General features: G+C 64.4%; 55 protein-coding genes (1 of these 55 running past the window's edge). 38 read left to right on the forward strand and 17 right to left on the reverse strand.

The window, feature by feature from the left end:
* Positions 1–823, reverse strand: the 5' portion of a protein-coding gene (locus DOM56_RS13070) for an amidohydrolase (protein WP_110709475.1). The gene continues 521 nt to the left of window position 1, outside the view; only the first 823 of its 1,344 coding nucleotides appear in the window; its start codon is at positions 821–823; the stop codon falls past the left edge of the window.
* Positions 824–883: 60 nt separating this feature from the next.
* Positions 884–2,419, reverse strand: a complete 1,536-nt coding sequence (locus tag DOM56_RS13075; RefSeq protein WP_110709477.1) for an AbgT family transporter — start codon at positions 2,417–2,419, stop codon at positions 884–886.
* Positions 2,420–2,703: 284 nt separating this feature from the next.
* Here DOM56_RS13075 and DOM56_RS13080 point away from each other — a divergent pair, with 284 nt between their 5' ends.
* A complete protein-coding gene (locus DOM56_RS13080) occupies positions 2,704–3,609 on the forward strand; it encodes a LysR substrate-binding domain-containing protein (protein WP_198655779.1) in 906 nt (301 codons plus the stop codon).
* 23 nt (positions 3,610–3,632) lie between these two features.
* On the opposite strand, the gene DOM56_RS13085 is transcribed toward DOM56_RS13080, so the two are convergent.
* Positions 3,633–4,913, reverse strand: coding sequence for an MFS transporter (locus DOM56_RS13085; protein WP_110709482.1), 1,281 nt, complete (start codon positions 4,911–4,913; stop codon positions 3,633–3,635).
* A 47-nt stretch (positions 4,914–4,960) separates the two neighbouring features.
* Positions 4,961–5,239: a hypothetical protein gene (locus tag DOM56_RS19715; protein WP_157958238.1), complete on the reverse strand. Its 279-nt coding sequence runs from the start codon at positions 5,237–5,239 to the stop codon at positions 4,961–4,963.
* Positions 5,240–5,245: 6 nt separating this feature from the next.
* Between DOM56_RS19715 and DOM56_RS13090 the strand changes: the two genes are divergently transcribed.
* Positions 5,246–6,607 (forward strand): MFS transporter, encoded by a 1,362-nt coding sequence (locus tag DOM56_RS13090; RefSeq protein WP_110709743.1) that lies wholly within the window; start codon positions 5,246–5,248, stop codon positions 6,605–6,607.
* A gap of 40 nt (positions 6,608–6,647) precedes the next feature.
* Here DOM56_RS13090 and DOM56_RS13095 read toward each other — a convergent pair whose 3' ends face one another.
* Positions 6,648–7,313 (reverse strand): 2OG-Fe(II) oxygenase, encoded by a 666-nt coding sequence (locus DOM56_RS13095; RefSeq protein WP_110709485.1) that lies wholly within the window; start codon positions 7,311–7,313, stop codon positions 6,648–6,650.
* 154 nt (positions 7,314–7,467) lie between these two features.
* Positions 7,468–8,112: a CoA pyrophosphatase gene (locus tag DOM56_RS13100; RefSeq protein WP_110709487.1), complete on the reverse strand. Its 645-nt coding sequence runs from the start codon at positions 8,110–8,112 to the stop codon at positions 7,468–7,470.
* A gap of 110 nt (positions 8,113–8,222) precedes the next feature.
* On the opposite strand from DOM56_RS13100, the gene DOM56_RS13105 reads away from it, so the two are divergent.
* The gene (locus DOM56_RS13105; RefSeq protein WP_110602947.1) at positions 8,223–8,780 is read left to right on the forward strand and encodes an NUDIX hydrolase; all 558 of its coding nucleotides are present in this window, start codon (positions 8,223–8,225) and stop codon (positions 8,778–8,780) included.
* 9 nt (positions 8,781–8,789) lie between these two features.
* Here the strand turns inward: DOM56_RS13105 and DOM56_RS13110 are convergent, their stop codons facing one another.
* Complete coding sequence (locus tag DOM56_RS13110) at positions 8,790–9,119, reverse strand: NGG1p interacting factor NIF3 (protein ID WP_110709489.1); 330 nt, start codon at positions 9,117–9,119, stop codon at positions 8,790–8,792.
* 308 nt (positions 9,120–9,427) lie between these two features.
* On the opposite strand from DOM56_RS13110, the gene ftsB reads away from it, so the two are divergent.
* The 13 genes from ftsB to DOM56_RS13175 all read left to right on the forward strand — a co-directional run bounded on the left by ftsB (position 9,428) and on the right by DOM56_RS13175 (position 21,196).
* Positions 9,428–9,751, forward strand: coding sequence for a cell division protein FtsB (gene ftsB, locus DOM56_RS13115; RefSeq protein ID WP_110602951.1), 324 nt, complete (start codon positions 9,428–9,430; stop codon positions 9,749–9,751).
* Positions 9,748–10,473, forward strand: coding sequence for a 2-C-methyl-D-erythritol 4-phosphate cytidylyltransferase (gene ispD, locus DOM56_RS13120; RefSeq protein ID WP_110602953.1), 726 nt, complete (start codon positions 9,748–9,750; stop codon positions 10,471–10,473). Before ftsB ends, ispD begins: the two co-directional genes overlap by 4 nt.
* Positions 10,470–10,955 (forward strand): 2-C-methyl-D-erythritol 2,4-cyclodiphosphate synthase, encoded by a 486-nt coding sequence (gene ispF, locus DOM56_RS13125; protein ID WP_110709491.1) that lies wholly within the window; start codon positions 10,470–10,472, stop codon positions 10,953–10,955. Before ispD ends, ispF begins: the two co-directional genes overlap by 4 nt.
* On the forward strand, positions 10,952–12,010 hold the full coding sequence (locus DOM56_RS13130; protein ID WP_110709493.1) for a tRNA pseudouridine(13) synthase TruD: 1,059 nt from the start codon (positions 10,952–10,954) through the stop codon (positions 12,008–12,010). Before ispF ends, DOM56_RS13130 begins: the two co-directional genes overlap by 4 nt.
* Before the next feature lie 37 nt (positions 12,011–12,047).
* Positions 12,048–12,800: a 5'/3'-nucleotidase SurE gene (surE, locus tag DOM56_RS13135; RefSeq protein ID WP_110709495.1), complete on the forward strand. Its 753-nt coding sequence runs from the start codon at positions 12,048–12,050 to the stop codon at positions 12,798–12,800.
* Between the two features lie 19 nt (positions 12,801–12,819).
* Complete coding sequence (locus DOM56_RS13140) at positions 12,820–13,455, forward strand: protein-L-isoaspartate(D-aspartate) O-methyltransferase (protein ID WP_232822287.1); 636 nt, start codon at positions 12,820–12,822, stop codon at positions 13,453–13,455.
* A complete protein-coding gene (locus DOM56_RS13145; protein WP_232822288.1) occupies positions 13,452–14,372 on the forward strand; it encodes a DUF368 domain-containing protein in 921 nt (306 codons plus the stop codon). Before DOM56_RS13140 ends, DOM56_RS13145 begins: the two co-directional genes overlap by 4 nt.
* A gap of 52 nt (positions 14,373–14,424) precedes the next feature.
* Entirely contained in the window at positions 14,425–15,603 is a 1,179-nt protein-coding gene (locus DOM56_RS13150) for a peptidoglycan DD-metalloendopeptidase family protein (protein ID WP_110709497.1), read from the forward strand.
* Positions 15,604–15,908: 305 nt separating this feature from the next.
* The gene (gene rpoS, locus DOM56_RS13155; RefSeq protein ID WP_110709499.1) at positions 15,909–16,883 is read left to right on the forward strand and encodes an RNA polymerase sigma factor RpoS; all 975 of its coding nucleotides are present in this window, start codon (positions 15,909–15,911) and stop codon (positions 16,881–16,883) included.
* 309 nt (positions 16,884–17,192) lie between these two features.
* Positions 17,193–18,665 carry a TolC family outer membrane protein gene (locus DOM56_RS13160; protein ID WP_110709502.1) on the forward strand — a complete coding sequence of 491 codons (1,473 nt, stop codon included), beginning with the start codon at positions 17,193–17,195 and terminating at the stop codon, positions 18,663–18,665.
* Positions 18,666–18,842: 177 nt separating this feature from the next.
* Positions 18,843–19,928 carry an alanine racemase gene (gene alr / locus DOM56_RS13165; protein WP_110709504.1) on the forward strand — a complete coding sequence of 362 codons (1,086 nt, stop codon included), beginning with the start codon at positions 18,843–18,845 and terminating at the stop codon, positions 19,926–19,928.
* Positions 19,929–19,980: 52 nt separating this feature from the next.
* Complete coding sequence (lpxL, locus tag DOM56_RS13170) at positions 19,981–20,895, forward strand: LpxL/LpxP family Kdo(2)-lipid IV(A) lauroyl/palmitoleoyl acyltransferase (RefSeq protein WP_110602968.1); 915 nt, start codon at positions 19,981–19,983, stop codon at positions 20,893–20,895.
* Between the two features lie 142 nt (positions 20,896–21,037).
* The gene (locus tag DOM56_RS13175) at positions 21,038–21,196 is read left to right on the forward strand and encodes a DUF1328 domain-containing protein (RefSeq protein ID WP_071231586.1); all 159 of its coding nucleotides are present in this window, start codon (positions 21,038–21,040) and stop codon (positions 21,194–21,196) included.
* A gap of 97 nt (positions 21,197–21,293) precedes the next feature.
* Here DOM56_RS13175 and ettA read toward each other — a convergent pair whose 3' ends face one another.
* From ettA to DOM56_RS13195, 4 genes are all read right to left on the reverse strand, one after another.
* Entirely contained in the window at positions 21,294–22,955 is a 1,662-nt protein-coding gene (ettA, locus tag DOM56_RS13180) for an energy-dependent translational throttle protein EttA (protein WP_110709506.1), read from the reverse strand.
* A 158-nt stretch (positions 22,956–23,113) separates the two neighbouring features.
* Positions 23,114–23,308, reverse strand: coding sequence for a hypothetical protein (locus tag DOM56_RS13185; protein WP_110602970.1), 195 nt, complete (start codon positions 23,306–23,308; stop codon positions 23,114–23,116).
* Between the two features lie 140 nt (positions 23,309–23,448).
* The gene (locus DOM56_RS13190) at positions 23,449–23,895 is read right to left on the reverse strand and encodes a PAS domain-containing protein (RefSeq protein WP_232822289.1); all 447 of its coding nucleotides are present in this window, start codon (positions 23,893–23,895) and stop codon (positions 23,449–23,451) included.
* 84 nt (positions 23,896–23,979) lie between these two features.
* A complete protein-coding gene (locus tag DOM56_RS13195) occupies positions 23,980–25,308 on the reverse strand; it encodes an MFS transporter (RefSeq protein WP_110709508.1) in 1,329 nt (442 codons plus the stop codon).
* 134 nt (positions 25,309–25,442) lie between these two features.
* Between DOM56_RS13195 and DOM56_RS13200 the strand changes: the two genes are divergently transcribed.
* Positions 25,443–25,721, forward strand: a complete 279-nt coding sequence (locus DOM56_RS13200) for a SelT/SelW/SelH family protein (protein WP_110709746.1) — start codon at positions 25,443–25,445, stop codon at positions 25,719–25,721.
* A gap of 141 nt (positions 25,722–25,862) precedes the next feature.
* On the opposite strand, the gene DOM56_RS13205 is transcribed toward DOM56_RS13200, so the two are convergent.
* Both DOM56_RS13205 and DOM56_RS13210 read right to left on the reverse strand, forming a co-directional pair.
* Positions 25,863–26,834 (reverse strand): zinc transporter ZntB, encoded by a 972-nt coding sequence (locus DOM56_RS13205; protein ID WP_110709510.1) that lies wholly within the window; start codon positions 26,832–26,834, stop codon positions 25,863–25,865.
* 143 nt (positions 26,835–26,977) lie between these two features.
* Positions 26,978–27,625, reverse strand: coding sequence for an arylesterase (locus DOM56_RS13210; RefSeq protein ID WP_110709747.1), 648 nt, complete (start codon positions 27,623–27,625; stop codon positions 26,978–26,980).
* A 31-nt stretch (positions 27,626–27,656) separates the two neighbouring features.
* On the opposite strand from DOM56_RS13210, the gene DOM56_RS13215 reads away from it, so the two are divergent.
* The 9 genes from DOM56_RS13215 (at position 27,657) to DOM56_RS13255 (ending at position 39,158) form a co-directional block, all read left to right on the forward strand.
* Complete coding sequence (locus tag DOM56_RS13215) at positions 27,657–28,376, forward strand: ATP-binding cassette domain-containing protein (RefSeq protein WP_110709512.1); 720 nt, start codon at positions 27,657–27,659, stop codon at positions 28,374–28,376.
* Positions 28,373–30,889, forward strand: coding sequence for an FtsX-like permease family protein (locus tag DOM56_RS13220; RefSeq protein WP_110709514.1), 2,517 nt, complete (start codon positions 28,373–28,375; stop codon positions 30,887–30,889). The genes DOM56_RS13215 and DOM56_RS13220 overlap by 4 nt, the downstream gene beginning before the upstream one ends.
* A 393-nt stretch (positions 30,890–31,282) precedes the next feature.
* Complete coding sequence (glyA, locus tag DOM56_RS13225; RefSeq protein WP_110709517.1) at positions 31,283–32,545, forward strand: serine hydroxymethyltransferase; 1,263 nt, start codon at positions 31,283–31,285, stop codon at positions 32,543–32,545.
* A 275-nt stretch (positions 32,546–32,820) separates the two neighbouring features.
* Positions 32,821–33,621 carry an FCD domain-containing protein gene (locus DOM56_RS13230; protein ID WP_110602982.1) on the forward strand — a complete coding sequence of 267 codons (801 nt, stop codon included), beginning with the start codon at positions 32,821–32,823 and terminating at the stop codon, positions 33,619–33,621.
* Positions 33,622–33,719: 98 nt separating this feature from the next.
* Positions 33,720–34,868 (forward strand): galactonate dehydratase, encoded by a 1,149-nt coding sequence (gene dgoD / locus DOM56_RS13235; RefSeq protein ID WP_110602984.1) that lies wholly within the window; start codon positions 33,720–33,722, stop codon positions 34,866–34,868.
* Between the two features lie 286 nt (positions 34,869–35,154).
* Positions 35,155–35,841: a 2-dehydro-3-deoxy-6-phosphogalactonate aldolase gene (locus DOM56_RS13240; RefSeq protein WP_110602985.1), complete on the forward strand. Its 687-nt coding sequence runs from the start codon at positions 35,155–35,157 to the stop codon at positions 35,839–35,841.
* Entirely contained in the window at positions 35,838–36,818 is a 981-nt protein-coding gene (locus tag DOM56_RS13245) for a 2-dehydro-3-deoxygalactonokinase (RefSeq protein WP_110709518.1), read from the forward strand. The genes DOM56_RS13240 and DOM56_RS13245 overlap by 4 nt, the downstream gene beginning before the upstream one ends.
* A 183-nt stretch (positions 36,819–37,001) precedes the next feature.
* Positions 37,002–37,868, forward strand: a complete 867-nt coding sequence (locus DOM56_RS13250) for an HAD-IIB family hydrolase (protein ID WP_110709520.1) — start codon at positions 37,002–37,004, stop codon at positions 37,866–37,868.
* Positions 37,869–37,937: 69 nt separating this feature from the next.
* Positions 37,938–39,158 (forward strand): glycosyl transferase, encoded by a 1,221-nt coding sequence (locus DOM56_RS13255; protein WP_110709523.1) that lies wholly within the window; start codon positions 37,938–37,940, stop codon positions 39,156–39,158.
* 81 nt (positions 39,159–39,239) lie between these two features.
* On the opposite strand, the gene DOM56_RS13260 is transcribed toward DOM56_RS13255, so the two are convergent.
* On the reverse strand, positions 39,240–41,045 hold the full coding sequence (locus DOM56_RS13260) for a sugar phosphorylase (RefSeq protein WP_110709525.1): 1,806 nt from the start codon (positions 41,043–41,045) through the stop codon (positions 39,240–39,242).
* Positions 41,046–41,288: 243 nt separating this feature from the next.
* Between DOM56_RS13260 and nrdR the strand changes: the two genes are divergently transcribed.
* From nrdR to DOM56_RS13310, 11 genes are all read left to right on the forward strand, one after another.
* Positions 41,289–41,777: a transcriptional regulator NrdR gene (gene nrdR, locus DOM56_RS13265; RefSeq protein ID WP_110602993.1), complete on the forward strand. Its 489-nt coding sequence runs from the start codon at positions 41,289–41,291 to the stop codon at positions 41,775–41,777.
* Between the two features lie 59 nt (positions 41,778–41,836).
* The gene (ribD, locus tag DOM56_RS13270; RefSeq protein WP_110709527.1) at positions 41,837–42,985 is read left to right on the forward strand and encodes a bifunctional diaminohydroxyphosphoribosylaminopyrimidine deaminase/5-amino-6-(5-phosphoribosylamino)uracil reductase RibD; all 1,149 of its coding nucleotides are present in this window, start codon (positions 41,837–41,839) and stop codon (positions 42,983–42,985) included.
* 142 nt (positions 42,986–43,127) lie between these two features.
* Complete coding sequence (ribBA, locus tag DOM56_RS13275) at positions 43,128–44,261, forward strand: bifunctional 3,4-dihydroxy-2-butanone-4-phosphate synthase/GTP cyclohydrolase II (RefSeq protein WP_110709529.1); 1,134 nt, start codon at positions 43,128–43,130, stop codon at positions 44,259–44,261.
* Between the two features lie 170 nt (positions 44,262–44,431).
* A complete protein-coding gene (gene ribE, locus DOM56_RS13280) occupies positions 44,432–44,914 on the forward strand; it encodes a 6,7-dimethyl-8-ribityllumazine synthase (protein WP_110709533.1) in 483 nt (160 codons plus the stop codon).
* Positions 44,911–45,411: a transcription antitermination factor NusB gene (nusB, locus tag DOM56_RS13285; RefSeq protein ID WP_110709534.1), complete on the forward strand. Its 501-nt coding sequence runs from the start codon at positions 44,911–44,913 to the stop codon at positions 45,409–45,411. The genes ribE and nusB overlap by 4 nt, the downstream gene beginning before the upstream one ends.
* 16 nt (positions 45,412–45,427) lie before the next feature.
* Positions 45,428–46,384: a thiamine-phosphate kinase gene (gene thiL / locus DOM56_RS13290; protein ID WP_232822290.1), complete on the forward strand. Its 957-nt coding sequence runs from the start codon at positions 45,428–45,430 to the stop codon at positions 46,382–46,384.
* Positions 46,381–46,854, forward strand: coding sequence for a phosphatidylglycerophosphatase A (locus tag DOM56_RS13295; protein ID WP_110603005.1), 474 nt, complete (start codon positions 46,381–46,383; stop codon positions 46,852–46,854). Before thiL ends, DOM56_RS13295 begins: the two co-directional genes overlap by 4 nt.
* Positions 46,855–47,110: 256 nt before the next feature.
* Positions 47,111–48,436 carry a DUF945 family protein gene (locus DOM56_RS13300; RefSeq protein ID WP_110709538.1) on the forward strand — a complete coding sequence of 442 codons (1,326 nt, stop codon included), beginning with the start codon at positions 47,111–47,113 and terminating at the stop codon, positions 48,434–48,436.
* A 146-nt stretch (positions 48,437–48,582) separates the two neighbouring features.
* A complete protein-coding gene (gene lon / locus DOM56_RS13305) occupies positions 48,583–51,009 on the forward strand; it encodes an endopeptidase La (protein WP_110709748.1) in 2,427 nt (808 codons plus the stop codon).
* An 89-nt stretch (positions 51,010–51,098) separates the two neighbouring features.
* Positions 51,099–51,302 carry a hypothetical protein gene (locus DOM56_RS19720; protein ID WP_110603008.1) on the forward strand — a complete coding sequence of 68 codons (204 nt, stop codon included), beginning with the start codon at positions 51,099–51,101 and terminating at the stop codon, positions 51,300–51,302.
* A gap of 127 nt (positions 51,303–51,429) precedes the next feature.
* Positions 51,430–52,047 carry a LysE family translocator gene (locus DOM56_RS13310; protein ID WP_110709540.1) on the forward strand — a complete coding sequence of 206 codons (618 nt, stop codon included), beginning with the start codon at positions 51,430–51,432 and terminating at the stop codon, positions 52,045–52,047.
* Positions 52,048–52,069: 22 nt separating this feature from the next.
* Here the strand turns inward: DOM56_RS13310 and DOM56_RS13315 are convergent, their stop codons facing one another.
* From DOM56_RS13315 to DOM56_RS13325, 3 genes are all read right to left on the reverse strand, one after another.
* Positions 52,070–52,726: an epoxyqueuosine reductase QueH gene (locus DOM56_RS13315; protein ID WP_110709749.1), complete on the reverse strand. Its 657-nt coding sequence runs from the start codon at positions 52,724–52,726 to the stop codon at positions 52,070–52,072.
* Positions 52,727–52,810: 84 nt separating this feature from the next.
* A complete protein-coding gene (locus tag DOM56_RS13320) occupies positions 52,811–53,725 on the reverse strand; it encodes a DMT family transporter (RefSeq protein WP_110709542.1) in 915 nt (304 codons plus the stop codon).
* A gap of 106 nt (positions 53,726–53,831) precedes the next feature.
* Positions 53,832–54,599, reverse strand: a complete 768-nt coding sequence (locus tag DOM56_RS13325) for an SDR family NAD(P)-dependent oxidoreductase (RefSeq protein WP_110709544.1) — start codon at positions 54,597–54,599, stop codon at positions 53,832–53,834.
* A 426-nt stretch (positions 54,600–55,025) separates the two neighbouring features.
* On the opposite strand from DOM56_RS13325, the gene DOM56_RS13330 reads away from it, so the two are divergent.
* Positions 55,026–56,282: an acyltransferase gene (locus DOM56_RS13330; RefSeq protein WP_110603013.1), complete on the forward strand. Its 1,257-nt coding sequence runs from the start codon at positions 55,026–55,028 to the stop codon at positions 56,280–56,282.
* Positions 56,283–56,461: the final 179 nt, after the last annotated feature.

Here is a 56,461-nt window from a genome sequence, read left to right on the forward strand (position 1 = left end):
TGTGACGGGGGATCGCGTGCAGTCCCAGGGCGGCCTGGGCGGCAGCCAGCAGGGCGTTGTTGCCGGCTTCCGGATTGGCCCCGGCGTGGGCCGGCACGCCGGTGAAGGTGACATCGAGCTTGGTGGTGGCGAGATAACCGTTATGACCGCAGACGACCGTTCCCTTGGGCACCCCGGTGCCGATATGGATGGCGATGAAGATATCCACGTCATCGAGCACGCCGGCTTCGACCATCGATCTCGCGCCACGTACGCCTTCTTCTGCCGGCTGGAAGATCAGCTTGATCCGGCCGCTCAACTGCGCCTTGAGTTCGATGAACAGCCGCGCCAGCCCCAGCCCGATGGTGGTATGACCATCGTGGCCGCAGGCATGCATCATGCCGGCGTTGCGGGAGGCGAACCCCTCGCGGGCGGGACGATGGTCGTCGGCCCGGGACTCCTCGAGATCGAGCGCATCGAGGTCGACGCGATAGGCGAGTACCGGCCCCGGTCGACCGGTCTCCAGATTGGCGACCACGCCGGTATAGCCGCCGGCAAGCGTGGGCAGCCAGCGCGCCACGGCGCCCTGGTCGCGGGCGCGCTCCAGCGCCTGGGCCAGCACTTCGGGCTCGGGCACGCCCATGCGGCTGTCGGCGTCGATCACCTCGCGGCCGACACTGACGTCGTAGCCCAGCCGTTCGAGCTCCTCGGCAACGATCGAGGCGGTCCGGAACTCGACCCAGCCGGACTCGGCGTGATGGTGGAAATCCCGTCGCCACGCCTTCAACTGCGGTCTCAGCGCTTCGATCGCCGGGGCCAGTTCGAATTCGGTAACGGTACTCATGGTGTCGTTCTCCGCCTGTTGGATGTCTTCATGTCGTGTCTCCCGCTCCGTCCCTCGGCGTCAGGACGGCAAGTAGGTGGTGATACCCGGACCGTAGGGAATTCCCAGCAGGTAGAACGCCGTCAGCAACAGGATCCAGATTCCCAGAAATGCCAGGGTGTAGGGCAGCATCAGCGACATCAGCGTGCCGAGGCCGGCGTTTTTGTCGTATTTCCGGATGAAGGTGAGCACCACGATCATGTAGGGGTTGAGCGGCGAGATGATGTTGGTCGAGGAGTCGGCGATGCGATAGGCGACCTGGACGAAGGCCGGGTGGTAGCCGAGCTGCATGAACATTGGCACGAACACCGGGGCTTCCAGTGCCCACTTCGCCGAGCCGCTGAAGATCAGCAGGTTCATGCAGGCGGTGAAGACGATGTAGCAGAGGATGACCGGGAACCCGGTGAAGTCCATCGCGGTCAGCAGGTTGGCGCCGTTGACCGCGATCCAGGTACCGATATGCGTCCAGTTGAACCAGGCGATGAACTGCGAGGCGGCGAAGATCAGCACGATATAGCTGCCCAGGTCGCGCATCGCCTCGGCCATGTTTTCGGACACGTCGCGCGAGCGCTTGATGCGACCCACGGTGATGCCCCAGGTCACGCTGACGGTGATGAAGAAGAACAGGATGATCGGGATGATGCCGCTGAGAAACGGCGACGGAATCAGGCTACCGTCCGGGCCGCGCAGCGGCGAGTTCGGCCAGAACAGCAGCGTGGCGATGGCGGCGACGTAAACCAGCGCGGCAATGCCGGCGTTGCGAAGGCCCCGGCGGGCGTTCGGCGGTTCGCTGCTCTCGACCTGCTCGACGTCGCCCCGGTAGCTGCCGAGGCGCGGCTCGATGACCCGCTCGGTGACGACGGCGGCCACGACGGTGAGTACGAAGACGGAGACGCAGTTGAAATACCAGTTGTCCACCGGGGTCACCGTCATGTCGGGGCTGACGATGCGGGCCGCCTCGGTGGAGATGCCCGAGAGCAGCGCGTCGGTACCGACGATCAACAGGTTGGCGGTGAACCCCGCGCCGGCGCTGGCGAAACCGAGCGCCAGGCCGGCGATCGGGTGACGTCCCAGCGAGTGGTAGACCATCGCCGCCAATGGCGGCAGCAGGATCAGCGAGGCGTCGGAAGCGACGTTCATCATGATTCCGGTGAAGGCGACGGTGTAGGTCACCAGTCGCTTGGGTGCCGACAGAATGGTGTGGCGTACCAGGGTCTCTAATAGCCCCAGCTTCTCGGCCAGACCGATCCCCAGCATCATCGACAGCACCAGGCCGAGCGGCGCGAAACCGGTGAAGTTATCGAGCATCGAGTCGAGAATGAACTGGATTCCCGCTGCCGAGACCAGGCTACGAATCGCCTCTACCTCGCCACTGCCGGGATGCTCGACGGTGGCACCGGCGACGGCGAACAGCACCGATGCCACCAGCACGGCGGCAGCCAGCAGGACGAAGATCATGAAGGGATCGGGAAGCCGGTTGCCGAAACGCTCGATGGCGTTCAGCAGTCGGATGGATAGCCGCGGACGAGCGGCGTCGCGAGACGCGGTCGCTGTCATGAGGGACTCCTGAGTCGGTTGTTGTCGACCGGATGGACCGATCGTATGTTGTATCGCGCTTTTGTCTCTGCCTTGCCCGAGCCGACGGTCGATTGTGTTTGGGTCTGCTCATCCTAGGCGCCGCGAGTCGCGTGGACAGGGTGAACAGGACCTAAGGCGTCCGGCATCAGGGCGGGTCGTTCTCATCGACCTCGAAACACAGTAGTGCCGGCTCGGGATCGGCAAAAGATGTCGATTACTTTTTGGTGATAACCTGCGGTAATCGCGTGAGCAGGAGCGTCCCTGTGCATTATCCGATCAAACTTCATCAGATTCGGGCCTTCGTCGAAGTCTCCCGTCGCGGCAGCATCCGGGCGGCGGCACGTGAGCTGGGGCTGTCCCAGCCGGGCCTGACCAAGGCCATTCGGGAATTGGAGGAGGGGCTGGGCGCGGCGCTGCTGGTGCGCACTTCCCGGGGCGTGACGCTGACCGACTCCGGACGGGCCTTCGATCAACACGCCCATCTGATTATCGAAGAGCTGCGCCGGGCGCGGGAAAACGTGGAGCAGTTGAACGGGGTGCTGCGTGGGCAGATCGTGATGGGGGCGTCGGCCACGGTGGCACGCACGCTGCTGCCTCAAGTGGTCGGGCGCTTCCGGCGGGAACTGCCCAATGTCAGGTTGCGGGTGATCGAGGGACAGTTGTCGTCGATGGTGGCGGGACTGCGCGATGGCGAGCTGGATTTCTCGATCAATACGCTCTCCAGCGGCGTGCTCGATAGCGATCTCGAGGCACTGCCGCTGTTTTCGACGCCTTTCGTCGTGGTTCTGAGACGGGATCACCCCAAGGCCGGCGCCCGCCGGTTGAAGGAGTTGATCGACTGCGACTGGGTGCTACCGACGGCGCGCAGCGGCTATTACGCCGATCTTGCCGACACCCTGGAACGTCATGGCTTCTCGCGCGATCAGGTCAGCGTGGTATGCGACTCCTTCACCACCTCGCTCAACCTGATCCAGCACAGCGAGATGGTCGGGGCCTTTGCTGCGCAGATGACCGCTCAGCACGGCATGGGCGAACTGATGGAGCTGACCCTGGACGATTCACTGCCGCTGGCGACCTTTCACATGATCAAGCGCCGCGGGGTGCCGCTGACACCGGTGGCAGCGCGGCTGGCCAAGTTGTGCGAGTACGAGAGCCGGGGAACGGAGTGACGCTCGCCAGCTTCTCCCGCACACTATGAAGACTTGCCCGCGGACGCCACGGACGACGGCGCCACCGGCTCCTCCTCGACATCATCGAGGCGGTCGGTGCGTCGCAATACCGGAAAGCGCCACATCCACAGCCCGACGATCGCCAGCGTTCCTACCGAGCCGATGACCGCTGCCGGCACGGTGCCGAACCAGGAAGCGGTGACACCAGACTCGAACTCGCCGAGTTCGTTGGAGGCACCGATGAACAGCATGTTGACGGCGTTGACTCGGCCGCGCATCTCGTCTGGCGTGGCGAGCTGCAGCAGCGTCAGACGCACGTAGACGCTGATCATGTCGGCGGCACCGGCGATCAGCAGGGCGCCGAACGAGAGCCAGAACCAGTGCGAGAGCGCGAACACGAGATTGGCGATGCCGAATACCGCCACCGCGGCAAACATGATCAGCCCGGCGTGTCGCTTGATCGCCCTGACGCCGAGATAGAGCCCCATCAGGAACGCGCCGATGGCAATCGAGCTGCGCAGTGCGCCGAGGCCCTCCGGGCCGACGTGAAGGATTTCGTGGGCGTAGACCGGCAGCAGTGCGACGATTCCTCCGAACAGCACGGCGAACAGGTCCAGCGAGATGACACCCAGGATGACCGGCTTGTTGCGGATGTAATGGATCCCGGCGGTGAAGCGCTGCCAGGCGGTATCGTCGGTCTGGACGCGCTCGAACGCGTAACGCACCGGCACGCCGGCCAGCGCCAGTTGGGCAATGACGAAGCAGCCGAGGTTGACGCCGTAGGTGAGCGTCGGGCCGAAGGCGTAGAGCAGACCGCCGAGCATGGGGCCGCCGATGACGCCTATCTTCATGATCGATGAGTTGACGGCAATCGCCTTGCCCAACTGGTCACGCGGCACGATCTGCGGCAACAGGCTCTGCAGCGTCGGCCCGGTGAAGGCTCGGGCGGCACCGAACAGTACCAGCACCGCGTAGAAAGGCGCTGCCGAGTCGGGCTGGTGAAGCGAGAGCAGGATCAGCAACACGCTGCACAGCGCCTGGGCGGCCCAGCTGAGTTGCAGGATCCGCTTGCGATCGAAGCGGTCGACCACGTCACCGGCTGGCAGCAGCAGAACGATCATCGGCAGGAACTGGGCCAGGCCCACATAGCCCAGTGTCAGCGGGTCGTGGGTAATATCGTAGACCTGCCATGCCACCACGATCGCCTGGATCTGCATGGCAAAGACCGCGCAGAGGCGCGAGGCAAGAAAGGGGACGAAACCAGGCTGACGATAAACGGGATTGTCGGCGATGTCTGCGGGCATGGTGTCCTGGGCGCGAGGCAGGGGAGGCGGGTTAGCGTGCTAATGGCTCAGCATACGCCGTTTCCTGCCAAAAAGCCGCTGACAGCCCATCGCCCGGTCGCGACAGGCGCGACTTCGATACCGGTTCGTATCGTCAAACGGCCATTTTGGATAACGCCAGGTAATGACGAAGGCAGGCGTTGCCCCAAAGCGGCGCGATAGCCCTTTTTCAGCCGCTTTTTCGACTTCTTTTGGCGCAGGGCCGGGCGTATAGTGCGCTCGCTTCCGGCTGTCGCGATCGCTTCCTCCCGCTGCCGGCCGATCTGAATTTCAGGCTCGAGGTCCAAGGTTTTATGTCTCGGCAGTTACTCTCCATGGCGCTGGCACCCCTGCTCGGCCTTTTCATCCTGGGCATCGGCAACGGCTTTCTGGCGTCGCTGATCACCCTGCGTCTGGACGCGGCGGGAGAGTCGGTCACTACCATCGGCTGGGTCTCGGCCGCCTACTACATCGGGCTGGCGATCGGCGCGCTGTTCAACGATCGGCTATTGCTGCGGATCGGCCACATTCGTGCCTACGCCTGCTTTGCGTCGCTGGTGGCTGTCACCGTGCTGCTGCAGGGGCTGTGGCTCAACGCGCCGCTGTGGTTCACGCTGCGCCTGATCGGCGGGTGGGCGACACTGGGCGTCTACCTGGTCATCGAGAGCTGGTTGCTGACCGCGGCGGATACCCGCGTACGCGGCCGTCTGCTGGCGCTCTACATGATCGCGCTCTACGGCGCCGGTGTCATCGGGCAGTTGCTGCTGGGCGTGGCGGACCGCGCCGGTGCCAGCCAGCCGTTCATGGTCATCGCCATGCTGGCGTCGCTGTCGGTGCTGCCACTGGGCATGATCCCGCGGGTCTCTCCGCTCATCGAGCACGCCGAGCCGCTGTCGCCGTGGCGGTTGATCACGGTAACGCCGACCGGGGTAATGGGCTGCTTCGGTTCCGGTCTGGCGGTGTCGGCCATCTATAGTCTGCTGCCGCTCTATCTCCAGCGCAGTGGTTTCGAGGTGCAGCAGATCGGCGAGATGATGGCGATCGTGATTCTTGGCGGGATGCTGCTGCAGTATCCCATCGGGCGCTGGTCGGACCGACACGACCGTCAGATCGTGCTGATCATGATCGGCGTGGTGCTGGCGGTGCTGTGTGGCGGCGTGATCCTGCTGCCCAACCTGCCGGGATTGCTCGCGGCGACGCTGTTCCTGGTGGGCGGCGGCGTATTCGCGATCTATCCGGTGGCGGTGAGCCACGCGGCCGACCGCGCCCCGGCCGGTGCGCTGGTGCGGATGAGTCAGGGGCTGCTGCTGATCAACGCCCTGGGCGCCACCCTCAGCCCGCCACTGATCACGCCACTGATGATTCATGTCGGCAATGTCGGGCTGTTCGTGGCGCTGGCCGGCCTGGGTGTGGCGCTGGTGATCTTCTTCGTCTGGCGCCGGAGCCGGCGCCCGGCGCCGGTCCCGGTGGCACCGTTCACCTCGAATCCCCAACAGTCGGTGGTGGGTGCCGAACTCAGCGTGACCGACGAACTGGTGCAGGGAGCGATCGAGCACGAGCACCAGGAAGATCTGTCGCAGGTGGTACCTGATGTGGAGACGGCGTTGCCGGACGATGTCATGACAGCCGATGGCCACAACGATCAGGTTACCACCGCCTCGGCGAGCGAGCGGTAGGCCACTCGGCGTCGGGCCTGGATACCGGATTGCCGGGCGCCTAGCGCGCCGGGTCGATCACGCCGCCCAGCGACGCGTTGCGGCGAAACCAGCCGGCGATACTGAGCCGGGGCTGCCGGGTCGGGAGCACTTCGTGGGGAATCCGGTCGGATAGAAAACAGGCGAAAGTGCCCGCTTGCGGCTGAACGCGGGCCGCTTCTCGATCGGTCTCCTGCGCATCGTAGAGCACCATCTCGCCGCCACCGTCCGCCGGCCACTCCGGGTTGAGGTACAACACCGTGGAGATGACTCGGTTGGCTCGGCCCCGAAAGCTGTCGTAATGCTTGCGGTAGAACGCTCCCGGCGGGTAGAGGGCGAAATGGGCCTCGAACTCGAACAGTCCGGCGTAAAGAGCGACGTTGATCTGTTGCTGAAGTTCGCTCATCAGCGTCAGGTAGCGACGCTGGGCCAGGCTCTCCCGATCCAGCCAGTGGATCGCGTCGCCTCGGATGTCGCGTCGCAGCGTGCGCTCGTCACCGCGGCCGATGGCCGCCTCCTGGAGTGCCTGGCGCTGGTGCAGTCGCTCCATGTCATCCCGCAGGCCCTGGCACAGGCCCGGGGCGAGAAACCCTTCACCGACATACCAGCCGCGCTCCACCAGGCCGTCGATCAAGGTGACCAGCTGGGCGTTGTCCCAGAAGGCGTCGTGGGCGTCGTTGGGTGTCATGGAAGACTCACTCGGCAAGCTAGGGCCTGTTCACAGTATACTTCGCGAGGCGTTGTTACGAGCCAAGCGCACGGCAGCACCCGAACCTCCAACTCGCGTCTGGCCCCACGAAAAAACCGGCTCCGTCGCGGCGCGTGGATAGCGTGCACAGGCCCTAGCTCGAACGATCGGGGCGCGCGGCAGCGGAGCGACGGCGCTGGGGGTGATAGCGCAATTCGCCCTGGGCGGGCTTGCGGTCCAGGGCGATGTCGCATTCGAAGCCGACGGCCAGCAGCTCGACCAGCATCATGGCGGACAGCCCCCAGATCGTGCGGCCCTCGAACGGGTAGCTGGGAACGTACCAGGGCTGATCGTCGACCGGGATTACATCGGTGTGGCTGCGACAGTCGTCGAGGAAATGGCGTAGCGGCACCTCGAAGATCGCGTCGATCTCGCCCGGTTCTGCCACCAGCGGCAGGTCAGGCGCGATCACGCCGACGAAGGGCGTCACGCGTAGTCCGTAGAGCGAGAAGACGTCGCTGAGCCGACCGATGATCTCGACCCGCTCCGGCGCGAGCGCAATCTCCTCCCGGGTTTCCCGCAGAGCGGTGGTGAGCAGGTCGCTGTCCTCGGGTTCTCGCTTGCCCCCCGGAAAGGCGACCTGGCCGGCATGCTGGGAGAGGTGGGCGGTGCGCTGCGTGAACAGCAACGTGGGCTCGGCTCGGGCGACAATCGGCAGCAGGACCGCTGCCTGGGGATGAACACCGCTTAAGCGACTTGGGCGATGTGCTTGCAGGCGCTCGCGGAGTTTCTCTAACATGCGCTTTCGACTCCCTGTTGGCAGGCGCGCCGGTCGGCGCTGTCTGGCGTTCCCGCGAGGCCCGTCGTTCGGGGCTTCCCCCGCTCGAGGCCCTCCGAATTCGAGGCGCTATGAACTACTGTAGCCACTGCGGTCACACCGTGCGTTTTGCGATTCCCGAAGGCGACGATCGCCCGCGATTCCTGTGCGATGCCTGCGGCACCGTCCATTACCAGAATCCGCGCATCGTGGCCGGCACGCTGCCGGTGGCCGGTGAGCGCATCCTGCTGTGTCGCCGGGCCATTTCGCCGCGCAAGGGGTTCTGGACGCTGCCGGCGGGTTTCATGGAGAACGCCGAAACCGTGGAGCAGGCAGCGTTGCGTGAGACCCGCGAGGAGGCCTGCGCCATCGTCGCCGAGCCGACACTGTATACGCTGATCAGCCTGCCGCACATCAATCAGGTCTACATGATTTTTCTGGGCGATCTCGATGGCGATTTCGCGGCCGGGCCGGAGAGTCTTGAAGTCGAACTGTTCGAGGAGACGCAGATCCCCTGGGACGAACTCGCTTTCCCGACCATCGAGCGCACGCTGCGCCACTTCTTCGACGATCGGCGACGAGGTACCTTCGAACTGCATCTCAGCCAGATCGGCCGGGAGGAGCGGGAGCGTTACTTCGGTTCCGCCTAGCGCCTGCGCTCAGGCCTCGGGCAGCGAGGCCAACGAACTCAGGGGCCACACGTCGTAGGCGGGCTCCTCGTAGGGGTGTGACTCGACCAGCGCGGCGACCGCCGCGCGGATGCGATGATCCTCGCAGACCAGTTCGACCCGATACTCCTCGACCGTTTCCAGCGCGCCCGTCTTCCCGATGTGGGGAGTGGCGCCTTCCAGCGGACGAAACTGGCCCTCGCCCCGGACCTGGAAACAGCACGCCTCGTAATCGCCGATTCTCCCGGCGCCGCTGGCGGACACCGCCGACTTAACGCTTTCCAGGTGGGACTCGGGAACGAAGAACGCCAGCTTGTACATGAGGGTTGTCTAATCCGGTTTGTGCCGTGACGGTGGGCCGCGTGCGGCGATGATGGCATAATGCCCTGCGCTCCGACAGTGGTCAGCCGCGCCCCTGATCTCCGGGGGGCGGCCTGTTACGCTCTGTCTGAAAAATGCCTGCGCTCGCCCATACGGCGTTAAAAATTGACTCAAAATGCTCATTTACACCTCGTAAACTCCGCTTTTTCGTCAATTTTTGCCTTGTCTGGCCATCGCTCGCCGATTTTTCAGACAGAGCTTGGGAACGTACCGTCCGAAATGAATCGTGCCGATCGGAAACCTTGGCGATGTGGAAATGGGTCATTGTGGTATTGGTTGTCATGCTGGGGCTGATGCAGTACCGGCTGTGGTTCGGCGAGGGCGGCATTCGGGAGTTCAATGATATCCAGGCTCGCGCCGATACGCTGGAAGGGACCACCGATACGCTCAAGGCGCGCAATGATCGCCTTGCCGCCGAAGTCGTCGACCTCAAGAACGGCCTCGATGCCATCGAGGAGCGCGCCCGCAGCGACATCGGCATGGTTCGTCAGGACGAGCAATTTTTCTGGGTGCCCGGTGTCGACAGCCCCGGTAACGGCCCCGCCGCCAGCACGGGGGTCGTGCAGCCATGACGCTATGGTTGATCGTGCCCGCCGCCGGCCGCGGCCAGCGTATGCAGGCCGACCGTCCCAAGCAGTACCTTACCCTGCAGGGGAGAAGCGTGCTGGCGCGAACGCTGGAACGCCTGCATCAGGCCTTTCCCGAGGCCGTGCTGCGCCTCTGTTTGGATCCCGATGACGAGTACTTCGACGCCGAGGACGTGCCGTTCGACCGCTGGCTGCGTGTCGGTGGCGGCGACGAACGCGCCGACACGGTCGCGCGCGCGCTGACCACCCTGGCCGAGGAAGCCGCCGACGACGACTGGGTCATGGTGCACGATGCGGCGCGGCCCTGCGTACGAATCGAGGATCTACGTGCCCTGCAGGGGGCGCTCGAGGACGAGGCGATCGGGGCGCTGCTGGCCACACCGGCGGCCGATACCATGAAGCGCGCCGATGCGTGGGGCCGTATCAGTCACACCGAGCCCCGTGATGGCTTGTGGCATGCGTTGACGCCGCAGGTCTTTCGCTTCGATCTGCTGCGCCAGGCGCTGGACGCTGCCCGGGCGACCGGGGTCAAGGTGACCGACGAAGCCTCCGCGATCGAGGCGCTGGGCCTGGCACCGCGGCTCGTTACCGGCAGCCGCGACAATCTCAAGATCACGCATCCCGAGGATCTGGCCATGGCCGCGCGAATTCTGGCGCTGCAGGCCGAGACCTCGGCGGACGCACTCGACCAGGGAGTCGAAGCATGAGTTTCAGAATCGGCCACGGCTTCGATGTCCACCGTTTCGGCGACGGTGATCATCTGATGATCGGCGGCGTTCGCGTGCCCTTCGATCACGGTTTCGTCGCCCACTCGGATGGCGACGTGCTGCTGCACGCGATCAGCGATGCGTTGCTGGGTGCTTGCGCGTTGGGCGACATCGGACGTCACTTCCCGGATACCGATCCGGCCTGGAAGGGCGCCGACAGCCGGGCGCTGCTGAGGCACGTCGTCGGGCTGGTTCGTGAGGCCGGCTACCGAGTCGGCAATCTCGACGCCACGCTGATGGCCCAGGCACCGCGAATGGCCGAATGGATTCCGCGTATGCGCGAAGCGATCGCAGCCGAGGTGGAAATCGAGCTGGGGGCGGTCAACGTCAAGGCGACGACCACCGAACGTCTCGGCTTCACCGGGCGCGGTGAGGGAATTGCGGCGGAAGCGGTGGTGCTGCTGGTCGCGGACGCCAAATGAGTGACCCGGTGTCGTCATCGATCGCTTGGCCGCCAGCCTGGCACTACCTGGCGGGAGCGCCCGCGACGGCTGGCGACTACCGCCAGAGCCCGGAAGAGTTCCAGGTCGAGGAGGTGCTCGATTTCATTCCGGAGGGGCAGGGCGAGCACTGGTGGTTGTGGTTGGAAAAGCGCGGCATGACGACGCCGGACCTTGCCCGACTGCTTGCCCGGGCCGTCGACATTCCGGTGCGGGACGTCGGGTTCAGCGGTCTCAAGGATCGCGACGCGGTGACGCGGCAGTGGTTCTCGCTGGCGCTACCGGGACGCGAACCGCCGCCGGACTGGGAGGCAGGGCTCGTCGAGCGAGGTGTCACCTGCCTCCAGGCAGTCCGGCACCCGCGCAAGCTGAAGCGCGGCGTGCACCGGGCCAACCGCTTCCGGTTGAGGATCGGCGGAGAGGCCAGTGTGTCGTCGGCTACCCGCGAGCGCTGGGACCGGCTGGTACAGCTAGGCGTACCCAACTATTTCGGCCCCCAGCGCTTCGGCCCGGAGGGGCGTAATCTTTTTCGCGCCCGGCAACTGCTGGCCCGAGGCTGGCGCAAGCGGCAGGACCCGCACGGGCTACTGCTTTCCACGGCCCGGAGCTATCTTTTCAACAGTGTACTGTCGGCGCGGGTCGCCGATGGTACCTGGTGCGTGCCTCAGCCCGGCGACGTCCTCAACCTGGAAGGCACCGCGAGTCGCTTCGCTGCGACGGAGATCGACGACGCGCTGCTCGCGAGGGCGGAAGCTGGCGATCTGCACCCGACGGGCCCACTCTGGGGACGGGGGCGGCTGGAGAGCCTGGGCGAGGTGGCCGAGCGGGAAAGCCGCATCGCCGCCGGCTGCCCCGACCTGGCCGAGGGGCTGGTGCAGGCGGGGGTGAACCATGAGCGGCGACCGCTACGGCTGCGGCTCAAGGAGCCCGAGTGGCAGACGGATGGCGACGCCGCCTGGCTCTCGTTCTCGCTGCCACGAGGTGCCTTCGCCACGTCGGTGCTCAGGGAGCTGTTCCGGCATCCGACCCTGGTCTGACCCCACCGGCCCGACGCTCGAGGAGGAAGGAGAAGAGATGCGCAGACTATTGCTATCCAACGACGATGGGGTGCACGCCCCGGGGCTGAAAGCGCTGGCGCTGGCTCTCGAGGGGCACTCGCGACTGCGGGTCGTGGCGCCCGATCGTGACATGAGCGGTGCCAGCAATTCGCTGACGCTGACACGGCCGCTGGCGTTGACCGCAATGGACTCCGGGTTCTATAGCGTCGACGGCACGCCCGCGGACTGCGTCTATCTCGGCGTCAACGGGGTGTGGGACGAGAAGCCCGACCTGGTGATCTCCGGGATCAATCATGGCGGCAACCTGGGCGACGATGTGCTCTATTCCGGAACCGTTGCCGCCGCCATGGAGGGGCGCAACCTGGGGATGGCCGCCATCGCGATCTCGCTCTGCGGGCAGCGCCATTTCGAGACCGCCGGCCGGGTGGCGGCCAGTCTCGTCGGTGCGGCGGGGAACCTCTCGCTGCCGCCGCGCAGCCTGCTCAACGTCAACGTGCCGGACCTGCCTTGGAGCGAAGTCCGGGGATTCCGCGTGACTCGGCTGGGATACCGGGGCCCGGCCTCCCAGCCGATTCACATCAAGGATCCACGTGGGCGCGATCGCTACTGGATCGCCGCGGTCTCCGAAAACGCCGACGATGGCCCGGATACCGACTTCGCGGCCATCGAGGCGGGTTTCGTCTCGATCACGCCACTGCAGACCGATCTAACCCGTCACGAGACGCTGAACGATGTACAGGGCTGGCTTGATGGATTGTCACACGCCTGAGGAACTCAGCGGTGTCGGCATGACATCGCAACGAACTCGCAATCGCATGGTCGAACGGTTGTCGATCGGCGGGATCCGCCACTCGGGGGTACTGGAGGTGATGGCGGCGGAACCCCGCCACCTGTTTCTCGACGAGGCGCTGGCGCATCGTGCCTATGAGGATACGTCGCTGCCGCTGGGACTGGGGCAGACCCTGTCCCAGCCCTGGGTCGTCGCCCGGATGAGTGAACTGGTGGCGCTGGCCGAGCCGCAGCGCGTGCTGGAGATCGGCACGGGGTCCGGTTATCAGACCTTGATTCTATCGCGCCTGGTCAAGAGCGTCTGGAGCGTCGAGCGTATCGCCGCGTTACAGGCCCGCGCCCGCCAGCGGCTGACGCGGCTCGGCGCGCATAACGTCAATCTGCGCCATGCCGACGGCGGCATGGGGTGGCCGCAGGCGGCGCCGTTCGACGTCATCCTGTTGACGGCCTGCGCCAGCGAGCTGCCGCAGGCGTTGCTGTCCCAGTTGCGCGACGGCGGCATCCTGATCGCGCCGCTGGCGGACGCGGAGGGGCGGCAGTGGCTGACCCGGGTGCGTCGGCGTGGCCTGGCATTCGATCATCAGCGTCTCGAAGAGGTGCGTTTCGTACCATTGCTTGAGGGAGTCATTCGTTGAAACGCATCGCGAAAATCGTATTGAAGGGGATGGGGATGGGCGCCGCGGATGCCGTTCCGGGTGTTTCCGGCGGGACCATCGCGCTGATCGTGGGGATCTACGAGGAGCTGATCGAGACCATCAGGCGTTTCGGTCCGGGGGCCTTCGGTGTCTGGCGCGAGCAGGGCCTTGCCGGCCTGGTCTCCTATCTCAATCTGCGTTTTCTGATTCCACTGGTGCTGGGCATCGGTGCCAGTCTGGTGACGATCGCGCACCTGGTGACCTGGCTGATGGCCCATCATCAACTGTTGCTCAATGCTTTCTTCTTCGGATTGGTGCTGGCGTCGGCCTGGGTGGTGATGCGTCAGGTCGGCCATTGGCGCTGGCGCTATCTGCTCCCGGTGATGCTGGGTCTCGTGCTGGCCGCGTTCCTGCCGCGTCTGCTGCCCGACATGAGCCAGGCTGGCGATGCGACGCTGTTCGTGGCCGGCGCGATCGCCATCAGCGCCATGCTGCTGCCCGGCGTGTCGGGCAGCTTCCTGCTGCTGGTAATGGGGCTCTACGGCACCGTGATGAACGGCATCAAGAGCTTCGACCTCGGGCTCATCGCGATCTTCGGTGCTGGTTGCCTGCTCGGCTTGTTCACCTTCTCCCGTCTATTGTCCTGGTTGTTGCGTCACCACCATGCCATGACGCTGATGACGATCGTCGGTTTCATCCTGGGCTCGTTGCCGCAGTTATGGCCCTGGCGGCAGATCGCCAGCTATCGCATGGCCGCCGACGGACAGCAGGTGGCCCTTGCCTACCATTACCTGGCTCCGGCGGACTACGCCGCCGTCACCGGGCAGCCGTCCCAGTGGTTGTTGGCAGCGGCATTGATCCTCCTCGGTATCGGAGTGGTAATCTGCCTGGGAGAGCGCAGAGAGGTCACGACCTGACGCGTGTCGTCATCACCTCCGGATTTCTCGTTCCGAAAAAGGACTTCATCTCATGAGTAAGCGTCGCACTGCACTGTTACTGGGGCTCGTACCGCTCGTCGCCGTCGGCTTGAGTGCCTGCACCACCTCGAGCGGACGGCCACAGGTCCAGGACCTCTCCATCAGTCGTAACAGCGAGACACCCTCGACCTATACGGTGAAGAGCGGCGACACCATCTACGGAATCGCCTGGCAGAATCGTGTCGACTTCCGCGACCTGGCTCAACTCAACGGCATCTCCCCTCCCTACCGCCTGGAGCCGGGTCAGCAACTGAGGTTGCAGTCGGGGGCGAGTGTCGCCGGTGGGCAAGCCATTGCCAGCAGCGGTTCCGGCCGGGGCGGAGTAACGGCAACCGGGCTAGGTGCCGCAAACGGCAACGGGGCCCAGAGCGCTTCCAGCGACGATAATCCCTCCTGGCTGCTGCCGTCCGACGGTGGTAGCGGCAGTGCCGCTGGGGGGCAGGTCGCCGGGCAGGGCAGCGGACAGGCGGCGAGCGGCGGCTCGTCCCCCGGGCCCGTCTACGCCCAGAGTGGCGCCGCCGATGGCGCTCGCAACGACACTTCATCCGCGAACGCGCCCCAGGGCGGCTCAGCTGCCAGCGCGGGAGGTCGTGATACCAGTGCCGGCGGTCAGGCGGCGGGCACGGCAGGGGGCGTTGCCTCCACCTCCGGGAAGAGTGACACCGGATCGTCATCTTCTTCTGCTTCACTTGGTGGTGGTAGCACGAAAACGGCCACTGGCGCGGACGCCGGTACGGAAGTCGCCGGCGAGCCGAGCGGCGCCCCGGATCGTTCCGACAGGACTTACAAGCCGGTCGAGAACGTGCCTTGGCAGTGGCCGGCAAATGGGCGGCTGGTGGGCAAGTTCGATGACGATTCGAACATCACTCCCGGCATTGATATTGCCGGACAAAAGGGGCAACCTGTCAAAGCAGCCGGACCAGGGATTGTGGTGTATGCCGGCGACGGCGTGCGGGGATATGGCAATCTCATCATCCTCAAGCACAATGATCGCTTCTTGAGCGCTTACGCACACAACGACTCGTTGAAGGTAAAAGAGAACGATGTCGTTGAGGCCGGAGAGACGATAGCTACCATGGGGCAGACGGATGCTGACCAGGTCCAGCTACATTTCGAGGTTCGCGTGAACGGACAACCTCAAGACCCACTCAAATATCTGCCCGCGCGCTGATCCTGCATTGGCGCCTCCAGACTGCGGTGCGGAAACTCGACTCGTCGTTCGTTTCCGCGCCTGGCCTGGGTTGCTGTGGAGAGACCAACCCGAAACCGTTATTCACGACGCATCCGAACAGCCACGCTCGACGTAGCTCTGTAGAGTGGATGTCGGGGCGCCGCTGGCTCCGGAGAGGGTCTCCGATAGCGGGACCATGGCCTCTTCGTCAGGGAAGTTAACAAGACTGCAAGGAATACGCGGTCGCCATGGCGCGCTGTCGTCGTGGCGAGGTACTCAGGAAGCCAAGATTGGGGGTAGTGGACATGAGCATGCTTGAACGGGAAATTCAGGATGTTGAGCTCGACGATGTCGATACCGCGGAGGTCGATAGCGAGAACACGGGTCGCAAGGATGATGAAGATGCCTTCGAGAAGGCGTTGAACCGTGAAGAGAACTCCTACCACCACAGCCTCGATGCGACACAGATCTATCTCAACGAGATCGGCTTTTCGCCGCTGCTGACCCCGCAGGAAGAAGTGCATTACGGCCGTCTCGCCCAGAAAGGGGACCCGGCCGGGCGCCAGCGCATGATCGAGTCCAACCTGCGTCTGGTGGTCAAGATTGCCCGACGTTACCTGAACCGTGGGTTGTCGCTTCTCGATCTGATCGAGGAGGGCAACCTGGGACTGATTCGCGCCGTGGAGAAGTTCGATCCTGAGCGCGGTTTTCGCTTCTCGACCTACGCCACCTGGTGGATTCGCCAGACCATCGAGCGGGCCTTGATGAACCAGACGCGCACGATTCGTCTGCCGATTCATGTGGTCAAGGAGCTCAATATCTATCTGCGGGCCGCCCGCGAATTGACTCAGAAGCTCGATCACGAGGCCACGGCCGAGGAGATCGCCGAGTTTCTCGACAAGCCGGTCAGCACCGTCAAGCGCATGTTGGGGCTCAACGAGCGCGTCTCCTCGGTCGACTACCCCATGGGCGCCGAGAGCGACAAGCCACTGATCGATACGCTGGCCGACGAGAACGAGGTCGGCCCGGAGTCCAATCTGGTCGATGACGACGTCAAGCAGCACGTCGACGAGTGGCTGGTCGAGTTGAGTGACAAGCAGCGGGAAGTCGTGCTGAGACGCTTTGGCCTGCGGGGTCACGAAGCCGCCACGCTCGAGGAGGTCGGCGAGGAGATCGGACTGACGCGAGAGCGTGTGCGCCAGATTCAGGTCGAGGCGCTCAAGAAGCTGCGCCGGATGCTGGAAAAGCAGGGGTTGTCGATGGACTCGATTTTCGAGTGAGGCGACCGCCGCGGTGCATTCCAAGCGGAAATGGTCGTGAACGCCGATCGGGCTATTGATCCGGTCGCATACATGCGGCATTGTATGTAAACCTCGAGCCGGGGCGTCAGCAGAGTGCTGGCGCCTCGGTCGTTTGTTGTATGGTTCCGGATGACGTCGACACCTCTCGGCGTCTCGAGTCCGCCAGAAAACAGCCATGATTTGGGTAGCTGGGCGATGCCGAGAGTGGTTCCGGCTGGTGCACGCCGGCATGGACTCGCGTGGTCGGCTTGGTGTCGTCTTCAGTGCCCAACGATAGGAAATGTCCCGATGTCGCCTCTCATTTCGTTGCCGTCGCGCTCCCCCCTGCGACATGCCATTTCGCTGCTGGTCGTGGCAGCGTTCGCTCCCGCGGCCCACGCGGCGGATCTGTTGACCATCACGCAGGACGCGCTGGAGCATTCGGCGACATTGAACTCGTCACGCTCGACGTTCAAGAGCACCGAAGCCGGGCAGGATGTGGAGCGGGGCGATCTGCTGCCCCAGATCAGCGCCACCGGTAGCGTCTATCGCTACAATTCGCTGGAAAGCCAGAGCTATGCCGGCGCCAGTGGTAGCCAGGGCGGCGCGGTAGGGAGTGGCACGAGCTCCTCCGAAGACTACAACGGCACCAGCCTGGGCGTGAACGTGACGCAGGCGCTGTTCGACGCCACCAACTGGTACGAATACCAGCAGAGCAAGAAGCAGGTTGGCCAGCAGGCGCTGCAGTTGGAGATCGATCAACAGCAGTTGCTGTATGACGTCTCCGAGGCGTATTTCGAGATTCTGCGCGCCAAGGAAGTCCTGGACGCGCGCCAAGCCCAGGAGAAGGCGATCGGTCGTCAGCTCGAACAAGCCAATGAGCAGTTCAACGTTGGCCTGGTGGCGATTACCGATGTCAATGAAGCCAAGGCCGCCTTCGATTCGGCCCGAGCCCAGCGCATCGCCGCCAAGAACGACCTGCAGGTGAGTTTCGAGACGCTGGAGCGCCTGACCGGGCAGCAGTACGCCAGTATCGCCAGCCTGGACGACGAATTGCCCATTCAACCGCCTGCGCCGGCCAATCGCGACGATTGGGTCGACATGGCCCTGTTGAGCAGCCCCTCCATCCAGTACGCCCAGGCCGCGGTCGATTTGGCCGAGTCCGGCGTCGATATCGCCCGGTCCGGCCATCTGCCGACACTGGATGCCTTCGCGGACTACTCCTACTCGAATAACGATCGCGATGAGCTGCGGGGCCACAACGAGGATGTCCAGGTCGGCGTGCAGGCCAATCTCCCGATCTATACCGGCGGTTCCACCAGTGCCTCGGTGCGGCAGAACACCTACTCCCTGGAAGCGACGCAGTACGATTTCGAGGATCAGCGTCGCTTCACGACGCAGCAGGTTCGCTCGCTGTTCACTCAGGTGAGTAACGACGTCGAGTCGGTCGATGCGCAACGCGAGGCCATCGTCTCCAGTCGCAGCGCGCTGGAAGCGACCCGCGCCGGCTACGAGGTCGGGACGCGCAACATCGTCGACGTGCTGGATGCGGAGCAGTCTCTTTACGAATCGATCTCCGACTATGCCGATGCCCGCTATACCTACGTCACAGATCTGCTCCAACTGAGGCAGCAGGCCGGTGTGCTCAGTCTCGAGGTGATTCGCGGCACCAACCGCTGGCTGAGTGACAGCAAACCCGTGTCGCTGACATCGGTCGACGATGGCGACATGTCGGCGGTCGACGATATCGGCAAGCGCCCCACGCCGCCATCCATGCCCTGATACTCTCGCCGTCAGGAAATCCGGGTTCGACGCCGCTGCCACGGCAGCGGCGTCGCCGTTCCGGAGGTCGCTATCCGAAGCAGTTTGCTGCTGCGCGCGTTCCCGAACGCGGTAAAATGGCGAGACTCAGCCGGTGTCAGGCGCCGGTTTTCGTCTGCTTGTCCCGAAGGAATCGTCATGGCCCGGCCCCTCATCGCCGACATCGATCTCGGTGCGTTGTGCCACAACTACGCCGTCGCCCGCGAGCTTGCGCCTCACAGCCAGGCCATGGCGGTGATCAAGGCCAATGCCTATGGCCATGGAGCCGTGGCCTGCGCCAAGGCGCTGGCGACAGTGGCGCCGGCGTTTGCCGTGGCGTCACTGGAAGAAGCCGAGGGTCTGCGTGAGAGCGGCATCGTGCAGCCGATACTGCTGCTGGAAGGTATCTTCGACGCCGACGAACTGGCACGTGTCGAGGCGCTGGGACTCTGGCAGGTGGTGCATAGCGACTGGCAACTGAATGCCGTGTTGAACTACTCTCCTGCCCGGCCACTGACCGTGTGGCTGAAGCTCGATTCGGGGATGCACCGGCTCGGTTTCGACCCGGCCGCATTTCTCGATCGCTGGGCCAAACTGCAGGCCGCCTGCGATCGTATCCAGAACCTCCATCTGATCAGCCATTTCGCCAGTGCCGACCAGGACGATCCGTCCCAGTTCGAGCGTCAGCGGCAGACGATCGAATCCGTGCGCCAGCAGTTGGCAGCACCGCTGTGCATTGCCAACTCACCCGCGACGCTGGCCAAGCCCAGTACGCATGGTCAATGGAACCGGCCCGGTATCATGCTCTACGGCAGCAACCCGCTCGAGGGCCCGTTGCCGGGCGGCCTGACGCTGCGGCCGGTGATGACGCTGCGATCGCGCCTGATCGCCGTCCAGACATTGCCGGAGGGAGAGCCGGTGGGGTATGGCGGTCGGTGGTGCACCTCTCGGCCGGCGCGGATCGGCGTCGTCGCCGCCGGTTATGGCGACGGCTATGACCGGCATGCTGCCGATGGCACGCCCGTGCTGGTCGATGGACAGCGCTGTCCGCTGGTCGGGCGTGTTTCCATGGATATGCTGACAGTGGACATCAGCCATCTGCCCGACGCCGGGGTGGGTAGCGAAGTGGTGTTGTGGGGCCAGGGTCTCGGTGTCGACGAGGTTGCCAGGCACTGCGACACCATCGGCTACACCCTGCTCACCGGCGTGCTGCCGCGCGTGCCGCGGCGGTATCTGGCGCCCTGACGCCACACCTTTTCGCTACACTGGCCGGCATCTACAAAGAATCGGAAGGGACATGCCAAAGAAAGTCTATCCTGCCAACCACGCCCATCCTCGTTACTGGGGTGCCTGGCTCGGCATCGGGTTGATGCGGGCGGGCGCGCTGCTGCCCTGGCGCCTCAAGCTGGCGCTGGGTCGCGGCATCGGGTTGCTGAGCTGGAAGCTCGCCAAGCGGCGTCGCCATATCACCGACACCAATCTGGCTCTGTGTTTCCCTGAGCTCGACGATCGACAACGCGCGGAGCTGGTCAGGAAGACCTTCGTCGCCAACGGGATCGGCATTCTCGAGACGGCGACCGGCTGGTGCCGTGACCCCGAACACCTGCGCCATCGCGTGACCTTTCGCGGTACCGAGCACATGGAGCGTGCCATGGCGCAGGGAAAGGGCGCGCTGATCATCGGGATTCACTTCTCCACGCTCGATCTCGGTGGTGCGCTGCACTCGCTGTTCTTCCCCGCCGACGTGGTTTACCGGCCCCATGACAACCCGGTTTTCGAGGACTTCATGACGCGTGCGCGGCGCGGAATCTTCGGTGCGGCCATCGATCGCCACGATCTTCGTGGCGTGGTCCGGAGGATCAAGTCGGGTCACGCGGTCTGGTATTCGCCGGATCAGGATTTTGGCCGCGAGGCGAGCGTGTTCGCGCCTTTCTTCGGCGTCCCCGCCGCCTCGATCAAGCTGACCGCCAAGATCGCCCGAATGACCGGCGCGCCGGTAATGCCGCTGATGTTTCATCGCAATCCGGACAACCGTACCTACACGCTGGAATACCTGCCGCCCCTGAAAGACTTCCCCAGTGGAGACGATGTGGCCGATGCGGCACAGGTCAACGCCTTCATCGAACAGGCGATTCGTCGTCATCCAGAGCAGTATCTCTGGCTGCATCGACGGTTCAAGACGCGCCCGCCGGGTGATAGTTCATTCTATTGAACGGGTTATTGCACGCGGAACTTGACGAAAGTGCGGCGAGCGACAAGGCTTAGACTGTCCTCATGGAACGAGAGGGCGGTTTGCCGAAAAGGCGAGAAAGCCGGATCGGCAAGTCCAACAGGCCAGCACAGGAAGAGTTGCCATGCTTAGCTACGCCGTGATTTTTCTTATCGTCGCCATCATCGCCGGAGTCTTGGGGTTCGGGGGTATTGCCGGTGCCGCCGCGACGATCGCCAAAGTGTTGTTCGTGATTTTCCTGATTCTCTTCGTCGTTTCGCTGATCCGGGGAAGAGGGCGCTGAGACGCGCCACGGACGAGCGTCATCGTCACCAACAAATACCCCGCCTGGATGGCGGGGTATTTGCATATTGGGTCGGCAGCGTGAAGCGGTTTGTCATTCAGGCGTCGATGCGCTTGTATTTCATTCGCTTCGGCGTGTCATTGCCCACTCGCTTGTGGTAATCCGCTTCATAGTCGGTGTAGTTCCCCTCGAAGAAGACCACCTTTGAATCGCCCTCGTACGCCAGGATATGCGTCGCGATGCGGTCGAGGAACCAGCGGTCGTGTGAGATGACCAGCGCGCAGCCAGGGAAGGCCAGCAAGGCTTCTTCCAGGGCCCGCAAGGTTTCGATGTCGAGGTCGTTGGACGGCTCATCCAGCAGCAGGACGTTGGCCGCCTGCTTGAGCGTCTGCGCCAACTGAAGGCGGCCTCGTTCGCCACCCGAGAGATCGCTCAAGCGCTTCTGCTGGTCGGTGCCCTTGAAGTTGAAGCGGCCGACATAGGCGCGGGAGGAGACCTCGTAGCCATTGATGTTGAGGATGTCCTGGCCATCGGAGACCGCTTCCCACACCGTCTGGGTATTGTCGAAGTGATCGCGTAGCTGTTCGACATAGGCGACATCGACGGTATCGCCGAGCACGACTTCGCCGCCATCGGGCTGTTCCGTGCCGGCGATCAGCTTGAACAGCGTCGACTTGCCGGCCCCGTTACCGCCGACGATGCCGACGATGGCCCCGGTCGGTACCTGAAAGGAGAGGTTGTCGAACAGCATCTTCTCGTCGAAGCGCTTGCTGACGTCGTGGAACTCGATGACCTTGTCGCCGAGACGCGGTCCCGGCGGAATGTAGATCTCGTTGGTCTCGTTACGCTTCTGGTAATCCCCGGACTGCAGCTCCTCGAAGCGGTTGAGACGCGCCTTGCTCTTGGCCTGGCGGCCCTTGGCATTCTGGCGGACCCACTCCAGCTCCTGCTTGATCGCGCGCTGGCGCCCGGCCTCCTGCTTGGCTTCCTGCTCGAGCCGTTTCTCCTTGGACTCGAGCCACTGGGAGTAGTTGCCTTCGAAGGGGATGCCGTGGCCGCGGTCGAGCTCCAGGATCCAGCCGGCGACGTTGTCGAGAAAGTAACGATCGTGAGTGATCGCGACGACCGTGCCGGGGTAGTCGTGGAGGAAGCGCTCGAGCCAGGCCACCGATTCGGCGTCGAGGTGGTTGGTCGGTTCGTCGAGCAGCAGCATGTCGGGGCTGGACAACAGCAGGCGGCACAGTGCCACGCGGCGGCGCTCGCCTCCGGAGAGGTTGGCGACGCTCGCCTCCCACGGCGGAAGGCGCAGCGCTTCGGCGGCCACTTCCAGCTTGCGCTCGATATTGTGGGCGTCGGCTGCCTCGATGATATTCTCCAGCCGGGCCTGCTCGGCGGCCAGGGCGTCGAAGTCGGCGTCCGGCTCGGCATAGGCGGCATAGACCGCTTCGAGCTGCTCCTGGGCTTTCTTGACTTCGCCAAGCGCCTCTTCAACGATCTCGCGGACGTTCTTGTCGTCGTCCAGCGCCGGCTCCTGTGGCAGGTAACCGATATTGAGCCCTGGCATCGGGCGCGCTTCGCCGTTGTGTTCGGTGTCGACGCCGGCCATGATGCGCAGCAGCGTCGATTTCCCCGAGCCGTTGAGGCCGAGTACGCCGATCTTGGCGCCGGGGAAGAAGGATAGCGAGATGTCTTTGAGGATCTCGCGCTTCGGGGGGACGACCTTGCCCACCCGGTTCATGGTGTAAACGTATTGCGCCATGGAAATCCGGTTATGTGTCGCGGTGGATAGAAACAGCGAGTCAGCGCTGGAGCGCCCGTCGGCCGGGCGCGGCCTGGATGAAGAAGGGTAAACCAGTCATGCCGACAATGCGAACGGGCGCCGAAGCGCCCGTCGGATGACACCGGGTCGGAGACCGTCTACTCCTCCTCGTCGCCGTATTCGTCGTACCAGTCGTCTTCGATGGCACGTTTCAGGCGGCGCTCTTCCAGCAGCGCCTCGACCTGTCGTCGCGCGCGCAATGTGTCGGCTTTACTGCTGCGAGGACGTTCGAACTGCTCGTCGTTGATGGCTTCGGAAAAATCCTGATCGTCGATATATTCCTCACGGCTCATATTTTGGCCCTCCCGTGAAATCGCATCTCAGTGACGCTTCGGGCTATATATCGTCGAAAGCCAATCGGTACAAGACTTTCCTGGTTAAAAAAAACTATCGCCGCGAGAGGCGGCGATAAGTGTTGCGTCGAGTGGTGCGGTCACGCCGTATCTGGCTCGGCCCTGAGCGTCTCTAGCTCCTGCAGTGCCTCCGCGAGATTGGTGACATCCTTCTGAACGCCGATGAAGTAGGTGAGCTGATCTTCGTCGTCGTAAACAGGCGTGATCGACAGCTCGTTCCAGAACGGACTGCCGTCCTTGCGATAATTGCGCAGCACTTCCCGACAGGACTTGCCCTCGCGCAGGGCCGTGCGAACCCGGTCGATGGCCGGCTGGTCACGATCGCCATTCTGGAGGAAGCGACAGTCGCGGTAGAGGATCTCGTCGACGCTGTAGCCCGTCAGGCGTTCGAAACCTTCATTGGCGTAGATGAGAATATTCTCGTCGCCTTCCTGTTCGGCCACCACGATGCCGTCATCCGAGGCGTTGACGATGCGCTCCAATAGAGCCGGGCTGATCATGGGGGGGCGTTTGTTGGTACTGGCCATCCTTGCCTCCAGACTGGGCATTCGACGGATTGTAGGGACGATACAATCGATAATGATGCCACGGTATCGTGGGATTACAACGCTTTACGAGCGGGGCTCCGACTCGACTTCGGCGAGGGCGTGGGAGCTCAAGGCGGCCGCGATGGCCAGCGCCGCGAGAACCAGCAACAGGCCGGCGCTGCCCAGCCAATGGGCGAATGCGCCCAGAAGCAGGCCGACGACGAGCATCAGGATACCGGTAAAGGTATTCGAGAAGGCGACATAGAGCGCGCGGGTGTCGCTGTCCGCGAGATCGACGACATAGGTCTTGCGCCCCAGGCGAATGCCGGCGTGGGCAATCATCAACAAACCATAGACAACGGCATATGGCCACACGCTGGTGCGTACGGACTCGGGCAGCCACACGCAGGCGGCGCCGGCCAGACAACACGCGGCCGCCCCGATGGCGCTGTCGCGCATCACCCGGCGGCTGGAACGGTCCGCCAGCCGGCCCCAGATTGGGCCGGCGATCATGCCTGCGCCCCCGGAGGTCAGGATCAGGATGCCGAGGCTGGCCAGGTCGGTGCCGCTGTTCTGCTGTCCGAGCAGGGCAAGATAGGGGAGCGCGAGGGCGCTGGACAGCAACAGTGCGCGCGAGAGGTTGAAATGCAGGAAGCGGCGATCGCGCCGCATCAGGGCAATACCTTGCTTGACGCTGTCCCAGGCGTTGGCACCGCCCTCGGTGGCGCCCGGGGCTTCGTGAATCAGCGCGGCACACAGTGCGTTCAAGCCCCACCCCAAGGCGGCGGCGAACAGCAGAATGGCCAGTGCCAGGGTGCCCGGCTGATTGCCGAGGAGAATCAGGATGGCGCCGACGAGCAGTGTCAGGGCGCCGGCGACGCTGGCGCTCCACCCCATCAACGTACCCCGGCGCTGTTTGGCAATGGTCTTGCCGAGAACGTCCTTGGTAGCGACCGAAGAGAGCCCGCGCCCGAGCGACAGGCCGGTCAGGGCGATCAGCACCAAGGCTCCGCCCCAGCCGCCCTGGCCGAACAGTGCCAGTAGCGTCAGGCACAGGGCACCAATGGCCTGGACCACACCGCCGGCGACCCACACCCACTTGCGAATGGGGAGCAGCCGGATGTAGCCGGCGATCAGAAGTTGCGGCAGCAGGGCGCCCGCCTCGCGGATCGGGACCAGCAATCCCACCATCCAGACCGGTGCTCCGATCGCGCCCATCAGCCAGGGCAGTATCAGGCGGGCGTTGGAGAGCTCGTCCGCCAGCTTGTTGCCGAGGGCGGCGACGAGGTGGCGAAAGAAGTTGCCGGGCTGCTCCTGGCAGGCTTCGTCGGAGATATCACGACACATCCGGCTGTCTTCATCGCCGGTGACGCGCTCGAAGAGGCGGGTGAGGCTGGTTTCTTTGACTGACATGAAAACGTTCCCTGTTTTCTGGTGCTGATCGCTGCGAATCCGTCGCGGGTTCCCCTTGAGCGAGCCGTTCCGGCCGGCGCATCATGGCATTCTATCGTCGGCACATGATCGTCACGGAGCGGGAGAGCGAGCGGATGGCAGAGGTTCGAATTCATTATTGTACGCAATGCCAGTGGCTGCTGCGCGCTGGCTGGTATGCCCAGGAGCTGCTGCAGACCTTTGGCGAAGATCTCGATCAGGTGGCGTTGGCACCCAGTCATGGCGGGCACTTCGAGGTGCTCTACGACGACGAGACGCTATGGGAGCGCAAGCGCGACGGCGGTTTCCCCGATATCAAGGAGCTGAAGCGCCGGGTCCGTGACCGCCTGGATCCAGAACGTGACCTGGGGCATACGGATAGAGATAAAGCCTGAAGCTGGAAGAGCGCCGCTGCGCGCCTGGAAGTGGGAAGAGCAAGCAAGGCCAACCCCCTGAGCTTGTAGCAGTATCGTTGATTGCATCCTGTCTTCTAGCTACCAGCTACCAGCTACCAGCTACCAGCTACCAGCTACCAGCTACCACCAGTGCTTGCGCTTGAGCAGCCACATCACCCAGCCGCCCACGAGAGCGGTAATCGCCAGGAAGACCACGAAGCCGTAGGGGCTGTTGGCGCCGGGTATGCCTCCCACGTTGATCCCGAGGAGCCCGGTCAGGAAGCTGAGTGGCAAGAACACGGTTGTGACGATCGCCAGCATGTACATGCGTTGATTGAGGCGCTCGTTGTGTTCGCTGAAGAGCTGTTCCTGCAGGATCAAGGCACGCTCCTGCATGGCGTGGAAATCTTCCACGTAGCGGGACAACTGGTTGGCACTCTCGCGGATCGAGACCTTGGTATCCTCGTCGTACCAGCTGGGGCCGTGGGCAATCTGATCCAGGCAGTCCCGCTGCGGCCCCATGAAGCGACGTAGCGTGATCAGCGACCGCCGCAGGCGGGAGAGGTCGTCGGGATCGATCTCCCGGTCGCTGAGCAGATCTTCCTCGAGCTCGCCCAATCGGTCGTCGAGCTGGTGCGCGACATCACCGACCTTGTCCACCAAGGCTTCCGTCAACCAGGCCAGCAGGTCCGAGATCGACAGCGCGCCGCTGCCGTCGTCGATCCGCTCACGTACGTCGCCGACGGATTTAAGTGGGCGACGGCGCAGGGTTATCAGGCGGTTCGGTGCACTCCAGATACGCAGCGATATGAGATCCTCGGGCGCGGCACCGGGGTTGAGATTGATCCCGCGCAGGGTGCTGACGGCGCCATTACGGAATTTGGCGACGCGCGGCCGGGTATCCTCCTCCAGCAGGGCCTCGACCGGTGCCTCGTCGAGTCCGGCGATTTCCTCCAGGTAGGTATGGACATCCTCGTGGCGGAAATCGAGATGCATCCAAAGCGGCCGCTCGGGGTCGGCCCAGGCCTCTCGAAGCTGACGGACACTGAGCAGCGTACCGCCGCCCTTGCCGTCGAGCTGGTAGGCGGCGACCAAAGCCGTCTCCGTTTCCATTACTCAGCCTCCTTGCCGATCCAGCTCGCCATGTACTACGTCGCGAGCGTTTTCAATGTGTTAACGATAGCAGGTCGAGACATCACCGCCAGCGGTTCGGCCGGGCTTGAGCCGTAGCCGCGATACCGGAAGCCGATGCGCCATCAGCCAGCCGTGCTCGTCGATGGCGACAGCATCGGTTCCAGTTTCGACCAGACGTTATCGAGAATGATGGGTTGGGCCTCGGCGGTGGGGTGGATGCCGTCATCCTGCAGCATGGTGTCGAGATCAACGCCTTCGAGCAGGAATGGCAACAGCGGGACCTGGTAGTCGCGAGCCAGCTGGGTGAACACGTCACGGAAAGCGTCTGTATAGGCGGGACCGTAATTGGGGGGTACCTCGATGCCGAGCAGCAGAACCTTGGCGTTCTCTTTCTGGCTACGCTCGATCATCTTCGCCAGGTTGACCTGCATCTGCTGGGGGGAAAGTCCGCGCAGCCCATCATTGCCGCCAAGCTCCAGCAGAACGATATCGGGATGATATTGTCCGAGAACTTCGGGAAGCCGTGCCGAGCCACCCGACGTCGTCTCGCCACTGATGCTGGCATTGACGACTTCATGCTCACTACCCAACCGCTTTTCCAGCAGAGTGACCCATCCGGCCTGTGGGTCGATGCCATAGGCTGCGCTCAAGCTGTCGCCCATCACCAGGATGGTGTCGGCGCGGGCTGCGCCCGGCGTCAGCGATAGCACGGCAACACACAATAACAGTGCGCCACCCGCACAGCGCCTCGCCAGCTTGGCGATAGGCATCTTGCTACCAAACACAGGGAAACCAGGCACCATGTCTCACTCCTCCGACCATGAACGAAAGCGAATTCTACACGCCAGCCAGCTCGCCAAACGGGTAACAAGTGGAGAACGAGAGCTGGTTATTCTCGAATCGCTGACGCTGGATGTCGACTGCGGTGAGAGTGTAGCCATCGTGGGAAGTTCCGGCGCCGGTAAATCCACTCTGCTGGGGCTTCTGGCGGGACTCGACGCGCCCAGCTCGGGAGAGCTCCAGATGTTCGGCCAGTCGCTGAGCGACCTGGACGAGGATGGACGCGCGGCTCTCCGCGCCGGCCGTGTCGGTTTCGTCTTTCAGAACTTCCAGTTATTACCCACGCTTACTGCCTTGGAAAACGTCATGTTGCCGCTGGAACTGTCGCCTCGGCAAGACGTGGCTGCCAAAAGTCGTCAATGGCTCGAGCGTGTCGGGCTGGGCGAGCGTCTCGACCACCTGCCCAAGCAGCTCTCCGGCGGTGAGCAGCAACGGGTGGCAGTGGCGCGCGCGTTCGTGGCCGATCCCGATCTGGTCTTCGCCGACGAGCCTACCGGCAATCTCGACGAAGCGACTGGCAGCCGCATCATCGATCTGCTCTTCGACCTCAACCGAGAATCCGGGACAACCTTGATCCTCGTTACCCACGACATGGCGCTGGCGACGCGGTGCGACCGCTGCCTCCGGCTCGAGGGTGGTGCATTGACGGCGATCGAGCGGCGGCATGGAGTCGAGGCATGAACCTGATCGCGCTCTCGCTCAAGGGGCTCAGGCGCGACCTGCGCGCTGCCGATGTCCGGGCGCTGTTCGTCGCGTTGGCCCTGGCCGTGGCGGCCACTACCATGATCGGTTTCTTTCTCGACCGTCTCGACCGGGGACTGACGCGACAGGCGGGACAGCTGCTGGGCGGCGATCTGGTGCTGGAGCAGGGGCGGGCGTTCGACGATGAGCTTCGCCAAGAGCTCCGTCACGCCGGGCTCGAACTGAGCGACCAGGTCGATCTGGTATCGATGGTGAGCCAAGGGGATGCCTTCCAGCCGGCGGGTCTCAAGGTGGTGGATGACCACTATCCGCTCTACGGTCAGGTCCGGGTCGATCGGGGCAGTGGCGTCGAGGGCGTGGATCACGGCCCGGCGCCGGGCAGCGCGTGGATCGCACCCAGGCTGGCGCAACTGCTGGACGCGGGCATCGGCGATCGTGTCCAGGTCGGGGCGCTGTCGTTGACCATCACCGGCCTGATCGATCGTGAACCTGACCAGCAGGCCGGGTTCGCCGGGCTGACGCCGCGCATCATGCTCAACATCCAGGACCTCGAGGCGACGGAGCTGGTCAGGCCCGGCTCGCGAATCGAGTACGAGCTGCTGGCCGCCGGGCCGCCGGCGGCGATCGACGGACTCGCCGCGCGACTCGAAGCGCTGCGCGATGCCGGGGTCGAGATTCGAGACGTACGGGTGGACCGGCCCAGTCTGGGACGCTCCCTGGACCGGGCGCAGAAGTATCTGAGCCTGGCAGGGCTGGCGGCGGTTCTGCTTGCCGGTGTGGCCGTGGCCATGGCCACGCGGCGCTATGTCGATCGCCATCTCGATACCGCGGCGCTGCTGCGCTGCTTCGGTGCCTCGCAACGGCAACTGGGCCAGCTCTTCGCCTGGCAACTGGCGTGGCTGGGCCTCGTCGCGGCGGTGGTGGGGGCCTTGCTGGGGCTGGCAGGGCAGGCGGTGCTGCTGGCACTGTTGACCCGCTTTCTGCCGCTGGAACTGCCGCCGCCGGGCGGAATGCCCTGGCTGATGGGCGTTCTGACCGCTCTCGCAGTGCTGGTGGGTTTCGCCGGACCGACGCTACTGAGGCTGAAGCGTGTCAGTGCGCTCAAGGTGCTGCGGCGCGAGCTCGATCCGATTCCGGCCGCCGGGTGGCTGGTCGTGGCGTTCGCCAGTCTCGTGTTCGGTGCCCTGCTGTGGCTCTACTCCGGTGACCCGGCGCTGGCGCTGGGCATTCTGCTGGGCGGCCTGGTCGCGCTGGTCGTTCTGTGGGGGGTGGGGCAGGCGATGTTGCAACTGCTGCTCGCCGTGCTGGCTCGCTTGCCACAAGGGGGGCAAAAGGGGCGGGCCTGGCAACTGGGAGGACGTCAGTTGGCGCGCCGGCGCACGGCCAGCCTCGGGCAACTGCTGGCTTTTTCCGTCACCTTCGCGGCGATGGCGATCATCGCGCTGGTCAGAGGTGACCTGCTCACCACCTGGCAGGCCCAACTGCCGGTCGACACCCCCAACTACTTCGCGATCAATATTCAGCCGCAGGAGCGGGCCGGGGTCGAAACGCTGATCGAGGACACTGCCGACAGCGCCAGCGGCCTGTACCCGATGGTGCGCGGGCGCCTGACCGCCATCGACGGTGAGCCGCCGGCGCAGCGGGTTCCTGAAGAGTCCCGCAACGACGGCGCACTTCGCCGCGACCTCAACCTGACCTGGCGCGCCGCACTGCCCGAGGGCAATCGGATCACCGAGGGCGGGTGGTTCGACACCGACGCGGCGTCGGGCGATGGTGCCGTGCCGATCTCGGTCGAGGAGGAGTTGGCCGGGAGGCTGGGCCTCTCCCTGGGCGACGAGATGACCTTCACCATCGGCAGTGACAGCATCACGGGCCGAATCACCAGTCTGCGTCATCTGGATTGGGAGAGCTTTCAGCCCAATTTCTTCATCATCTTTCCTCCCGGGGCGCTGGAGGGTTTCGGTCACAGCTATATCACCTCCTTCCACCTTCCCGACGGCGGCAACCAAATGCTGGGTGAGATGGTGCAGCGATATCCCGGCGTGTCGGTGCTCAACGTCGAGGCGTTGCTGGAACAGGTCCGTGGCATCCTCGGCCAGGTGACCCGGGCCATCGAGTTCGTGCTGGGCTTCGTGCTGCTGGCCGGGGTCAGCGTCCTCTACGCGGCGTTGACCGCCAGTCGCCCGGCACGCGCCCACGAAGGCGCGCTGCTGAGGGTGTTCGGTGCCGGTAACCGGACGCTGTCTCGCATGCAGTTGGCCGAATTCGCCTTGCTCGGTCTTGTCAGCGGCTTGCTGGGCGCCGCACTGGCGGAGGCGGCGGCGCTGGGCATCTACGGCTGGCTGGGGTTGGTGCCGAGAATGCACTGGCTGATGTGGGGGATCATGCCGCTATTGGGGGCGGCGCTGGTGGGCGGCGTCGGTTTTCTGCTCTCCCGGGGGACTCGTCGGCAGGCGCCGATGGCCAGCCTGCGATTGTTGGGAGAGACCTGATGGGGGCATGAAGCCACCGCAGGATAGCGAATGTGACGGGGGCGGGACGACGGACGACGCTCCCGGGCACGTTTTACCCAAGCTAAAGCCAAGGTGAGAAATTATGGTTCAGCGCATGACGGACTTTCATAGGAAAGGCCGTCAGCGCTGGGGTATCATTGCGCCCCACGCTGCACCTGAAAAGAGCCTGCGCTCGCCCATACAGCGTTGAAGATCGGTTCGAAAGGCGCGTTTACGCTCGTGTAAATTCCGCTTCCTCGCCGACTCCTGACTTGTCTGGGTTTCGCTCGCCGCCTTTTCAAACCGTGCGCTTACGATTTTGATATCGAGCCGCCGGATGCCGGACTGGCGCCGCTGGTAGTTGAACCATCCCCGAGCCGAGGATTCCCGTCGATGTTCACCCGAGAGATGCAGATTGCCGGATTCGATGATGCCCTTTGGGACGCGATGCAGCAGGAAGTCGCGCGCCAGGAAGCCCATATCGAGCTGATCGCTTCCGAAAACTATGCCAGCCCGCGCGTGATGCAGGCCCAGGGCACGCAACTGACCAACAAGTACGCGGAAGGTTATCCCGGCAAGCGTTACTACGGTGGTTGCGAGCATGTCGACGTGGTCGAGCAGATGGCCATCGACTACGCCAAGGAGCTGTTCGGCGCGAGCTACGCCAATGTCCAGCCGCACTCCGGCTCGCAAGCCAACGGCGCGGTTTTCCAGGCGCTGGTCAAGCCGGGCGATACCGTGCTGGGCATGAGCCTGGATGCCGGTGGCCACCTGACCCACGGTGCCAAGCCGAGCTTTTCGGGCAAGCACTACAACGCGGTCCAGTACGGCATCGACGCCAGCGGCCGGATCGATTACGAGGAAGTCGCCAAGCTGGCCAAGGAACATCAGCCCAAGATGATCATCGCTGGCTTCTCGGCCTACTCCCAGATCATCGACTGGGCCAAGTTCCGCGAGATCGCCGACAGCGTGGGTGCCTTTCTGCTGGTCGACATGGCCCATGTCGCCGGCCTGGTCGCGGCAGGCGTCTATCCGAGCCCGCTGCCTCATGCTCACGTGGTCACCACCACCACGCACAAGACGCTGCGTGGCCCGCGCGGGGGCCTGATCCTGTCGGCCGAGAACGATGCCGAGATCGAGAAGAAGTTGCAGTCCGCCGTCTTCCCCGGTGGGCAGGGCGGGCCGCTGATGCACGTGATCGCGGCCAAGGCGATCTGCTTCAAGGAGGCGATGGACCCCGAGTTCAAGACCTACCAGCAGCAGGTGGTCAAGAACGCCCAGGCGATGGCCGGCGTCTTCCTCGAGCGTGGCTACGAAGTGGTGTCCGGTGGTACCGAGGATCATCTCTTCCTGCTGTCGCTGGTCAAGCAGGGGCTGACCGGGAAGGATGCCGATGCGGCGCTGGGTCGTGCCCATATCACCGTCAACAAGAATGCGGTGCCGGACGATCCGCAGAGCCCGTTCGTGACGTCCGGCCTGCGTATCGGCACCCCCGCGGTGACCACACGCGGTTTCGGCGAGGCCGAGTGTCGCGATCTGGCCGGCTGGATCTGCGACATTCTCGATGCCATGCAGCAGGGCGACTCCAGCCAGGTCGAAGGCGAGGTCAAGACCAGGGTCGAGGCCGTCTGCTCCCGGCTCCCGGTCTATCGCTGATCGGACCCGGCTTGCGGTTTATGATGCCCCTCCTCGGAGGGGCATTTTCGTTATGGCCCCAGACGGCGTCGCGGAGACCCTAGGTCTCGACCGCAGCGGTGGCGGGTCGGAACGAAAGATGAGAAAAGGAGGGGTGGACGCGCTGCCGCAAAACGTGAGAGTGAGAGGGGAGCTCTTACAACTTTAGTCTTGTCTGTGACCATGGTCTAACAGCCACACACATCCACTTGCTTGAAGCTATGTCGGACATAAGCGGCTGTGAGTTGAACATCGCAATGGCAGCAGATCCTCCAGCAACCTGCCCTTCCAGCGGGCCGAAGCCCGATATCGCCGAAGCGCTGGCCGAGGCCGTGTTCGGCGGGCGCTATGCGATCGGCGCCATGATCCCGCGGGAAGTCGATCTCTGCGAGCGCTTCGGTGTCAGCCGCAGCACCGTTCGCAGTGCGCTGCAGAAACTGGTCAACGCCGGCTTGCTGGTGCGTATTTCCGGACAGGGGACGCGGGTCTGCGAGCTGGCCTCCTGGCATCTTCTCGACCCCCAGGTCAGCGCCTGGATGGCACGCTACGCCCGGCCCAACCCACATCTCCAGCGGGAAGTCTTCGCCTTTCGCGTGGCGGTGGAACCGTTCGTTGCCGGCCTGGCTGCCACCCATGCCACCGCCTCGGATCTGCTGGCCATCGAAACCGCCTACGAAGGCATGGCCCGCACGCTCGAGCGCGAGGACCTGCACTGGCAGGGAGAGAGCTACAACGCTTACGACGTGGCATTCCACGAGGCGATCTTCGCCGCGTCCCACAACCTGATCTGGGCGCAGATCAGTCATGTGCTCAAACCGGCCATCGCGCTGATCGTCGAGCGTTCCAACCAGAGCGCCACGCTGCACAGCGCCAAGGATCTCGCTGACAGCATGACGCGCCATCGTCGGGTGATGGAGGCAATCCGCCTGCGTCAGCCCCAGCAGGCAGCCGAAGCGGCGCTGTCGGTGCTCAAGCGCACCGGCCGTGATCTCGGCATGGAGGATCTGGTCGAGAATCCGCCGGCGATCGTGATGCCGTCATCGACCGGGGAGCGGTGACGGCGGTGCTCGAGCTACCGACTGCCCTGGCTGCGCCGACCCGTCTGGCGTCGGCGGGAGCTGAATTGAACGAATCGCTTTGCAGAAAAAGGTGAACCATGAAGATTACCCGCTTGAAGACCTGGCAGGTGCCGCCGCGCTGGTTGTTTCTCAAGATCGAGACCGACGAAGGCTGCTACGGCTGGGGCGAACCGGTGGTGGAGGGGCGCGCCGCCACGGTGGAGGCCGCCGTACACGAGCTCTCCGACTATCTGATCGGCCAGGACCCGCGCCGTATCGAGCACTTGTGGAACATCCTCTATCGCGCGGGGTTCTATCGTGGCGGGCCGATCCTGATGAGTGCCATCGCCGGTATCGACCAGGCGCTATGGGATCTCAAGGGCCGCGATCTCGGCGTGCCGGTGCATCAACTGCTGGGCGGAGCCTGTCGCGACAGGATGCGGATGTACGCCTGGACCGGCGGCGACAGGCCCAGCGATGTGGGCGCGGGCGCCAAGGCGCTGGTCGATAAAGGCTTTACCGCGTTCAAGATGAACGGCACCGCCGAGATGGCGATCGTCGACTCTCATGCCAAGGTGGACGAGGCGGTCGCCCGGGTCGCCGAGGCCCGCGACGCCGTGGGGCCGGATGTCGGTATCGGCATCGACTTCCACGGTCGCGTCCATCGCCCCATGGCCAAGGCGCTGCTGCGGGAGCTGGAACCGTATCATCCGATGTTCGTCGAGGAGCCGGTGTTGCCGGAACACCTGCCCAGCCTCAAGCATATCGCCGGCGGCCTCGGCTACCCCATCGCCACCGGGGAGCGGTTGCACACCCGCTACCAGTTTCGCGATCTGCTGGTCGAAGGCATGGTCGACATCGTCCAGCCCGATCTGTCCCACTGTGGCGGTATCAGCGAGGGCATGAAGATCGCCACGCTGGCCTCCTGCTTCGATGTGGCGCTGGCCCCTCACTGCCCGCTGGGACCGTTGACGTTGGCGGCTTCTCTACACGTCGATGCCGTCAGCCATAACGCCTTCATCCAGGAGCAGAGCATGGGCATCCACTACAATCGGGACAACGACGTGCTCGATTACCTGGTGGACAAGAACGCCCTGGCCATCGAGGACGGCTACTGTGCGATCCCTCAGGGCCCGGGATTGGGGGTCGAGATCGACGAAGCGTTCGTCGAGGAGCGTTCCAAGGTCGGTCACCGCTGGCGTAACCCCGTCTGGACCCATGAGGACGGTTCCGTCGCGGAATGGTAACGGCACACTCGATAGCCGCCTGCGCGAGTGAATCGCCGTGTTGCCCGGTGCGCGAACTCCTCACATATACCCCATATGCTCCGGGTTCTGTGCGCCGGGCGCCTTGCGCTTCAGCTCGCTCGGCTGGCTCTCGAGCGCACCGTACTTGGCGCTCAGCCGTCTTTGCTCGCCGACGCAGAGCATCCAGGAAAGTGTGGTCCGGCTGGCTCTCGAGCGCTACATGCTGATGCTCTGCTGGCTGCGCTCCAACGCGCGGCCCTAGACTGGCCGAAACGAGGAGAGAGAAATGAACGAGACACGCAAATTCGCCCTGGAGGCGGCGCTGCGCGAACGGCCGTTGGTGGCGATCCTGCGCGGGATCACGCCGGAAGAGATCGACGCCGTGTTCGACGCACTGGTGGCGGCGGGGTTCAAGCTGATCGAGATCCCGCTCAACTCCCCGCGGGCGTGGGACAGCATCGCCGCGATCGCCAGGCGCTGTCCGGACGATGTCGTGATCGGGGCGGGCACGGTGCTGGACCCGATGCACGCCGAGCGGCTGGCCGATCTCGATGCGCCGCTGCTGATCACACCCAATACCGACCCGGAGGTGATTCGGGCCGGTGTCGAGCACGGCCTGGCACCGATGATCGGCTGCATGACGCCGAGCGAGGCGCTGGCCGCGGCCAAGGCCGGGGCGACGGCGCTCAAGCTGTTCCCGGCGGCACGCCTGGGCACGGGCTACTTCAAGGATATCAGTGCGATCCTGCCCAAGGGCCTGCCGGTGCTGGCGGTCGGCGGCATCGACAAGAGCAACATGAGCGAGTGGCACGCCTTCGGGGTGGCCGGCTTCGGCTTCGGCAGCAACCTCTACAAGCCGGGACGCAAGGCGGCGGAAGTCGGCGAGATCGCGGCCGAGCTGGTCGCGGAGTGGCGTCGGCTGCTCGAAGTCGCGCACCACGCGGAGCAGATGGAACGCGAGGCAGATGCATGAGTAGCGAGGCACCGGCGCGCCTGATCGTCATCGACTGGGGAACCAGCAACTTCCGCGCCTTTCTGGTCGACACCGCCAGCGGCGAGGTGCAGGACAGCCGGCGGTCGGCCTCCGGCCTGCGCGCGCTGACTCAGAGCGAATTCCCCCACTACTGCGCGTCGCAGACCGACGACTGGCGGGAGGGCGGCGGCGCGGCCTCGGGCGTTGAAGGCGCGGCTTCGGGCGCTAAGGGCGCGGCTTCGGGCGCTGAGAAAATCCCGGTCTACCTGGCCGGCATGGTCGGTTCCGCGCGGGGCTGGCACGAGGCGCCGCAACTGGAACTCCCAATCTCCGCCGCCGATCTGGCCCAGAACGTGGTCGCCGCACCGGGCCTCGACAACGTCTGGATCGTGCCGGGGGTCAAGCAGGTGACCCCGGCCCACGTCGACGTGATGCGCGGGGAGGAGGTTCAGGCCTTTGGTGCCCTGGCGCTTGCTGGCGTGGACGGTGGCGACTGCTGCCTGCCGGGTACCCACAGCAAGTGGGCGCGCCTCGATGCCGGCCGCATGACGGCGTTTACCACCATGATGACCGGCGAGCTCTACCACGCGGTGCGTTTCCACACCCTGCCGGGAGAGCCGGCTCGTGAAGACGCGCCGTTCGACGAGGGCGCGTTTCGCCTCGGCGTTTCCCGCGCCGGCTGCCCCGGGGGCGTGATGCATGCCCTCTTCGAAGCCCGCAGCCGCCATCTCTACGCCGGGCTCGAATCGCCGCAGATCGGCAGCTTTCTTTCCGGCGTCTTGATCGGCGAGGAGGTGAGGGCCATGCAAGCGGCTCGTCGCGAGCTCGACAAGGTGTATCTCGTCGGTGCCGATTCGCTGCGGCAGAGTTATACCCTGGCGCTGGAGGCCTCCGGGATCGCGGTCGAAGCGATCGATAGCGATCGCGCGACCCTGGCCGGCGTCATCGCGATCGCGGCAAGACACGCCCGCGACTGATACCCACCGTCCCGCGAGCCATCAGCGCACCAAAACGGTGCGCTGTCGCCCGCGCCCATGGCCCGACAGCAGCGCCGAGGAGCCGTCGTGTTTGGCACGATACGTGCTACCTTCACCTATACGACTGCCGACAAGCAGCCGATCGCGTACGACATGACGAGGTGATGCGATGCGGGTGAAGCCATGACACAGCCGACCTTGAACAAGCCACCGTTGCTGGTGTTCACCGATCTCGACGGGTCGTTACTGGACCACGATACCTACGACTGGCAGCCTGCCGCCTCGTGGCTGCAGCGTCTCGAGCAGCGGGCGATCCCGGTCATTCCCACCACCAGCAAGACCCGTGCCGAACTGCTGGCTCTCCGTCAGGAGCTGGGGCTGGAGCAGACACCCTTCATCGCCGAGAACGGCGCCGTAATCGGCCTGCCGCCAGCCTGGCAGCATGCGCGACTGGATCGCGATCCGGCCTCGCCGGACGGCCTGGTGGTCAAGACCCCGAGCATGGATGTCGACTTCATCCGGCGCCGTCTGGATGTGGTGCGCGAGCGCCATGGCCTGCGCTTCCGCCGAATGGGGGAGATGGACCTGGCCGAGGTTCGGGAACTCACGGGGCTCAGTGCTGCCGGTGCCGAGCAGGCTATGTGTCGTGAAGGGAGCGAACCGCTGGTCTGGGAAGACGACGACACCAAACTGCAAGCTTTGCATGAGACGCTGCGCGTCGATGGCCTGCGCCTGACCAGAGGCGGGCGTTTCTGGCATGTCATGGGCGCGGTCGACAAGGGACAGGCCGCCGAATGGCTGCTGGCCCGGTTCGAGTCGTTGCGTGGCTATCGGCCGAGGACGCTGGGTCTCGGTGATGGGCCCAACGATCTGGCGCTGCTGTCGACGACGGACATGGCCGTGATCATTGCCGCCCATCATGGCCAACCGATGACCCTAGAGAGTGCCCGGGTCTATCGAACGCAAGCGCGGGGGCCGGCCGGTTGGTCGGAGGGTGTCGAGCACTGGCTGGCCCAGGAACCGGGATGGGAGAGTGGCGAGCCGCAGTAGTCGAAGATATCGACCTGATGACAGGCGTCACGGATCGACGCCAAAACGACAATACGAAGAGGGCGCTTCATGAGTGATTTTTATCAGAACGGTATCATTACCAATTTCCACAACCTGACGCGGCGCTCGGTGGAAGCCCTGGAGAACGATCTCAAGCAGTTCTCGCGCACCCGGCCAATGGGGCTGATTCTGCCATCGCTCTACTCCGAGCTGGAGGGGCCGGCGCTCTCGCACATCGTCGACGAGCTGTGCAAGGTGCCTTATCTCAGCGAAATCGTCATCGGTCTCGATCGCGCCGATCGCGAGCAGTTTCTCAAGGCACGGGAGTTCTTCTCGCGCCTGCCTCAGCACCACCGCATCCTGTGGAACGACGGCCCACGACTCCAGGCCCTCCAGCAGGAGCTGGCGCAGGAGAACCTGGCGCCCCTGGAGCCGGGCAAGGGCTGCAACGTCTGGTACTGCTCCGGTTACGTCCGCGCATCCGGCAAGGCCGAGGCGGTCGCGCTCCACGACTGCGATATCGTCACCTACGACCGCGGCCTCCTGGCGCGGTTGATCTACCCGGTTGCCAACCCGCGCTTCCACTACGAGTTCTGCAAGGGCTACTACTCCCGAATCGCCTCCGGCAAGCTCAACGGCCGGGTGGCGCGGTTGATGGTCACGCCGCTGATCCGGGCCTTCAAGATGATCTACGGGCCGCTGCCTTACCTCGACTACCTCGACAGCTACCGCTATCCGCTATCCGGCGAATTCTCCATGCGCGCCGACGTGCTCGACGGCATTCGCATTCCCAGCGACTGGGGCCTGGAGATCGGCGTGCTCTCCGAGGTTCACCGGAACTTCTCGACCAAGCGCCTGTGCCAGGTGGATATCGCCGACGCCTACGACCACAAGCATCAGCCGGTCTCCGAGGAGGACCCCAGCGGCGGGCTCAACCGTATGAGCATGGACATCGCCAAGGCGATGTATCGCAAACTGGCGACGCTCGGCGTGGAGATGAGCGTCGAGAGCTTCCGTACGGTCAAGGCCACCTACTATCGCGTGGCGCTGGACCTGATCGAGGCCTACGACCACGATGCCGCCATGAACGGGCTCAAACTGGACCGTCACAGTGAAGAGGCCGCCGTGGAGCTGTTCGCCGACAATATCATGCAGGCTGGCGCCGCCTTCTTCGAATCCCCGCGGGACAAGCCTTTCATTCCCAGCTGGAACCGGGTCCAGGCGGCGATTCCCGACCTCCAGGACCGGCTGTTCGAAGCGGTGGAGCTGGATAACGCAGGAGAGGTGTAGGCGGGATGCGTGCGCTTGCCGGGGGTTGGGCCACGGCCGGCGAGAGTCGAACCGACTCTCACCGGCCATCGCGGGAACCGCTCAGGGCTGGACCAGCCACAGGCTGCGGTAGGGCCGCAGGATGTCGCGCTCGTCGGGATGCGGGCTCCAGCGCTTGCCATCCTTGAGCACGTCGTACCACTCGCCACCGTTCAGCTCGTCGATCTCCAGCGGCTGGCGCGTGTCACTGATATTGTAGATCGCCAGCAGGCGGCGCCCGTTGGAGAGCGGTCCGCGTTCGATGGCGAAGATGCCGGGCGGCGTGTCGAGCACTCGCTGAGCGGCTTCGGGATGAAAGCAGGGCTCGTTGGCGCGAATGTTGAGTCGTCGCTTCAGCGAGGTGAACGCCTCGCGGGTCGGCGTGCTGCGGCTGTCGATGAGTTCGTCGAGCTCCTCCTTGGGCCAGCGTCGACGGTTGATCGAGCGCAGTTTGCCACTGCGTTCCACGCCGCCGTGGTCGTTGAGGGTCGCGGTCAGGCTATGAAAATAGACGCCGGGTATCCCCTGTAGCGCCAGCATCAGGTTCTGGCTGCAGAGGAAACGCTCGACCTGCCACGCGTCGGCGCCGCGACGCGTCCCCTTCATTGCGTCGTAGTAGGTGATGTTGATCTCGTAGGGCGAGTCGCTACCGTCGGCGTTGGTCTTCATGCTGACGTAGCCGCCGAAGCGGTGCATCAGTTCGAGCATGATCTCCAGTTCGTGAGATGGCAGCAGACCCTCGAGGGCCCTGACGCCGATACCGTCGTGGCTGGCGGTGAAGTTGAAGTAGGTACAGCCCGGTGGCAGCGTCGGCAGGCTGCGCGCCCAGTCGGCCAGCGTGGTGGCGTCTCCGCTGGTCAGCGTGTGTACCAGCAGAGGCGGTAGCGTGAACTGGTAGATCATGTGCGCTTCGTCGGGCATCGACGGCGATTCGTCGTCGTGGCCCTCGGCCTGAGGCTCCGGAGCCAGGCGTTCCAGACCGAAGTAGCTCATGTTCTCTTGATGTGGCACGTTGGTCTCGGTGATCAGCAGCGTTCCCGGTGCCATGAAGTCGAGAATCGCCCGCAGCAGGCGGACGATGGCGTGCGTCTGGGGCAGATGCACACAGGGGGTACCAACCTCCTTCCACAGGTAGGTGATGGCGTCGAGGCGAATGATGCGCGCGCCCTGCTGGACGTAATAGAGCAGGATGCCGATGAATTCGAGCAGTACGTCCGGATTGGCGAAATTGAGGTCGATCTGGTCTTCGGAGAAGGTCGCCCACAGGTGGCGTGTTCCGCGACGTGTCGATACCGGCACCAGGAGAGGCGAATTGCGTGGCCGCGTGACCATGGAGAGATCCGTCTCCGGGTCCATCTCGATGAAGTAGTCGCGCCCCGGCTGCGTGCCCGAGAGGTAGTCGATGAACCAGAGTGAATCGCGCGAGACATGATTGATGACGAGATCGACCATCAAGTCCACTCGCGAGGCGAGCCGGCGGATATCCTGCCAGTCTCCGAGCTTGGGGTTCACCTCGCGATAATGGATCACCGAAAAGCCGTCGTCGCTGCTCCAGGGGAAGAACGGCAGGATATGCAGGCCACTGAACGTCCCGTTCAGACGAGTGGCGAGAAAGTCATCCATTACCTCGAGTGGCGGCCGTTCTCCATCGATGATGGTGTCGCCATAAGTGATCAAAATCTGATCGCGCTCACTCCAGGTGGGGCGTGGCAAGGTATCCAGTGCACTGCGTTGGTGCATCAGCAACGTCATCAGGCGTCGCATGATCTCGTCGCGGCGGGGTCCATATACCTCTTCCAGGCGCGCGCTGGCGCGGGCCATGAAGGCTTCCTCGGAAAGGGCGGGATAATTCGCGGCACGACTGGGCATGGGCGATTCCTTGGTATCGGCGGTTGACGTACGCGGCCTGGGATTCAAGGCTTCGTTGTTAAGGATTGTCACAACATCCTTGCAGAAGATGGGCCAACATCAAAATCGCCAAGGTTTTTCCGCGTGTTTCCGCTATGTTGCCCAAACCGGTACACTCTGCTCTCTCATACGGCACCGTTACCGCATTCATCAACAAGAGGGGCGATTACGCTCATCGCCCACGCTGACAGGTAGATCCCGACGATGCATTGCCCTTTCTGTGGTACGCACGATACCAAGGTGACCGACTCCCGGCTGGTGGCCGAGGGGGATCAGGTGCGGCGTCGTCGTCAGTGCGCGGAGTGTGGAGAGCGCTTCACCACCTATGAAACCGCCGAGCTGGTGATGCCGCGGGTGGTCAAGTCCGATGGCTCCCGCGAGAGCTTCGACGAGCAGAAGATGCGTGCGGGCATGGCGCGTGCGCTGGAGAAACGTCCCGTCAGCGTGGAGTCGTTCGAGGCAGCGGTGGAACGGATTCGCCAGCGGCTGCGCGCCAGAGGCGACCGGGAAGTGGAGGCGCGAGACGTGGGTGAGGAAGTCATGGAGACGCTGCAGCGTCTCGATCACGTGGCTTACATTCGTTTCGCTTCCGTCTACCGCCGTTTCCAGGATCTCGACGAATTTCGTGCCGAGATCGATCGGTTGTCCCAGGAGCCGAGTCTCTCGTCGGGTGACGAGGGCGGCCAGGGCTGAGTCGACGCCTGTCCCGTCGCTATCGTCCCCTCGCTTTCCCTCCCATCGAGCGAGCCTTCATGTCCTCATCTAATCTCGAACCCCTCTCCCAGGAATCCTGCATGGACCGGGCGATCCAGCTTGCCTGGCAGGGTCGCTACAGCTGTGATCCCAACCCTCGGGTCGGCTGCGTGCTGGTCAAGGACGGCCGGATTGTCGGGGAGGGCTTTCACGTCCGGGCCGGCGAGCCTCACGCCGAGATCAACGCGCTGCGGATGGCCGGCGAGGCAGCTCGAGGAGCGACCGCCTACGTCACCCTCGAGCCCTGTTCGCATACTGGCCGTACCGGACCTTGCAGCCTGGCCTTGATCGAGGCGGGCGTGATCCGGGTCGTCGCGGCAATGGAAGATCCCAACCCGCAGGTATCAGGTCGGGGCTTCGCGATGCTGCGCGATGCGGGCATCGAAGTCGCCGTGGGGCTGCGGGAAGAAGCTGCCAGCCAGCTCAATCCCGGTTTCATCCGCCGCATGCGTGAAGGGTTGCCTAGGGTCACGTTGAAGATGGCGATGAGTCTGGACGGCCGTACGGCGATGGCGGACGGGGAGTCCCAGTGGATCACCGGTCCGGCCGCGCGGCGCCAGGTTCAGCGACTACGGGCCGAGTCCAGCGCGGTTCTGACCGGCGTCGAATCGATCATCTTCGACGACTCCCGGCTGACGGTGCGGGCCGAGCAGCTCGGCCTGGACGACGCCGAATCCATCGCCCGTCGCCAGCCGTTGCGGGTGGTCCTGGACAGTCATCTGCGCATGCCGCTGGCCGCGGCATGCCTGAGCGAGCCCGGGCGAACGCTGGTGTTCACGGTTCACACGGAGGTTAGCGAGCGGCGTCGCAGGCTCGAAGCCGCTGGCGCCGAGGTCGTGGTGATGCCCGCCAATGCCGAGGGGCGCGTGGAGTTCACCGCGCTGCTGCGTCATCTCGCCACCCAGGAAGCCTGCAACGAGGTGCTGGTCGAGACCGGTGCCACGCTGGCCGGCGCACTGCTCGAGGCCGATTGTGTCGACCGGCTGGAACTGTTCATGGCGGCCACGCTACTGGGCAGCGAGGCACGGCCGCTGTTCGCGTTGCCGGGGCTGGCGACAATGAGCCAGCAGCGGCGGCTGAAGATCGACGATATCCGGGCGCTGGGTGACGACTGGCGCATCTCGGCACGCCCGCTCAGGGAGCGCTGAGCCTGGCGGAACGGGGGCGTCGTCAGTCGCGCGCTGTGTCACCAGCACCCGACAGTAGCGTCCGCGTCCCGCGACAGGTAGGCTGTGCCGCATCGACCCCTGGTGGTTTCAGTAGACGGCGGTTTCATTGGACGAATCATCAATGACGACAGCGCAATCGAATCAGTTGGCCGGCATCGATGTCCTGTTGGAAGAGATCCGGCAGGGCAGGATGGTCATCCTGATGGATGACGAGGATCGCGAGAACGAGGGCGACATCATCATGGCGGCCGAGTGTGTCGAGGCCAGCCACATCAATTTCATGGCCCGCCACGCTCGTGGCCTGATCTGCCAGCCGATGTCGAGATCGCGCTGCCAGCAGTTGAAGCTGCCGCTGATGGTCAGCGACAACGGCTCCGGCTACGGCACCAAGTTCACTGTCTCCATCGAGGCCGCCAAGGGAGTCTCCACCGGCATCTCGGCGGCTGACCGCGCCCTGACGGTCAGGGCCGCGGCGGCCCGTGGCGCCAAGCCGGAAGACATCGTCCAGCCGGGTCATATCTTCCCGCTGATGGCGGAGCCGGGGGGCGTGCTTCGCCGTGCCGGCCATACCGAGGCAGCCTGCGACCTGGCCGCCATGGCCGGTTTCGAAGCGACGGGTGTGATCTGCGAGATCATGAACGACGACGGCACCATGGCGCGGCGGCCGGCGCTGGAGCGGTTCGCGGCGGAGCACGACATCAAGATCGGTACCATTGCCGATCTGATCCACTATCGCATGCTCAACGAGCGTACCGTCGATGCCATCGAGCAGATGCCGGTGCGAACGGCCTTCGGCGACATGACGATGCATGTCTTCCACGACAACGTTCAGGACAGACATCACCTGGCGCTGGTCAAAGGGCAGCCCTCACGGCATACGCCGACGACGGTGCGGGTGCATGGCGGCGATACCCTTCGCGATCTGCTGGCACTGTGCCGGGCGGACAGCCACTGGACAGCCCACACGGCACTGGCCGAGATCGGCCGGGCGGAGTCGGGCGTGTTCGTGCTGCTGGATGATGCGCGCCCGCCAGGCGACTTCAAGCAGCAGCTCGACGATGTCCTGGGGCGGGGAGCGTCGCCGCGCAACAGCGCCACCGACGGGGCGGGGAATTTCCTCTCCATCGGCACCGGGGCGCAGATTCTGCGTCAGCTCGGTGTCGGCAAGATGCGACTGTTGAGCTCGCCGTGGCGTTTCTCGGCGCTCTCCGGTTTCGATCTCGAGGTGGTCGAGCTGGTCAGCGGCGACGCCTGACCGAGATTCGAGTCACCGTTCGTGTGAGCGTGGTATGGCCGCGCGGCCATGATAAGATGGCCGGCTTCGCGCGCCGAGCGCTAGGTTCTGGCGCCGGCCAATCAGTCTGTTTTATCGCGTTCAGGTTCGAGTGAATGACGAGCCTGGCGCAGTGTATCCGGAACCCGACAATGCAACCGATCGCGCAACTGGAAGGTCAGTTCACCGATGTCGATGGCCGTTACGCCATCGTCGTGGGCCGCTTCAATCATCATGTCGTCGACAGCCTCGTCGAGGGCGCCGTCGACAGCCTGACGCGGCACGGCGTCAGTGAAGAGAACATCGAGCTGATCCACGTCCCCGGCGCCTGGGAGCTGCCGCTGGCGGTCAAGCGCGTACTTCAGGTTTCCCGGCCCGACGCCGTCGTCGCGCTGGGCGCGGTGATCCGTGGCGGCACGCCGCACTTCGAGTATGTCGCGGGCAACTGCAACTCGTCGTTGAGCAGCCTGCAGCTGGAGTTCGCGACGCCCATCGCCAATGGCGTGCTGACGGTCAACTCGATCGACCAGGCCGTCGAGCGTGCCGGCACCAAGGCCGGCAACAAAGGCACCGAGGCGGCCATGGCAGCGATGGAGATGGTATCGCTGTTCAAGCGATTGGGAGGCGAGGCATGAGCTCACCGTCACGCCAGCCGACGCCGGCCCAGGAGTCCCGCCGCGCAGCCCGGGAGCTTGCCGTCCAAGGGCTTTATCAGTGGCAGATGACCGGCAAGTCGATCACGGCCGTCGAGGCCGAGTTCCGGTCCCAGATCGCCGACGAGGATCTCGAGGATCACGAGAACTGGCACAAGGTCATGGAGATTGCCGACAAGGCGCTGTTCCACGACCTGCTCCACAACACGGCCAATAACCGCGCGGAGCTCGACGCGGCGATCGCGCCGCTGCTCGATCGGCGTCTGGAGGATCTGGACCGTATCGAGCTGGCGATTCTGCGCCTCGGCACATACGAGTTGTCTCGCCGTCCCGAGGTTCCCTACCGGGTCGTGATCAACGAAGGGGTGGAGCTGGCCAAGATATTCGGCGCCACCGACGGCCACAAATACGTCAACGGCATACTCGACAAGCTCGCCTCGCGGCTGCGGGGCGCCGAGGTCGCTGCACGCCGTCGTTGACATGAGTCGCACCTCCTTGAGCGAATTCGACCTGATCGCTCGCTACCTGTCGCGGCCCGCGGCAGCCGGGCGTAGCGATGTCGTCGTCGGCAACGGCGACGACTGCGCCGTACTGGCACTCTCCCCGGGGCAGCAGCTGGCGGTCAGCGTCGATACCTCGGTGGTCGACGTTCATTTCCCCCATGACGCACCACCCGCCGCCATTGGCCATCGCGCCCTGGCCGTGGCCTTGAGCGATCTTGCCGCGATGGGCGCGAGAGCCCGCTGGTGCTGCCTGGCGCTGACGCTTCCCGCGGCCGATCCGGCGTGGCTCGAGGCCTTCGCGGACGGCTTCCGCGAATTGGCCGAACGCAGCGGCTGCGAACTGGTCGGCGGCGATGTCACTCGCGGTGCGCTGACGATCGGTGTGACGGTCCATGGCGAAGTCCCGGCCGGACAGGCGCTGCGGCGTCGCGGAGCCCGCGAAGGCGATCTGGTCGCGGTGACCGGCTATCCCGGGCGCGCGGCCGCAGGGCTTGCCCGCTGGCAGCAGGGTGAGCGCGACCTGGAGCATCCTCTGCTCGAGGCGTATCTGCGTCCCGAGCCTCGGCTGGCGGCGGGGGAGTCGCTGAGAGGGTTGGCCACCAGCGCCATCGATATCTCCGACGGCTTGCTGGCGGATCTCCAGCATCTGCTCTCGGCCTCCGGGGTGGGCGCGCGGCTCGATCTCGAGGCGTTGCCGCTGGCGACGCCGCTACGCGCGACGCTGGAACTGGACGACGTGCGGCAGCGGGTGCTCAATGGTGGCGATGACTACGAGCTGCTGGTGACGGTGGCTGCCGCTGATCTTGCCGAGGCGCAGCGCCGCCTGGCGCCGCTCCATCTGCCGTTGACGCCGATCGGGCGAATCGTCGATGCCGAGGGCATTCACGGCATCGATTCCCGCTATCTCGAGCGTCAGGGCTGGAATCACTTTCCGGAGGTTCTCTCATGAACCGGGCTCCCGCGAGTGTCTGGCGTCGACCGACCCATTTCCTGGCTTTCGGGCTGGGCAGTGGCGCCGTACCGTTCGCGCCCGGGACTTTCGGGACGCTGGCGGCGATACCCTTCTACTGGTTGATGTCGGGTCTGCCGCTGGCGATCTACATGGGGCTGATGGGTGTGGCCACGCTGGTCGGGATCTGGCTCTGCGAGACGACCTCCCGCGATCTCGGGGTGCACGACCACTCGGGTATCGTCTGGGACGAGTTCGTGGGCTACTGGCTCACGATGGCGGCGGTACCGTTTTCCTGGGAGGCCGCGCTGTGGGGATTCGTGGTGTTCCGGGTCTTCGATATCCTCAAGCCCTGGCCGATTCGCTGGGTGGATCGCCGGGTCGCCGGGGGGATCGGCATCATGTTCGACGACATCCTGGCCGGCGTGTATGCCTGGAGCACGATGCACCTCTGGTTCTGGCTGCATTGAGCCACGAGCCACGAGCGAAACAAGGCGACGCCCCATGCAGGCCGAGTCAGTGTGGATCTAAGGAAACGCTGAATAAATTGCCGAAGGCGATGAAGGGCAAGGCGCACGGTACGCAGAGAACGGGACATAACATGGGGTTAGGCGAGTTCCGATCGGACCGGCGCACCGGTACCGCGCAACACAGCCATTCGCGCCTGTAGGCATTTAGGCAGTGGTTCCTTAACAGCGTTTCTCACGTCAACGTCTGGAGCAGTGCATGCGTAAATGGATGATCGCAGGAGCGGTCGTGATCGTGTTGGCTGGGGGCGGTTACCTGGGGGCTCAGGCCTATTCCAGCCAGCGCTTCGATAGCGAGATGGACAAGCTGGTCGCGCGGCTCGACGCTCGCCCCGACTGGAACGTCTCGCGCGAGGATGTCGACAGCGGCTGGTTCCACTCCTCGGGTCGCATCGAGGCCCGCTACGTGGCGGTAGCGCGGGACGCGGACGCCGTCTCCATCGAGGTCCCGTATCGGGCGAATCATGGCCTGCTCGAGACGACGCTGGATGGCGAAGCGCAGGTGACGGACGGCGGCGGTCAGATGCTGTTCGGCGACGTCCTCGAGAGCCAGGGGCCGATGACCTGGAGCGGGCGCTTCCTGACCCGCGAACAGAAGCTGGAGGGCCACTTCACCCTGCCGAGTTTCTCGCAGACGGTCACCGTGCCGGCACGAGAGGTCGCGGGGGAGGTGACCCCGGCCCGCGACATGCAGCTCGAGTCCGCCGAATCGACGCTCGATATCGAGCAGGTCGATGATCATGTCATGTTGAAAGGCGCGGTGCCGCGGCTGCGACTGACCGACGACCAGGCCGACGTCCTGATCGAGGGAGCGACGGTTTCCGGAACGTTCGAGGGCGATGACCAGGCTTTCCGTCAGCAGATGGCACTGACGTTCCCGACCACGACGGTCACGCCCAGCGGCAGCCCCAGCGTGATCACCCGGGATATCGGCTACACGGTGAAGGCGGCGCTCGACGCCGATCAGTTGACGATGCAGTTGAAGGCCGACCTGGGCGATACCCGGATCCAGGATCAATCGGTTTTCAGCGGCGGCTTCACGCTGGCGCTGGATCGGGTCGATGGTGACGCCTATCGGGCATTGACCAAGGCGCTGGAAGAGAATCTGACCGAGATACAGACTGCGGCCGACGCTGAGGACGACGGGGCCCTGGAGTCCGCGTTGGCGCCGCTGCAGCCGTCGATTCAGGCGCTGCTCGCGGGATCGCCACGCCTGTCGCTGGAGAGCCTGAACGCTGACAGCCCGATGCTGGGCATGAAGATGCGCGGTGAAGGGCAGCTCAGTATCGATGGCGCCGGGATCGAGGAGTGGAATCCCGAGACCATGAGCGACGCGGCGCTCGAGCGCGAGTTCGTTCGCCGCCTGCAGGGCAGCCTGACCCTCGAGGGCGCACCGGCCGTGCTGCTGATGTCGCTTGGCCTGCCGCTGGGCAGCGATCCGCTGCAGGTCGAGTTGGCGGATGGCGTCCTCGATATCGATGGTCAGCGGATACCGCTGTTGCCGCTGGCGAACGATTCGAACTGACGTTTTTCGGACGTCTGCAGGGCCGCGCTTGCGGGCGCGGCCCGATGATTTCCACGCCGATCTCCCATCGCTGACTTGAACTCCCGCCCCGGTGCCCACATCCCTTGCTCATTCGGCCAGCTTTGGCCTCGAACTCAGGGTGAATGATGAGCGAACACAACCGCGACGCCACGGACTACTTCGAAGCCAGCCAGACCGCGCCTGAAGACGACCCCCAGTCGCAGCACGCCGCCGGTGCCGTCGTCCCCTCCGGTGATTATCTGCCGGAACGAATCTACCTCCTTCCCATCCACAACCGACCTTTCTTCCCCGCCCAGGTGCAACCGCTGATCATCCAGCGCCAGCGCTGGGAGGAGACCATGAAGCGCGTCGCCAATACTCCCCATCACATGGTGGGGGTGGCGTTCGTGGGCGACGTGAGCATGGAGGAGCTGAACCCCGGCAGCTTCCCGGAGATCGGCACAGCGGTGAAGGTGCATCGCAACCAGACCGAAGAGCAGCAGATCCAGTTCATCGCTCAGGGGATGCGGCGCTTTCGCATTCACCGCTGGCTGTCGAAGACGCCGCCCTACCTGGTGGAGGTCTCCTATCCTCGCGAGCCGGTCGATGCCGAAGCGGAGGAAGCGCGCGCCTACGCGATGTCGCTGATCAACGGGATCAAGGAACTGCTCCCTATCAATCCGCTCTATGGCGAGGAGTTGAAGAGCTATCTCAACCGCTTCAGCCCGCACGAGCCGGGTCCGTTGACCGACTTCGCCGCAGCCATCACCTCCGCCAAGGGCAAGGAGCTGCAGAACGTGCTCGAGACCCTGCCGATCATGGATCGAATGCAGAAGGTGCTGCCGCTGCTGCGCAAGGAGATCGAGGTCGCCCAGCTGCAGAACCAGATCAGCGAGCAGGTCAACTCGCAGATGCAGGAGCGCCAGCGCGAGTTCTTCCTTCGCGAGCAGCTCAAGGTGATCCAGAAAGAGCTCGGTATCTCCAAGGACGATCGCGAGAGCGATGTCGATACCTTTCGTGGCCGTCTCGAGGCGCTGCAGGTGCCGGAGCGGGTTCAGGAGCGCATCGACGACGAACTGAACAAACTGTCGGTGCTGGAGACCGGTTCGCCGGAATATGGCACCACCCGCAACTATCTCGACTGGCTGACGTCGCTCCCTTGGGGGATCTCGTCGGAGGACCAGCTCGATCTCAAGCGGGCTCGCGGCGTGCTCGATCGCGATCACGACGGGTTGAACGACGTCAAGGAGCGCATCATCGAGTTCCTGGCGGAAGGTTCGTTCAAGGGTGACGTGGGTGGCTCCATTGTGCTGCTGGTCGGCCCCCCCGGGGTGGGCAAGACCTCCGTCGGCCGGTCGATCGCCGATGCCCTGGGGCGCAAGTTCTATCGTTTCTCGGTGGGCGGCATGCGCGACGAGGCGGAGATCAAGGGCCATCGCCGAACCTATATCGGTGCCATGCCGGGCAAGCTGGTGCAGGCGCTCAAGGAGGTGGAGGTCGAGAACCCGGTGATCATGCTCGACGAGATCGACAAGATGGGGCAGTCGTTCCAGGGCGATCCGGCCTCGGCGCTGCTGGAGGTGCTCGACCCAGAGCAGAACGTCGATTTCCTCGATCACTACCTCGACGTGCGTCTGGATCTCTCCAAGGTGCTGTTCGTCTGTACCGCCAACCAGCTCGACACCATTCCGGGGCCGCTGCTCGACCGCATGGAGCAGATCCGGCTGTCGGGATACATCGCCGAAGAGAAGGTGGCGATTGCCAAGCATCACCTGTGGCCGAAACTGTTGAAGCGTGACCGCATTCCCAAGAAGCGCATCAACCTAACCGATGCCGCGCTCAAGCAGGTGATCGAGGGCTACGCCCGCGAGGCCGGCGTTCGCCAGCTCGAGAAGCAGTTGCACCGGATCGTGCGCAAGGCGGCGGTCAAGATGCTCGAGCAGAACCAGGAGACGGTCAAGGTCTCGGTCAACAACCTGGAGGAGTTCCTGGGCGCGCCGCTGTTCCGCAAGGAGAAGGTACTCAAGGGCGTCGGCGTGGTCACCGGACTGGCCTGGACCGCCATGGGTGGCGCCACATTGCCGATCGAGGCGACCAAGGTGCATGCGCTGACGCGTGGCTTCAAGCTCACCGGCAAGCTGGGCGAAGTGATGCAGGAGTCGGCCAATATCGCCTACAGCTATACCCTGGGTCACCTGGGCGAGTACGGCGCCGACGCCGACTTCTTCAACGACGCCTTCGTCCACCTCCATGTGCCTGAGGGCGCCACCCCCAAGGATGGTCCTTCGGCGGGCGTGACCATGACCACGGCGCTGATGTCGCTGGCCCGGAACCAGAGCATCGACCGGCCGCTGGCGATGACCGGCGAGCTGACGCTGACCGGCCAGGTGCTACCGGTCGGCGGCATCCGCGAGAAGGTGATCGCCGCCCGGCGCAGCGAAATCTTCGAGCTGATCCTGCCGGAGGCCAACAAGCGCGATTACGACGAGTTGCCGGACTATCTCAAGGCGGGAATGACCGTGCATTTCGCCAAGGTCTACCAGGATGTCGCCAAGGTCGTGTTCGGGCGTTGAGATTGGCCGCTGGCATGCCGCACAAGGGCGTCGTGGTACGCTGAAGGTGACGCCGGCGTGACGATCGGCGAAGGAACGAGGAGCATGACGTGGTAAACGACAAGGCAATACAACGATCGCGCTGGTTGATCATGGCGACTTGGGCGGTGTTGGCGATGGTGATGCTGAGTGCCTGCAGTTACCATCCGGCACGCATCGAGTCCGAGCCCGCGGTAATCATTGGTGACGGTGATCATCGTCACGGCGACGGTGACTTCTGTCCGCCGGGGCAGGCGAAAAAAGGGAACTGCTGAGACATTCGCTGTCTCGACCGGTCACAAGCGGCGGCGCATCATGCGCCGCCGCTTGCGTTGACGGGTTGCGCTGCAGGGGCGTCAGGCCGACAATCGCGCTTCATCGCCTCCATTGTGGGTCCACGCCATGTCTCTCGAAAGTGCCGTCACCTACCTGCTGGCCATTTTCCTGTTCGCCATCACGCCGGGTCCGGGCGTGTTCGCGCTGATCGCCACGGGCATGAACGCAGGCTTTCGTCGATGCCTGCCGATGGCGGCGGGCATGATACTCAGCGACGTGCTCTATCTGCTGCTCGCGACCTTCGGCTTGGCCACCATCGCCGAGCACTGGGGGGAAGTCTTCGGCGTGATCCGGATCCTGGGAGCGCTATATCTTTTCTATCTCGGTTGGAAGTTGTGGAAAGCGCCGGTGCAAAGCGCCGAGGTGGCGTCGCCCGGTCAGTCGGGGGTTAATCTGGCCGGGGTCGCGCAGGGATTTCTTATCTCTGCCTCGAATCCCAAGGTGATCCTGTTCTATATCGCTTTTCTGCCCACGTTCGTCGACCTCGAGCGGCTCGGCGGCTCCGCCCTGGCGCTGTTGGTCGTGCTGACGGTCGCTGGCTTGATGGCAGGGCTCTGCCTGATCGCTGCCAGTGCGGCCAGAGCGCGGCGAGCCTTGCGTTCGCCCCGCGCGCAGCGCCGATTGAACCGGGGCGCCGGATCGCTGATGATCGGCGCTGGTGCGCTGCTGATAGCGAAAAGTTGACGGCGAGGGCCACCTGGCACTGTCACTCGTCGCCGCCGTAGTACTGTACGCCGAGCTTGATCAGCTCACGGCCCTGGGCCTTGCGGTGGAGGTTGGAGTCGCGCAGCGAGTAGACGCAGCCGCAATACTCCTGCTGGTAGAAACGCTCGCGCTTGCTGATCTCGATCATGCGTTTCGAGCCGCCTTTCTTGCGCCAGTTGTAATCCCAGTACTCCATCCCCTCGTAAGGCGCGGCGGCGCGGTGACCGCAGTCGTTGATCTGGTTCATGTCCTTCCAGCGCGAGATGCCGAGCGAGCTGGAAATCAGCGTATAGCCGTGCTCCTTGGCGTAGAGCGCCGTGCGTTCGAAACGCATGTCGAAGCACATGGTGCAACGAATGCCGCGCTCCGGCTCGTACTCCATTCCTTTGGCGCGGGCGAACCAGTTGTCGGTATCGTAGTCGGCATCAATGAACTCGATGTCGTGCTGCTCGGCGAAGCGGATGTTCTCCTCCTTGCGCAGCAGGTACTCCTTCTCCGGATGGATATTCGGGTTGTAGAAGAAGATCGCGTAGTCGATACCGGAGGCGTGCAGCGCTTCCATGACCTCCCCCGAGCAGGGGGCGCAGCAGGAGTGAAGCAGCAGCTTGGCGTGCCCTTTGGGCAGGTGGAGCGCCTGGCGCTCGTCGGCGGTGGACATGGTGGAATTGGCCTGATCGTGAAGCGATTGCTGAATCCCGCTCATGTTGCGTCGCGAGCCTGGTGGCGTCAACGTCGAGTCCCTTCAGCGGCGTTGGCGCCGGCCACTGACCAGGGCCACCCCGGCGGCGGCGATGGCCATGCCCAGCCAGGCAACGGGGGGCATGGCTTCGTCGATCAGCCACCATGAAAACAGTGCCGCGCAGGGCGGCACCAGGTAGAACAGGGCAGAGACCCGGGAGGCCTCGCCGCGGCGGATCATCGCCAGCAGCAGCGAGATGGCGATCAATGAGTTGCCGATGACCAGGTAGGCCAGCGATCCGACCAGCGCACCGTTCAGCTCGAGCGTGAAGTGGCCGAACAGCGCGATCAGCGGCAGGGTCGTGATCAAGCCGGTCAGATATTGGATGAGATTGGCGCTGATCGGATGGAGCGGCTCGCCAAAGCGCTTCTCGTAGAGTGTCGCACCGCTCATGCCCAACAGGGCGGCCAAGGCCAGCAACAAGCCGCCGACCGTCGTGCCCTCCACGGTGGAGCGACCGACGATGACCACCACCGCGCCCACGAAGCCCAGCAAGAAGCCGATCCAGCGCCGCCTGCCGATGGTTTCGCCCACCATCGCCGGGGCCGCGAGGGCGACCAGTATCGGCTGCAACGATACGATCAGCGCCACTACGCCGGCGGAGCTGCCGAGGGCAAAGGCGCTGTAGCAGCAGCCGAAGTAGATGGTCTGGATCAGGAAGCCGACCATCGCCTGATGACCCCACGCGGCGAGCCTGGTCGGCATCGGTGGGCGCAGCCATAGCCAGATCGGCAACATGATCAGCAGCACCAACGTGAACCGAAGCCCCAGGAACAGCAGCGGGTCGATATGCTGCGTGCCGATCTTGGCGACCGGGAATCCCAGTGACCACAGCAGCAGAAAGAGCCCCGGCGCCGTCGCGAGCCAGAGGGGCTGATGCCCGCGAGCGGGCGCCGCTGCCGTGGAGCGTTCGGTCATGTCGATCCCGTGTGGAAGGGGTGGAAACGTGGCCCACAGGCCCGCACCATCGGCCCTCCACGGAAGAGGGCTGAAGGCCGTGCCGGGATTTTCGTGCCGGGGTGTCTCAGTCTCGATCCACCGATAGACCGGCCCAGGACTGGCACACCGGCATCAGCTCGAGACGATTGATGTTGAGATGCGGTGGTAGCGTCGCGGCCAGGAACACCTGCTCGGCGACATCTTCCGGCTGGATCGGCTCGACGCCGCCATAGAGCTTGTCGTGAGCGCTCTGATCGCCCTTCATCCGGACCAGCGTGAATTCGGTTTCCGACATGCCGGGGGCAATATCGGTGACGCGAACGCCGGTGCCCTTGAGATCGCAGCGCAGGTTGTAGGAGAACTGATTGACGAACGCCTTGGAGGCGCCGTAGACATGGCTGCCGGGGTAGGGCCATAGCGCCGCGGTGGAGCTGATATTGATGATGGCTGCGCCGCGGCCGACATCGATCAGCGTCGGCAGCAGCGTGCGCGTCACGTTGACCAGACCCGTGATGTTGGTGTCGATGACCGTCTGCCAGTCGTCCAGGTTGGCCTCCTGAGCCGGGCCGGCACCCAAGGCCAGTCCGGCGTTGTTGACCAGTGCCTTCACCGCCTTGAAATCCGATGGCAGCTCCTCGACGACTCGAGCGACCGCATCCCGGTCGCGCACATCCAAGGTGGCGACATGAACCGGGACCTGGCTCTCCAACTCCTTCTTGACCGCTTCCAGGCGCTCCTGGCGGCGACCGCTGAGCACCAGTGCCCAGCCCGCTTTGGCAAAGCGATGGGCACAGGCACGCCCGAACCCCGAGGTGGCACCGGTGATGAACGCGACGGGGGATTGCTGATCCATGGTGACTCCTGATCGAAATAAGTATGGGGCGTGGAAAGAGAACCCCGGGGCGAGACGCCGAAGCGTCAGGCATGGCGTGGGTGAGCCGATGACCCGTCAGGGCGGTGGCCAAGCGTCGCTTTATGGCGACAGCATCAGGGCGTTTGTGTAAAAACGAGTGATTCCTGGCGCCGTGGCACGGTTTTCGTTGCGATGTTGTTACACTTTGACGACGATCATGACACGATCCGCGGTTACCGTCGCGGCGTGCTCCCACCCTTCGATAATAACTCTATAGCAACCCCGCGCAATCGCTTCGCTGAGCATGGGCCGTCTTTTACGGCGCCGTTTCGGGCATCGCGCTCATAGGCTTTAGACGCGCCTCGAGACCTCGTTCGTCGATCACGTCGTCAGGTACTGTCCGGCGGTAAGAAAGGAGGTGGCAGGATGTCCACTAGCAAACGACAGCGATATTACGGCCTCGAATGGCTGCGCTTTCTGATGGCGTTGTGGATGGTCGCCTATCACTTCGGCGGCATCTACAGCGACATGCCGGCGATGCTGAGAAGCTTCATCGGCATGGGCTTCTTCGCGACCAGCACGTTTTTCATGCTGTCCGGATTCCTGCTCGCACACGTGGCGCTGGATCATGCCGGAGAGATGAAGATGCACGGCCCGGCGTTCGTCGCCAAACGCTTGTGCAATCTCTATCCGATTCATGTCATGACAATGCTGCTGTCGGTCGGATTGCTGTTGATTCAGTACCCCATCCGCCCCGAAGGGGTCCATGTCTACTTCAATACGCACCCCTATTACCCGCTGAGCGATGCGGTGAGAGCCGACTTCGCCGAGCGGCTGTCGTGGCCCAGCGCCATTGGCCATATCGCGCTGCAACTGACGCTCCTTCAGGCCTGGGAGCCGCGCTTCCTGTGGCTCAACGGGGCCTCGTGGTCGATCTCCGCGCTGCTCTTCTTCTACGCCTGCTTCCCGTGGCTGGCGCCGCGACTGATGCGGGTCCAGCGTTGGGGCCTGGTACTGCTGGGTCTCTGGGGGCTCTACGCGCTGGGACCGCTCGTCGCCACGCTGGCGGGGTCGTTCGATTACGTAACGGTTGGCGTGCTTCATCGCAACCCGTTGTTTCGCCTGCCAGAGTTCCTGACCGGTATCGTGCTCTATCGCGCCTGGCAGTCCCCACGCGTGGGCGATCTGGTACGCCGGTTTCGCTATCCACTGCTGGCGCTGGGCTTGTGCGGCGTGCCGGTCGGGGTCCTGCTACTGAAAATGGATGGACTGCACCTTTACTACCTGACTCACAATGGCCTGCTGCTGCCATTCCAGGCGCTGGTGCTACTCAGCGTGTGTGCCTTCTCGGCGCCGCAAAGTGCAACGATCCGGGCCTGGGCTCAGCGACTGGGGGAGTCCGCGCTGTGCATTTTCGCGCTGCACACGCCGCTGATCGGGCCGACCGCGAGAGCGACCCGCTGGCTTCTGCAGCGATGGCACGAGAGCTGGGTCGTGGACAGCAGCAACGTGGCGCTCAAGTTCGCGATCCCGCTGTGGACCATGGCTTTCCATCTCGCGATGATCGTTGTCCTGGCGCTCCTGATGCAGCGCTTTGTGGTCGCACCGGTTCGTCGATGGCTGGAAGCGCGATTGCCGTCGGCTTGGCAGCGGCGATCGGCATCGAGAGCGGTCCGGGCGTGAGTTCGCCAGCGAAGCGTGGTGTCAAAGACCACGCCCCGGTCTCGCAGGGCAGGGGGGAGACCGTCGGTCATTGCGACGAGGACCATGCCGAAACGTGCGTCACGGCGAACCGTATCTCCCAGTCGTTCAGGGCTAATATTATCGACTCTCCCTCGCCATGGAACCTTGCCGTTCGAGAT

The sequence above is a fragment of the Salinicola sp. CR57 genome (genome assembly GCF_003206585.1).
Lineage (GTDB): Bacteria > Pseudomonadota > Gammaproteobacteria > Pseudomonadales > Halomonadaceae > Salinicola > Salinicola lusitanus.

Bases quoted from the DNA above. Each gene is read 5' to 3' on its own strand.
- DOM56_RS13075 (WP_110709477.1), bottom strand. From the start codon at position 2,419: ATGACAGCGACCGCGTCTCGCGACGCCGCTCGTCCGCGGCTATCCATC.
- DOM56_RS13085 (WP_110709482.1), bottom strand. From the start codon at position 4,913: ATGCCCGCAGACATCGCCGACAATCCCGTTTATCGTCAGCCTGGTTTC.
- DOM56_RS13090 (WP_110709743.1), top strand. From the start codon at position 5,246: ATGTCTCGGCAGTTACTCTCCATGGCGCTGGCACCCCTGCTCGGCCTT.
- DOM56_RS13095 (WP_110709485.1), bottom strand. From the start codon at position 7,313: ATGACACCCAACGACGCCCACGACGCCTTCTGGGACAACGCCCAGCTG.
- DOM56_RS13100 (WP_110709487.1), bottom strand. From the start codon at position 8,112: ATGTTAGAGAAACTCCGCGAGCGCCTGCAAGCACATCGCCCAAGTCGC.
- DOM56_RS13105 (WP_110602947.1), top strand. From the start codon at position 8,223: ATGAACTACTGTAGCCACTGCGGTCACACCGTGCGTTTTGCGATTCCC.
- DOM56_RS13110 (WP_110709489.1), bottom strand. From the start codon at position 9,119: ATGTACAAGCTGGCGTTCTTCGTTCCCGAGTCCCACCTGGAAAGCGTT.
- ftsB (WP_110602951.1), top strand. From the start codon at position 9,428: ATGTGGAAATGGGTCATTGTGGTATTGGTTGTCATGCTGGGGCTGATG.
- ispD (WP_110602953.1), top strand. From the start codon at position 9,748: ATGACGCTATGGTTGATCGTGCCCGCCGCCGGCCGCGGCCAGCGTATG.
- ispF (WP_110709491.1), top strand. From the start codon at position 10,470: ATGAGTTTCAGAATCGGCCACGGCTTCGATGTCCACCGTTTCGGCGAC.
- DOM56_RS13130 (WP_110709493.1), top strand. From the start codon at position 10,952: ATGAGTGACCCGGTGTCGTCATCGATCGCTTGGCCGCCAGCCTGGCAC.
- surE (WP_110709495.1), top strand. From the start codon at position 12,048: ATGCGCAGACTATTGCTATCCAACGACGATGGGGTGCACGCCCCGGGG.
- DOM56_RS13140 (WP_232822287.1), top strand. From the start codon at position 12,820: ATGACATCGCAACGAACTCGCAATCGCATGGTCGAACGGTTGTCGATC.
- DOM56_RS13150 (WP_110709497.1), top strand. From the start codon at position 14,425: ATGAGTAAGCGTCGCACTGCACTGTTACTGGGGCTCGTACCGCTCGTC.
- rpoS (WP_110709499.1), top strand. From the start codon at position 15,909: ATGAGCATGCTTGAACGGGAAATTCAGGATGTTGAGCTCGACGATGTC.
- DOM56_RS13160 (WP_110709502.1), top strand. From the start codon at position 17,193: ATGTCGCCTCTCATTTCGTTGCCGTCGCGCTCCCCCCTGCGACATGCC.
- alr (WP_110709504.1), top strand. From the start codon at position 18,843: ATGGCCCGGCCCCTCATCGCCGACATCGATCTCGGTGCGTTGTGCCAC.
- lpxL (WP_110602968.1), top strand. From the start codon at position 19,981: ATGCCAAAGAAAGTCTATCCTGCCAACCACGCCCATCCTCGTTACTGG.
- DOM56_RS13175 (WP_071231586.1), top strand. From the start codon at position 21,038: ATGCTTAGCTACGCCGTGATTTTTCTTATCGTCGCCATCATCGCCGGA.
- ettA (WP_110709506.1), bottom strand. From the start codon at position 22,955: ATGGCGCAATACGTTTACACCATGAACCGGGTGGGCAAGGTCGTCCCC.
- DOM56_RS13185 (WP_110602970.1), bottom strand. From the start codon at position 23,308: ATGAGCCGTGAGGAATATATCGACGATCAGGATTTTTCCGAAGCCATC.
- DOM56_RS13190 (WP_232822289.1), bottom strand. From the start codon at position 23,895: ATGGCCAGTACCAACAAACGCCCCCCCATGATCAGCCCGGCTCTATTG.
- DOM56_RS13195 (WP_110709508.1), bottom strand. From the start codon at position 25,308: ATGTCAGTCAAAGAAACCAGCCTCACCCGCCTCTTCGAGCGCGTCACC.
- DOM56_RS13200 (WP_110709746.1), top strand. From the start codon at position 25,443: ATGGCAGAGGTTCGAATTCATTATTGTACGCAATGCCAGTGGCTGCTG.
- DOM56_RS13205 (WP_110709510.1), bottom strand. From the start codon at position 26,834: ATGGAAACGGAGACGGCTTTGGTCGCCGCCTACCAGCTCGACGGCAAG.
- DOM56_RS13210 (WP_110709747.1), bottom strand. From the start codon at position 27,625: ATGCCTATCGCCAAGCTGGCGAGGCGCTGTGCGGGTGGCGCACTGTTA.
- DOM56_RS13215 (WP_110709512.1), top strand. From the start codon at position 27,657: ATGTCTCACTCCTCCGACCATGAACGAAAGCGAATTCTACACGCCAGC.
- DOM56_RS13220 (WP_110709514.1), top strand. From the start codon at position 28,373: ATGAACCTGATCGCGCTCTCGCTCAAGGGGCTCAGGCGCGACCTGCGC.
- glyA (WP_110709517.1), top strand. From the start codon at position 31,283: ATGTTCACCCGAGAGATGCAGATTGCCGGATTCGATGATGCCCTTTGG.
- DOM56_RS13230 (WP_110602982.1), top strand. From the start codon at position 32,821: ATGGCAGCAGATCCTCCAGCAACCTGCCCTTCCAGCGGGCCGAAGCCC.
- dgoD (WP_110602984.1), top strand. From the start codon at position 33,720: ATGAAGATTACCCGCTTGAAGACCTGGCAGGTGCCGCCGCGCTGGTTG.
- DOM56_RS13240 (WP_110602985.1), top strand. From the start codon at position 35,155: ATGAACGAGACACGCAAATTCGCCCTGGAGGCGGCGCTGCGCGAACGG.
- DOM56_RS13245 (WP_110709518.1), top strand. From the start codon at position 35,838: ATGAGTAGCGAGGCACCGGCGCGCCTGATCGTCATCGACTGGGGAACC.
- DOM56_RS13250 (WP_110709520.1), top strand. From the start codon at position 37,002: ATGACACAGCCGACCTTGAACAAGCCACCGTTGCTGGTGTTCACCGAT.
- DOM56_RS13255 (WP_110709523.1), top strand. From the start codon at position 37,938: ATGAGTGATTTTTATCAGAACGGTATCATTACCAATTTCCACAACCTG.
- DOM56_RS13260 (WP_110709525.1), bottom strand. From the start codon at position 41,045: ATGCCCAGTCGTGCCGCGAATTATCCCGCCCTTTCCGAGGAAGCCTTC.
- nrdR (WP_110602993.1), top strand. From the start codon at position 41,289: ATGCATTGCCCTTTCTGTGGTACGCACGATACCAAGGTGACCGACTCC.
- ribD (WP_110709527.1), top strand. From the start codon at position 41,837: ATGTCCTCATCTAATCTCGAACCCCTCTCCCAGGAATCCTGCATGGAC.
- ribBA (WP_110709529.1), top strand. From the start codon at position 43,128: ATGACGACAGCGCAATCGAATCAGTTGGCCGGCATCGATGTCCTGTTG.
- ribE (WP_110709533.1), top strand. From the start codon at position 44,432: ATGCAACCGATCGCGCAACTGGAAGGTCAGTTCACCGATGTCGATGGC.
- nusB (WP_110709534.1), top strand. From the start codon at position 44,911: ATGAGCTCACCGTCACGCCAGCCGACGCCGGCCCAGGAGTCCCGCCGC.
- DOM56_RS13295 (WP_110603005.1), top strand. From the start codon at position 46,381: ATGAACCGGGCTCCCGCGAGTGTCTGGCGTCGACCGACCCATTTCCTG.
- DOM56_RS13300 (WP_110709538.1), top strand. From the start codon at position 47,111: ATGCGTAAATGGATGATCGCAGGAGCGGTCGTGATCGTGTTGGCTGGG.
- lon (WP_110709748.1), top strand. From the start codon at position 48,583: ATGAGCGAACACAACCGCGACGCCACGGACTACTTCGAAGCCAGCCAG.
- DOM56_RS13310 (WP_110709540.1), top strand. From the start codon at position 51,430: ATGTCTCTCGAAAGTGCCGTCACCTACCTGCTGGCCATTTTCCTGTTC.
- DOM56_RS13315 (WP_110709749.1), bottom strand. From the start codon at position 52,726: ATGTCCACCGCCGACGAGCGCCAGGCGCTCCACCTGCCCAAAGGGCAC.
- DOM56_RS13320 (WP_110709542.1), bottom strand. From the start codon at position 53,725: ATGACCGAACGCTCCACGGCAGCGGCGCCCGCTCGCGGGCATCAGCCC.
- DOM56_RS13325 (WP_110709544.1), bottom strand. From the start codon at position 54,599: ATGGATCAGCAATCCCCCGTCGCGTTCATCACCGGTGCCACCTCGGGG.
- DOM56_RS13330 (WP_110603013.1), top strand. From the start codon at position 55,026: ATGTCCACTAGCAAACGACAGCGATATTACGGCCTCGAATGGCTGCGC.